Source organism: Tissierella praeacuta DSM 18095 (genome assembly GCF_900128955.1).
Classification (GTDB): Bacteria; Bacillota; Clostridia; order Tissierellales; family Tissierellaceae; genus Tissierella; species Tissierella praeacuta.
The window spans coordinates 1-56192 of sequence record NZ_FQTY01000019.1 but is presented as its reverse complement, the minus strand read 5'-3'; the positions used below and the strand labels follow the sequence as shown (position 1 = coordinate 56192).

Sequence of the window (56192 nt, the reverse complement as noted above, 5' to 3'; positions counted from 1 at the left end):
TTAATCTTAATAGATGTTAGAACAAAAGGACTAACAGGTAAAAAGGCAGAAGCTCTATTAGATGATATAGGAGTAGCGACCAATAAAAACACAATTCCAAATGACCCAGAATCACCATTTATAACAAGTGGAATAAGAATTGGTACACCTGCAATGACAACACGTGGTATGAAAGAGGAAGATATGATGGAAATAGCTGAAATAATTACATTGGCTTTAGATGAAAGCAATGATAGAGATGCAATAAAAGCTAGAGTATCTAAATTATGTTATAAATATCCGTTATATTAGTATTAAAAGAGCATATCACAAATAAATTTGATGATTTAACCTAATAAAAAATCTTCTAATAATATTATTAGAGGATTTTTTAATTTGATAACTTTAACCAGATTGACATTAATTTGTAAATGATTTTTAACTAAATTAGTATTACTTATATGTTATACTTTTCCTGTAAATACCAAATATAATTTAAGAAGGAGAGATATAAGTGAATAAGAGATTGATATTATGTGGTACTTTAGTATTGGCTTTAGCCATAAATGTAGGTTGTCAAAAAGAAGAAGTGAAAGATATTAAATTAGATAATAATCCAGCTATTGCAAAAACTGCTGGAATGGACAATGGTAAAGAAAATAATATAATAAAGATTGAATCGGATAAAATAGATTTTTCGGGAATTGAATATAAAACTTCTGAAACGGAAAAAAGTGAAGAATTAGAAAAAGTTATAATAGATTATCTGCAATACGATAAAAAAGAAGATGAGGAATTGGAATATTTTTATAACTATATAGACCTTAATGGGGATGAAAAAGAAGAGGTATTTGTTTATTTAATAGGAAAAAGTGTATCAGGTTCAGGTGGTTCTACAGCTTTAATAATTGATAAAGAAAGTCACGAGATAATATCTAATTTTACATTAGTACAAAATCCTATTATAATAAGTGAAGAAAAGACAAATGGGTGGAATAATATTATAATGAATGTATCAGGGGGAGGAGCAGAATCTTTCTACGCTAAATTAGAATTTGATGGAGAGAAATATCCTTCTAATCCTTCAATGGCATCAGAAGTAGAGGAAGGCTCAGTTGTAAAAGGTATAGCGATTATTTCTGAGAACATATATAAAGGAGATGGGATAGAGATTAAATAGATAAATTTATATGGTTCAATATATTTAGGAATACTAAATATAAAAATAGTACTAATTACTTTAAAATAATTAGTACTATTTTTTATTAAGACATATAAAGAAAATCCATAATTACATAATTAAACATAGGATAATAAATATGATATAATATTATTTGACATTATATATAAGAAATAATTAACTTGTATAAAAAGAGGTGCTAATATGGAAGCGTGTCCAGATAAAAACAAAGTTAGTATATGTTTAAGTTTAGAAAAGATTAAAGACATTTTTGATTCATTAGATATTGGTGTTCATATAATGGATGCTGATGGAATAACAATTTTATATAATAAGGCTTGCGAAGAAATAGAGGGAATTTCAGAAGAGTGGATTGTAGGAAAAGATATGAATAAGCTTGTTTATGATGGAGTCTATTCTGAATCCGTTGCCTTGGAAGCTATAGTAAAAGGTGAAACAGTTGCAAAAACACAGAAGGTAAATGGAAGACATATTTTTTCAACAGCTGTACCTATTTATGAAAATAAACAGTTAATAAATATTGTTGTAAGTGTTATGGATATGACTAGTTTTGAAAATTTAAAAACTCAGTTTAATGAATTGAAAAATGTAAATATGAGAATACAAAAAGAGTTGAACATACTTAATGCAAAGGACGGAAAAAAGGATTCTATTATAACTAAAAGTGAGAAGATAGAAGGGATAAAGACTTTAGCACTTAGAATTGCAAATGTGGATTCTACTGTATTGATTGAGGGAGAGTCAGGTGTTGGTAAGGGACTTTTTAGCAAATACATACATGAAAATAGTAATAGAAAAAATGAGCCATTTATCAAGGTAGATTGTTCCTCTTTACCTGAAGGTCTAATAGAATCAGAATTATTTGGATATGAAGAAGGAGCATTTACCGGTGCTAGAAAAGATGGAAAGGTAGGATTAATTCAACTAGCCAATAAGGGAACTTTATTCTTAGATGAAATTGGTGAGCTTCCCCTAAATTTACAAGTAAAACTTTTAAATGTAATTCAAGATAAGGTATTTCAAAAGGTAGGCGGAACAAAAAATATATCTATTGATACAAGAATTATAGCTGCAACTAATAGAGACTTATATGCCATGGTAGAAGAAGGAACCTTTCGTGAGGATTTATATTATAGGCTAAAAGTCATACCTATAAGGATTCCATCACTTAGAGAAAGAAAGATGGATATTGTACCTTTGACTAACTTTTTTCTTAAAAAGCTCAATGAACATTATAACTATGAAAAAGTTATTTCTTCAGGTGCTATGAAATTATTGATTAATTATGATTGGCCAGGAAATGTAAGAGAACTGCAAAATGAGGTTGAAAGATTGGTTGTAACATCAGAATTTGAAATAATTACTGAGGAAGATGTTTTAGATGGTGATATTGGAAAAGCAAGAACAATGGAAGTAGATGAAAATATGTTATTTAAAGAGAATGTATATAAATATGAAAAAATCTTACTTGAAGATTATATTTACAGGGTAAATGATATACATGAACTAAGTGAAAAGACGGGTTTAGAAGCTAGTACATTAAGAAAAAAGGCAAAAAAATTAGGAATTGATCTTAAGTTTCAAAAAAGAAAAAAATCCTAAATAAGAGGAAAAAAATCTTCCGATAGTTTCAAATGGTTTCAAATAGTTTCAATCTATATTAGAGAAGTTTTAATAATCTATTTAATTTATCAAAGAGGAAAAAAATCATCTTTCAACTTATTTAGCATCATATATAATTCATTATTTCATTTATTATTAAAAATTTGATATAGAGAACTTAAAAAGATTTATTGTTTTAAATTGATAATTTCTCATGGATTAAGGTTGTTTAGTGAAGAACAAAGCTTACTTTTAACTATCTTTTTAGAAGTTATAAGTAAGCTTTGTTTTTTGGCATGTTATTTGCTTATTATATAAGATGTAGTTACTAATATTTTTCTTGAATTTATGATTAAGTAGAAGAATATAAAGTAAATTATACCCTTGAAAAATATTATTAAGCTACATTATATATTATATATATGGAGGTGTCAAAATTGTTTATAGACAAAAGCTTAAAACAATATGCATTAGATACCAAAAGTAGTGATCCTACACCAGGTGGTGGAAGTGTATCTGCTTATGTTGGAACATTAAGTTCAGCTTTAACAAGCATGGTAGGAGGATTAACATTTTCTAAGAAAAATTATTCAGAGTTGTCAGAAGATGTAAGGACTAAAATGGAGTCTAATGCTAAAGAGTTAGAACAATTATTTGAAGACCTAGCAAATGATGTAGATAAAGATACCAATGCTTTTGACAAGGTAATGGAAGCTTTTAAAATGCCAAAAGATACTGATGAAGAGAAGAAATCTAGATCCCAAGCAATTCAAGAGGGATATAAAGTTGCTTTAGAGGTTCCTTTAAAATGTGCTGAAAAATGTCACAGAGTTTTAGAATTACAAGATGTATTTGCAAGATATGGAAATGTAAATGCAGTAACTGATATTGGAGTAGGTATATTACTTGCTTATTCAGGATTAGAAGGTGCATTGCTAAATGTAACAATTAATTTAGGAAGCATAAAAGATGAAGAATACAAACAAGTCATTTCTCAAAAGGTTTCAAGGCTACTAAGTTCTGCTAAGGATTTAAAAGAGAAGTCATTAGCAATCGTATATGAAAGACTTAATGGATAATTTGGTTTTTAATATTAATTTAGTGAGGAGAGAATAATATGGAAAAGAAATATATACTTGCTGTACCTAACTTTAGCGAAGGTAGAAGACAAGAGGTAATTGATGCAATTTCTTGTACTATTAAAAATAGAGAAGGTGTAAAACTTGTTACTTGTGAACCAGAACATGATTTTAATAGAACTGTTTTAACAATAATAGGTGAACCAGCACCACTTAAAGAAGCATTATTAGAAATGGCAGCAAAATCATATGAATTAATAGATATGAGAGAGCAACAAGGAACACACCCAAGAATTGGTGGACAAGATACTATTCCACTATTTCCATTAGCCAATATAAGTTTAGAAGAATGTAAAGAATTAGCTGAAGAAATAGGTAAAGAGTTATTTGAAAAACATCAAGTTCCTATCTATTTTTCAGGAGAAAACGCTAGAACTGAAGATAAGAAGAGTATTTCATTTATTAGAAAAGGACAATATGAAGGGCTAAAAGCTTTATTAGAAGATAGTACTAATCCTGATTATGAGTCTAGAAAACCTGATTTATCAGTAGATGGTAAATTAAGTCCACAATATGGGGCTACTATTGTATCTGCAGATAAAGAAGGATTAACAGCTTATAATGTGTTTTTAGCAACTGAAGATGTAAGTATAGCCAAACAAATTGCTAAGGCTGTAAGAGGACCAAGTGGTGGATTTTCAACAACTAGAGCAGTAGGAATAAAATTTCCAGAAAGAGAAGGAGTAGTTGTATCTATCAATATGTTTGACTGTGCAAATACCCCACTTTACAGAGCCTTTGAATTAGTTAAGCTTGAAGCTCAAAAATACGGTGTAGCAGTAACAGGATCAGAACTTGTAGGACCAGTTAAGTTAGAATATTTATTAAATAATTTAACTCATTATTTGGGATTACAGGGATTAAAGCAAGAACAAATACTAGAAACACATTTAATGTTTTAATTTGTCATGAGACTGTCCATATCAAGTAATTGAATGGACAGTCTTATAATGAAAAGAATAATATATTGAGATACAAAGAAGATGATTATTGATATAATAGGCTATGCATTTTTACCATTAACGAAAGTATTAGGGGTACCAGATGCCCAAGTTGCAGCAGCTGCTATTCCAACAGGAATTACAGAAATGTTTATACCTGTATTGACTATTGCAGATAAGGTAGCTCAATTATATGTTAAAACAAGATTTTTTGTAACAGTAGTATCAATGGTACAAATAATATTCTTAGCAGAATCTGTTGTAGTAATTATGAATACTGGACTGCCAATAAAGTTTAAAGAATTGATGATTGTATTCTTACAAAGAACGATTATTGCAATGCCATTTGCTGCATTGTTTATGCATATATTGTTTTAATTAATACATTTAATTAGGGATTTAAAAAACTCCATCTATTTAGAATAAGATGGAGTTTTTATTAAAATAGGAAAGTTGATATTTAAAAAGGTTCATAGTAGGGTTGACATATATATAAATATGTTGTAAGCTATATTAGACAATTTAATAATGCCTCACTTTTACAAGTGAGGTAGAGGCGCGGTATTTAACAGTCTTTAGTGGAGTGTGAGGAAACAATGATACTAAGGAGAAGGAAATATCGCCGAAGCTTGTAATATTCTCAGTATTACTTGCTGGGTCTGCGGTTAAGAGCTGTAGGACTGTCTCAATAAACTTTCCCAGTTTATTGAGTTGTGCTATCTCATTTTGGGAAAAGGAGGGGAATTAGGTATTACTATGTCTATTAGGGCCTGAGTCTATCTCAGGTCTTTTTGTTATCAAAAATAGCATAACTCGTACAAGTGGCAAGTTTGACTTTAAGATAAAATACTAATTAAAATGAAGACAACAGGAGGAAAAACTAGTCATGAGAACAAAACTATCAGTATTAATGATTATTTTTTTATTAACAGTAACGATTTTAACAGGATGTGGTACAAGTAGTAACGTAAAAAATTCAGAAGCAATAGCAAATGAAGATAGAACTTTTAAGGTAGGTCTTGAGGCAGGATATGCACCATTTAATTGGACTCAAATGGATGACTCCAATGGTGGTGTTAAGATAGATGGTGCTAAAGAATTTGCAGGTGGATATGATGTAGAAATCGCCAAGAAAATTGCAGAAGGATTAGGAAAAGAATTAGTTATAATTAAAACTGAATGGGATGGTCTTGTACCAGCATTAACTTCTGGTAAGATAGATGCAATCATTGCAGGTATGTCACCAACAGATGAACGTAAGGAAGCTATTGATTTTACGGATAACTATTATAAATCCAATTTAGTCATGGTTGTTAAAAAAGGTGGAAAATATGAAAATGCTACTTCTATCCAAGATTTTAAAGGAGCTAAGATAACTGGTCAATTAAATACATTCCATTACTCAGTGATCGATCAGATTAAAGATGTAGACAAGCAGACAGCTATGGACAATTTTACAGCAATTAGAGTTGCTCTTGAATCTGGGATAATTGATGGATATGTTTCTGAGCGACCAGAAGGTATTAGTGCTGAAACTGCCAATCAAAACTTTAAAATGATAGAGTTTAAAGATGGATTTAATACATCAGATGATGATACAGCTATAGCTGTAGGTGTAGCAAAAGGCAGTGATTTAACTGAAAAGATCAATAAAATATTAAAAGGCATTACAGAAGAAGAACAAACAGCTATTATGGATACTGTTATTAAAAATCAACCATCAGCTGAGTAAAAGGAGGAGAAAGATGAATTTTGAGTCGATATTAAAAATTGCTTCAACTAATGGACCAATGTTTCTCCGTGGAGCTGGTATGACACTTTTGATCTCCATGATCGGTACCGTAGTGGGTTTTATTATTGGTTTATTAATAGGTATTGTACGTACAATCCCTATTCCTGAAAATGGAGCAAAGAAAGTTATTCTTAAATTTGTAAATACTATTTTTTCGATTTATATAGAGATATTTCGTGGGACACCTATGATTGTACAAGCTATGGTAATTTATTATGGATCTGCTGCCGCATTTGGTGTAGATATGAATCGAATATTTGCAGCTATATTTATCGTATCTATTAATACGGGAGCCTATATGTCAGAAATCATTAGAGGGGGCATTGTTTCCATAGATAAAGGACAATTTGAAGCTGCTCAAGCTATAGGAATGAACCATATTCAAACTATGGTCAATGTCATATTACCACAAGCAATACGTAATATTTTACCAGCAATGGGAAATGAATTTGTAATTAATATAAAAGATACTTCAGTTCTTAATGTAATTTCTGTAACTGAATTATATTTTCAAACAAAATCCGTGGCTGGAAATAACTTTAAATATTATGAATCATTTTTTATAGCATGTGTTCTTTATTTTATAATGACATTTACTATAACAAGAATTTTACGTTATATTGAAAGAAGATTAGATGGTCCTGAGAATTATGTTAAGTATGCTAATGAAATGCAAGTAAAAAAAGCTATGATTGGTAGGACAAAAGAGTGCAATGCTAATCAATATTAGAGAGGGAAGGCAAATATGGAAAAGGTTATTGATATTCAACATTTAAGTAAATCCTTTGGAAATCATCAAGTGTTAAAAGATATTAATTTTTCAGTAACCAAAGGAGAAGTAGTTTGTATTATTGGTTCATCTGGTTCAGGAAAATCAACCCTTCTTCGTTGTGTAAACCTTCTAGAGAAACCAAGTGGTGGTAAAATCCTTTATAAAGGAGAAAATATCTTAGATGATAATCATGATATTTACGAATATCGTACAAAGCTAGGAATGGTGTTTCAACAATTTAATTTATTTAATAATCATAATGTTTTAAGTAATTGTATTGTGGGGCAAATGAAAGTGTTAAAACGCTCTAAAGAAGAGGCAGAAAAGGTAGCTATGAAATATTTACAAGTAGTTGGAATGGATCAATATATTAATGCAAAGCCAAAACAATTATCAGGAGGTCAAAAACAACGTGTAGCTATTGCTAGGGCACTTTCTATGGAGCCTGATGTTATGCTATTTGATGAGCCTACATCTGCTCTTGATCCAGAGATGGTAGGGGAAGTCCTTAAGGTTATGAAGGAACTTGCTGAGATAGGACTTACTATGCTAGTAGTGACTCATGAAATGGGATTTGCAAAGGAAGTAGCTGATCGTGTAGTATTTATGGATAAAGGAGTTATTGCAGAAGATGGAAGTCCAGAGCAGATTTTAAATAATCCCCTTGAGGAACGTACAAGAGAGTTTTTGAGGCGTACTTTATAATAGTTATAGTGCTAAAAGATATTTAAAATAGTAGTGTGAAATCTGTGTCTTTATCTTCTTTAGACACAAATTTCACTTACATTAACTAATATCCCATTTTTAAATTAACCACATTAATAAGTTCTTCCTTATTTATATATCTTTTCATATTTTCATAGGCTATCTCATATCTTCTCCTACTGTACATTTCTGAAGCCCAAGAGTTATGAGGTGATATAATTACATTATCCATTTCCCATAAAGGACTATCTTCTGATAAAGGCTCTACTTCAAAAACATCAAGGGCAGCTTTTTTGATTTTACCAGATTTTAAATTATTAATAAGGGCGTTTTCATCTATGATGCTTCCACGAGCAATATTTATTAAATAAGTTCCATTTTTCATACTTGAAAATACATTCTCATCTATTAGATGATGAGTATTATCTGTATATGGAGCAGCTATTACTAAAAAATCACATTGGGAAACTATATCATTTATTTTATCTATACTAAAACATTGATGAAAATGATTTGCATTTTTTCCACGAGAGCTAATTCCAAGGAGTTTTACACCAAATCCTTCTAGTCTTTTAGCAGCTTCTTGAGCTATAGAACCAGTTCCTATGAATCCTACAGTTTTCCCGTAAAGTTCTAAAATTGAAGTATCCATTTTCCATATTTTTTTATTTTGTTTATCATAAAATTCTCTGCTATTTTTAATCATTTCTAATATTTTAAGAACTATCCATTCAGCTATTGGTATACTATATCCACCTCTGTTATTAGTAAGAATAATATCTTGATCTAGAATTTTATCTATTGGTACTTGGTTGATACCTGCACTTAAAAGTTGTATCCATTTAAGATTTGGGAAAAGTTCAATATCTATTTTATTAAATGGATCAAAGCATACCATCAAATCTATATCCTTTATTTCCTCGGAAAAGTTTATATCTCTTTCATCCTTGAATATTATTTCAAAACCTAAGTTTTCCAGATTTTTCATTTCATTATCTTTATATCTAAAAGTAATTAATGCCTTCAAAAATATTCCTCCTTTTAATGCTATGATAATATAATAATACCCATTTGCCCATAAAAACAACATTTGATTGGAGTTTTGATATGAAGAATAAAAATGTTGCAAAATGTCGAAAAATCTGGTATATTTATTACGTTAAAATAAAATATTTGCTTTCATATAATCTCGATAATATGGTTCGGGAGTTTCTACAGGATAACCGTAAACTATCCTACTATGGGTCAGGATAACAGATAAAACTACAAAGGTAGATATAATTTCTAACCTTTGTTTTCGTTTTCAAAGGACTGAATTCTTTCCTATAGGAAAGAATTCAGTCCTTTGTTGTATTCATGTATTCCATTGTTTGAGGGCAAAGTAAAGGAGAGACATAAATGGATTTACTAAAAGATTTACTTGCAGCACTTAGTGTTATTCTTAATGGATTACCTCAAGGACTTTTGGCATTATCATTTGGATTTGCATCAGTTCCTACAGCTTTTGCATTTATTGTTGGTGCCGTTGGATGTTTAGTTTTAGGTGTAGTAGCCCCAGTTTCATTCCAAGCAGAAACTATTACGTTGGCAGGAACAATGGGAAAAGATATGAGAGAACGAATATCCATGGTTATTTTAGGTGGAGTGGGTATGACTATTATAGGCATATTTGGTCTTCTTGAAAGAATTGTAACTTTTATAGGACCTGCAATTACAAGTGGAATGATGGCAGGTGTAGGTATTATGTTAACACGTGTAGCTATTGATATGGCAAGAAAAAATAAGATGGTTGGTTTTGGATCTATTGCTATTAGTTTCATTACCTATATGATTACAAAAGATTTAGTATATACAATTGCAATTTCAGTGATTATAACAAGTGTAATGGCAATGATATTAAAACAAAAATCTAATATCAATATTATTGAGAGGGAAAAGATTGTTTTCCAAAAACCTGTTATAAATATTTCTGTTATTCGTGGTGCTCTGGCAATGATATGTCTAAATATTGGAGCAAATATTGCTTTCGGAAAAATCACTGGAAGTATTGCAAATACTAATATAAATATCGACCATTTATCTATTGTAAGCAGCTTAGCAGACTTAGCATCTGCAATGTTTGGAGGAGGGCCTGTTGAGTCTATTATTTCTGCAACAGGAGGTGCACCACATCCTTTGATGTCAGGCGTTTTAATGATGAGTTTAATGGCAATTATCTTATTTGCAGGATTACTTCCTAAAATGGGAAAATATATACCTAGTGAGTCAATTGCTGGATTTTTGTTTGTATTGGGAGCAATTGTAACAGCACCTGTCAATGCTACAGCTGCTTTAACTGCAACAGGCATACCAGGGGGATCTATTGTTGGAGGAATAACTATGACTGTAACAGCAATAACTGATCCGTTTTTAGGTATGTTAGCAGGGATTATTTTTAAAGGATTTGCTAGTATATTAGGAATTTAATATATTAAGGAGGAGTTTAAATAATGAAAGAAACATATTTTATCGAAGTGGCTGGAGTAAAACGTGAGTTACCTATTATACAAATTAGTGATAATCTTAGTATTGCAAGTTTTGTAATATTAGGAGATACTGAAATTGTTTGTGCAGCAGCTTCTGAAATTGTAAAGAAATTACCTGAAGTTGATATATTAGTAACTGCAGAGGCAAAGGGAATTCCCTTAGTATTTGAAATCTCAAGATTATTAAAGATGAAAAGATATATTGTAGCGAGGAAAAGTATTAAACCATATATGAGCTCACCAATTGTTGATGAAGTTATTTCCATCACTACACAAAAGAAGCAATTATTATGTTTAGATGAGCAGGATGCTGAGTATATAAAAGGAAAAAGAGTAGCTATTATTGATGATGTTATAAGTACTGGAGGTTCAATTCAAGCATTGGAAAGGCTTATAGAGTCTGTAGGAGGTATTGTTGCTGCTAAAGCAGCTATATTGGCAGAAGGTGAAGCAGCAGATAGAGAAGATATTATATTCTTAGAACATCTTCCCCTTTTTGAAATAAAATAGCTTGTTTTATAGTAAAATTCTTGGATAACTAAAGAGTATATTTAGTTGTCCAAGAATTTTCTTGTTCTATATCTTCATAAGATTATTTTATTATAAATATCATTTCTAACTAGAACTAATTTATCTATAAGTTAAGCGCGGAAAAAATAAATATTTCTTTGATAAAGTTACTCTAGTTACTATAGACTATTTAAATAATTGATGGTGGATATAGAATTCTTTAATTAAATTGGAAATTAATATATAATCTTATAATAGAATATAAAATAAGGAGGAATATTGTGGGAAGAAAAGCTTATAATGCAAAAGGAGTATCAGCCTCAGGACCATATTCACATGCAGTTGATGCTGGAGAATTAGTTTTTTTATCAGGACAAACTGCAATGAACTCAGAGTCAAAAACAATAAATAAAGGGAATATAACAGAGCAAACTAAAAAGTGTTTTGTTAATTTGTTTAAGGTATTAGAAGCGGCTAATCTTACTTCAGATGATGTAGTAAAGGTAAATGTATATTTAACAGATATGAATAATTTCTCTGAAATGAATGAAGTATATAAAATGAATTTTTCTGAGCCATATCCAGCTAGAACATGTATAGCTGTTTTAGGATTACCCCTTGGTGCAGATGTGGAAATAGAATTAGTTGCAAAAAGACCATGCAATGAATAGTTAATTATAGGGTTAACAGGCACTAGGTTGCTAATCTAGTGCCTAAGTTATTTTTTAAGTTTTCAATTTCATAGACCAATAGATTTAAAAATAAACCTACGTCTGTTACAATACCTGTAGTTTGACTACTTCCTCTATCACATAGTTTTGTAACTACAGCAGAATTAATATCTACACACATCATTTTAATGCTTGCAGGAAGCATATTTCCACTAGCAATTCCATGAAGCATGGAGCCAAGGACTAATACTATATCTGAAGATTGTAGATACTTATTATAGGCTTCTTGAGCTTCTATCATATCAGTTATGGTATCTGGTAATGGACCATCATCCCTTAAACTTCCTGCCAGGACAAAAGGAGTATGATTTTTTACACACTCATACATTATACCTGAATGTAATGCTTTAGCTTTTACAGTTTCTTTTATAGAGCCATATTTCATAACCTGATTTATAGCTCTCATATGATTTCTATAGCCATTATTGACTACTTTACCTGATTTTGCACATACTCCTAAAGAAGTGCCAAATAGATTTTTTTCTATATCATGAACTGCAAGGGCATTTCCAGCTAATAAACTGGAAACATAATTTTGTCTAATGAGTTCTGAGAGATAATAATCTCCCCCTGTATGGACTACAACAGGCCCTGCAACTATGGTTAGTTTTTTATTATTATAGAATAATTCAGAAGCTAGATCTTTTATAAGAATATTATTTTTTCTTTCTGAAGATATGGAACTATTCATAAAGTTAAAAGAGTTTTCTACTTTTATTTCATTATCATTTACTATCTTAACACCTGAATCGCCGCAAACTATCATATCACCCTTTTTAATATCTCTTAATTTTTTACATGAGGCACCATTTTCATCTATGACTATAAGTGCATCCATTCTTTGTTTTTTTACCTCTATCCATTTATGATTATGATAAACTAAAGTTTTATAATTTGTAGTTGAATAAAAATCGTCAGGGACATGTTTATCTTGTTCAACTTTTTTTAATACTATATTTTTAGATAAATTATTATTTTTTAATTTATTAACTTCCATTTTAAACTCTCCTTTCACTAATTGACAATTTAAATAAATTCTCCTATTGCCTAAACTAAAACTTACTTACTGGATACCTTCGTTGTGTTAGGTCATAAAAAAACCTTCATCCCAATACTGGGACGAAGGTAATTCGCGGTACCACCCAAATTGATTAAGCAATAAAAACAAAGCCTAACCCCCTTGAAGCCAATAACGTTGGCGAAACGGACAAATTTTATCATTTGCAGCCTAGAGGGTGGGTTCAAAAGAAATAATCTTAGAAGATCTTTCAGTCGGTGGATCTTCCTTCCTTTTAGAATCTTTCTATTTACTAGCCCTCATCATAGCTAAATATTTATTTAAAGACTATTATATGAATTATAAACCTAATTGTCAAGGATTTTTTTCGAAAATATTTTTATATTCATATCCCATAATATTCTATATCTTATAATTAATGTATGGATATTAAATTGAAAAATTATACAAAGGGTATAAAATCTATAGTATAATACTAAATATATTCTATGAGGAGGTAAAGAAAATGGGATTAATAAAAGCAATTAGTTCTGCTATTGGAGGCTCACTTGCCGATCAATGGTTAGAAGTAATTGAACCTAATGATATGAGTGATAGCACTGTATTTACATCTGGTATAACTGTTAGAAAAGATTCTAGAAGGGGATCCAATAAAAGAGCAACAGAAAATACAGTTTCAAATGGATCAATAATTCATGTATATTCAAATCAATTTATGATTCTAGTAGATGGAGGGAAAATAGTAGATTATACTGCTGAAGAAGGATATTATAAAGTAGATAATTCTTCTTTACCATCTTTATTTAATGGAAATTTCAAGGATTCTTTAAAAGAATCTTTCCAGCGTGTAAAATACGGTGGAGTTACACCTACTTCTCAAAAAGTATACTATATTAATTTACAAGAGATAAAGGGAATAAAATTTGGGACGCCTAATCCTTTAAATTATTTTGATGATTTTTATAATTCAGAGTTATTTTTAAGAACTTTTGGGACTTATTCTATAAAAATAACAGATCCAATACTGTTTTATATGGAAGCAATACCAAGAAATAAGGATAAAGTAGATATAGAAGATATTAATGAGCAATATTTATCAGAGTTTTTAGAAGCGTTACAGTCAGCAATGAATCAAATGTCAGTTGATGGAATCCGTATATCCCACGTTCCTTCAAAAGGTAGGGAGTTAAGCCAATATATGGCAAATATTCTAGATGATGATTGGAAGAGAATGAGAGGAATGGAAATCCAATCTGTAGGTATAGCAAGTATTTCTTATGATGATGAGTCTAAAGAATTAATCAATATGAGAAACAAAGGAGCTATGTTAGGTGAACCATCTGTGAGAGAAGGATATGTACAGGGATCTATTGCTAGAGGATTGGAAGCTGCTGGTTCAAATGAAGGAGGAGCTGCCACTGCTTTTATGGGTATGGGAATAGGAATGCAAGGGGCAGGTGGTTTTATGGGTGCTGCATCAGCATCTAATCAAAATCAAATGGATCAAGAGCAAAGTCAACAAAACCAAGCCCAAAATATACCGAAAAGCTATTGGTTCTGTACAAATTGCGGTGCAAAAAATTCAGGTAATTTCTGCTCAGAATGTGGAACAAAGAGAGAAACTCCAGCACAATGTTCCAACTGTGGATATAAGCCAACAGGAGAAAATCCAAAGTTTTGTCCAGAGTGTGGAACCAAGTTTTAGTGGGATTTAAATATTCGGCAATTTGAAAAGAGGTGGACTATGGCGACTTATAGTTATAAATGTCCAAGTTGTGGGGCAGGAATACATTTTAAACCTGAATTCCAGAAATTTAAATGTGATTTTTGTTTAAGTGAATACACTGAAGAAGAAATTGAAGATATATATAGAGAAACAGATAAAGATGAAAATAGAAAGCTATTGTCCTATGAGTGTAATAGTTGTGGTGCAAAAGTAGTCACTGATGATACTACTACTGCCACATTTTGTTATTATTGTCATAATCCAGTTATAATATCAGATAGGCTAACAGGTGACTTTCAGCCAAATAAAATGATACCATTTTCTATTGATAAAAATAAGGCGAAAAAGATGTTTTTATATTGGGCTGGGAACAAGAAATTTGTTCCTAATGATTTTTATAGTGATTCACAATTGGAAAAGATAACAGGAATATATTTGCCATATTGGTGGGCTGACTGTGAAGTTGATATAGATTATATGGGAGAGGGAAGAACTATTAGAATATGGAGAAGCAGAGATATGGAATTTACGGAAACCAAGAAATATCAAATTGTGAGAAAGGGTCAGATAGATATAAGGAATGTAGGCGAATTGGCATTTACTAAAATAGATGATAACCTCTTAGATGGAATAGCTCCATATAATGAAGATGAGGCTATAGATTTTTCTATGCCATATCTTTCGGGTTTTTTTGCAGAGCAATACGATATACCAAAAGAAGATATTAGTCCTAAAGTAGAGGATAGAGTTAATAAATATTCAAAATCTTTGATAAATGAAACTATATCTGGATTTAATGGAGTAAATGTTGTCAGAAATAATTCTAAGATAAACTATAAAAATTGGAACTATACCCTTTTGCCTATGTGGATATTGACCTATCTTTACGAGGGAAAGACCTATGTATATGCGGTAAATGGTCAGACAGGTAAAGCTTTTGGAGAACTTCCATTTAGTAAGAAAAAGGCATTTAATGTCTGTATAATAGTTTTTATAGCAACTGTTATTGCTAGTCTAATAGGAGGGATATTGATGTGGCTAATATAGCTAAAAGATTAATGAGTTTAATATTATCTTTAATATTAACCATATTTATTTTTAATCCAGTTACTGTATCGGCTGAAAAATCATTAGTATTTGATGACGCTGTGCTATTTAGCGAAGATGAGAGAATTAAATTAGAAACTGAGGCAAATAGTTTATTTAATGCTTATAATATGGATATAGTTATTGTAACCACTAATGATACTGAAGGGAAAACATCTAGGGAATATGCAGATGACTTTTTTGATTATGGAGGATTTGGAGTAGGAGACAACCATGATGGAATATTATTTTTAATAGATATGGATAATAGGGAGGCTTATATATCTACTTCTGGCATAGGTATTAGATATTTAACAGATAAAAGAATTGAAAAAATACTAGATAATGTATTTGACAGTGGTTTAGGTGATGGAGATTACTATGGGGCTGCCATGGGATTTTTAAAAGGGACTAAGGGTTATCTTGAGTCTGGAATCCCATCAAATCAATATAATAAACCTGAAGAACCTAAAAAGAAATTAATATTTACTGATTTAATAGGAGATAGTATAATGGGAGGGCTATTGATTAGTAGCATATTTTACTTTACCATAAAATCAACATATAAGACAAAATCAAGAAATAAAACTCGAAGAAAAGGGAATTCTTTTGCCTATAAAAAGAATAGTTTTGTAAATTTAACTTTGAATGAAGATAAACTAATAGATACTTTTGTAACACATAGAATCATTCCAAAACCTACTGATAATTCCAATTCTTCCAGCGGAAGAAGTACAACTCATACTTCTTCTAGTGGAAATACTCATGGTGGAGGAGGACGAAAGTTTTAGGAAAAAATAAAGGGACTAATTAGTCCCTTTATTTTAGTATTTATCTTCTGTTTTTAAAACTTAACTGAATCTCATTATATAAACTTTCAGCCGTTTCTTTTATATTTGTCTTTGATAATATGGCAGAAGCTATGGCTGCCCCATCTACACCAGTTTCTATTACAGATCTCACATTAATTTCATTAATTCCACCTATTCCAACAATAGGAATATTAGTATTTTCTTTAATATACTTAAGTTGGTCTAAATTTACCTTTCGAGTATTTGTTTTGGTAACTGTTGGAAATAAAGCGCCTACGCCAATATAATCAGCTCCATTATCTACAGCTTTTTTGGCTTCTTCTAGGTTGGCAGTAGATACACCTAAAATCTTATTTTTACCTATAATTTTTCTTACAATATTAGCTGGTAAATCGGTTTGTCCAACGTGAACACCATCAGCATCTACTGCTAATGCAATATCTACTCTATCATTAATGATTAAAGGAATATTATATTTTTCAGTTAATTTTTTTACTTCAATTGCAAGATTATAAAATTCTAGTGAGTTAGTATTTTTTTCTCTAAGTTGAACAACAGATACTCCGCCTAATATTCCTTGTTCTAAGCTTTTTAAAAAATCTCTCCCATTTAAAACATCTCTATCAGTTACTAAATAAAGTTTATAGTTAATATTTTCATAGGATTTCACAGAGATTTCCCCTTTCTTTAATATCATTTTGTGAAAATGTACTTACAGCATCTAGCAAGTAAACTTTAAAGCTTCCTAAGCCTTCAAAGTTTTTCAAACGTTTATTTGCTTTTTCCCCAGCAATACCCATTATCATTATTCCTGCTATAGCTCCATACAAAGGACTTTTCCCAGTCCCACAACAAAGTCCTATTAAAGACGAACTCATACATCCAGTACCAGTTATTTTTGATAATATTTCATGGCCGTTTTTAATATAAAAAACTTTTTTGCCATCAGAGATAATATCTACGGAACCTGTTATTGCCACTATGCAATTTAATTGCTTTGCTAAACTTATAGATATTTCTTTTCCGCCATTTAGAGGATTATCTGTAGAGTCTACCCCTTTAGTTAAGCTATTTAGACCGTAAATATTTTTTATTTCTGACATATTACCTCTTAAAACTGATAATTTTACTTCTTTAAGAATTTTTTCTACAGTTTTATTTCTTAAGTTAGTAGCACCTACACCTACTGGATCCAATATTACGGGAATACCTAATTTATTAGCTTTTTTTCCAGCTATTATAAAGGATTCTATAGTTCTTTCGTTTAATGTACCAGTATTTAATACTAATGCAGAAGCTATTGATACCATTTCTTCGACTTCCTTTGGATCATCTGCCATAACTGGACTTCCCCCTAAAGCTAATACAATATTTGCACAATCATTGGCAGTAACATAATTAGTTATATGATGTACAAGAGGAGTTTTTTCTTTTATTTTTTCTAAAATTATATATATTTCATTATAACAGTTCATATTTTTCACCTATTAAAATTATTTATATAGTTCATAAAAATGGTGGACAGGACCAACTCCTTTACCTATAGGAAAAGAGTTTTCTATAGCAAGAGTTATATAGATTTTGGCTTTTTCTATAGACTCTGTAACAGAAAGACCTTTTCCCAGATTAGAAGCAATTGCAGATGATAATGTACAGCCTGTCCCATGAGTATTTTTACTATTAATTCTAGGGGAGTTATAGTAATTAAACTTTTGTCCGTCATATAATACATCTAAAGCTTCGCCTTCCATATGTCCTCCCTTAACCAATACATATTTAGGCCCCATTTTATAGATGATTTTAGCAGCTTTTTCAATGTCATTGAGATTTTGTATTTCCAATCCAGTTATAACCTCTGCCTCTGGAATATTAGGTGTAACTACTGTTGTTATAGGAAATAAATGATTTATTAGAGTCTCTTTAGCATCAGGTTGTAAGAGATGAAATCCACTTTTAGATACCATTACAGGGTCAACAACTAAATTATTGATTTTATATTTACTAAGAGTATCAGCTATTGCCTTTATTGTTTCAGTTTTAGAAACCATACCAATTTTTGTCGCATCTACAAATATATCATCAAAAATTACTTCTATTTGTTTTTGAATAATATCAACTGAAATATCTTGTACAGCAAAAACACCTTGGGAATTTTGTGCTGTTACTGCTGTAATAACGCTCATTCCATAAACTCTATGAGCTGAAAATGTTTTTAAATCAGCTTGTATTCCAGCTCCTCCGCAACTATCTGAACCTGCTATAGTTAATAATTTTTTGATTTTATTTCACCTCATTTTTATTAAGATAAGTATTTAAAATTCCTGTTTTTGAAATTATCTTCAGTAAAGAATATCCAATAATAGTTCCAGCAAAAGAACTTAGAATAAAAGGACCTACAAAGAAAAACAAGGTAGCTTCTTTTCCTAAAAAATATTTTGCTATTGGATATGAAATTAATGCGCCAATAATACCAGTGCCTAATACTTCACCTGCCATTGCATAAATTGATTTATTGGTTTTTTTATACAGTATACCAGCTAAAAATGCACCAATCATACTACCAGGAAAGGCAAGAAATGAGCCAGTTCCTAATATATTTCTTATTAATGAAATAAGAAATGCCACTGCAACTCCATACCAAGGGCCAAGTAATATAGCCATTATTAAGTTAATTCCATGTTGGACTGGAAAAATCTTTGATATTCCTATAGGGATATAAATAATATGAGCACTAATAACACCAACTCCTGTTAATAAAGATGATAGAGTTAACTTTCGTAAATTCATCATTGTCACCCCCTTAGTGAAAAAATAAAAAAGCACAAATCCCAATGCAGGATTTGTGCTTAATGTACATATAAATAAATTCTATAAGTATTTGTACACTTTCCTACGCTGGTATTATCCAGATCAGGTTAGGGGATAAAAGACTAATAGGGTCTTTTTCTCAGCTGGCCTTTCCAGCACTCCCAGTGACTAACTATTTATTTAATATTTTGATTATATGAAAATAATACCACAAAGATATTTAATAAGCAAATTAAATTCTTAAAACATCTGTTTATTGTTTAAATGTATTTACTAAATATATAAGAGAGAAGAAAAAGGCAAATTCAAACATAACTCTTAAAAGTGTTATTTAATCATGGTTATAAGAATATAGTATCTTAAAATTAAGTGATTAGTACTTAATAAACCTTTTTTAATAATTAAAAAACAATCTTAATATAGTTGGAGAATATAAAATTAAAATTGAAATAATGGTAGCAGTCCAGAATATTATTTTAGTTGTTTTGTTAGAATTTCTTTTTTCAATTAATCTATAGGACCAATATATTAAAGCAGCAGTGGCTATAACAAAAATAGGCTTATATTTTGTAAAATTAGATAAATAAGCAGTACCTATTGTCCCTAGACCTAGGGATGCTAATATTAATCCTCCACTTCAGCAAAAAGCTGCACCAAAAGCTGTAAAAATCGACAATATACTAAGAAATTTTTCTTTCACAAACAAACCTCCCCAGGGTATATTTATTATTTAATAATATCAAATAATAAATAAAACATCAAGCCTAATAATTTTAATCTTTGGATTTTCTTGAAAAAAGATTAAATCATGAATTTAAGATTATAGTGGGCAAAGTATAACTGGAATTTATAAAAAGCATTTTATTTAATATAAGTATTTCAAAAATAAGTTGATTATGATTTCTAAGGTATTACAATATAGTTAGATATTAGAATAAAATATTATATTTATTAAAAAATTGAAATTTTTGTATATAATAATTAATATAATTCTTTCTTAGGAGGGGGAAATATGCGTGTTTTTTTAGCCATAGAATTTACAGGAGATATAAAGGAATACTTATATAAAATTCAACAGATAGTAAAAAAACATAGTGCTACAGGTAATTTTACTAATAAAGAAAATTTTCACTTGACACTTCGATTTATTGGTGAAATGAAGGATAATGAATTAAACAAGTTAAAAGAAGCTCTTGATTATACATTATTAAATCAGGAAAGCTTTCAATTAATCTTTAATCAGCTTGGAGAATTTACTAGGAAAAACAAAAAAATAATTTGGCTAGGATTGAAACCCAATAGAGAATTAGATTTATTATATTCTAAACTAGAAGAGAGATTGGAGATTTATGGATATCAAAAGGAAGAAAGAGGATTTGTTCCACATATAACTTTAGGGAGAGAGATAATTCTTACAGAAGAACTCAATAAGATAGAAAAGTTAGTTGAAGTTCATAATATGGAAATGATTGTAGATAAGGTTTCTATAATGGAAAGTACAAGAAAAAATGGTAAATTAACTTATGTTCCAATTTATGTAAAGCGAATTAATTCAAAGCCTTAGGAAGCATATAAAATATAAAAAATTATGGTTTAAAATAATGCTGAAAATTTGGTTAATTGAAATTTTTTCAAAAAATTTTTCAAAATCTTATTGACAGCAATACTTTATCATGCTATATTAGTTCTTAAATATAAAAAGATTGCAATCTAATATTAAATTAAATAATAAAACTAAGATGAAGAGTGAACTATTAAAGTCATCAATTACAGAGAACTGGGGTAGATGAGAGCCGGTATTGATATAATAGGGAACAATCACTTCGGAGTTATATAGCTGAACTAAGTAAGTTATATCGGTGGTAGACCCCGTTAAAAGGTCAGGGTTTAATATTGAACCTAATGAGTTAATTATCGTGAGATAGTTATAAGGTAGAGTGGTAACGCTATAATTGGCCTCTATATGTATTAAATATACATATAGAGGCTTTTTTAATGGAAATTTTAAAGGAGGCGTTTATTTTATATGATTATTAATATAGATGAAGATGGTATTAGGATAAAATAAAATATTAAAATTATAAGGAGAGTGTTTTAAAGTGAATAAAAAATTATTAGGAGTATTATCATTTGTTCTTATATTAAGTCTTGTTGCTGGATGCACATCTAAAACCTCAAGTAATCAAGCTAGTGGAGATACAATAAAAGTTGGATTAAATTATGAGTTATCAGGTGTTGTTGCAACTTACGGTCAAAATTTAAGTGATGGAGTATTATTGGCTATTGAGCAAATAAATAAAGATGGGGGAGTACTTGGAAAACAAATAGATCCAATTAAAGTTGATAATAAGTCTGAAGATACAGAAACTGCCAATGTTTCTACTAGGTTAGCTACTAGAGATAAGGTTGTAGTATTACTTGGACCAGCTACATCTGGAAATACAAAAGCTGCTTCACCAGCAGCTATGCAAAATAAAATTCCTCTAATATCCGCTTCAGCTACAGCTGATGATGTTACAGTAGATAGTAATGGAAAGGTTAGAGAATATATATTCAAAACTTGTTTTAGTGATTCTTTTCAAGGAGTTATGATGGCAGAGTTTGCCTTAAAGGATTTAGGATTTAAAAATGCTGCAATTTTAGCTGATAATACTTCTGATTACGCAAAGGGACTTTCAAAAGCGTTTAAAGAAACCTTTACATCTCAAGGCGGAACAATATTAGCAGAAGAAGCTTATCAAGCAAAGGATACAGATTTTAAAGCAGTTTTAACAAATCTTAAGGGATTAAACCCAGAAGTATTATTTGTTCCTGGTTATTATGAAGAAACAGGGTTAATAGTTAGGCAAGCAAGAGAATTAGGATTAAATGTACCAATACTTGGAGGAGATGGATATGAATCTCCAAAGCTTACTGAAATAGCAGGGAAAGATGTTTTAAATCAGGTGTATTACTCAAGCCACTATTCTCCAATGGACGATGCAGAAGAAGTAGTTAAATTTAAAGAAAATTTCAAAGTGAAATATGGCAAAGATGCAGATGCATTTAATGCTTTAGGATATGATTTAGGTTATTTTCTAAAAGATGCTTTAGAGAGAGCTGGGGAAGCAAATTCAGAGAAATTAAAAGATGCTATTGCAGAAACCAAAGACTTCAAGGGAGTAACGGGAACTATATCCATAGATGAAAACCATAATCCGGTAAAATCTGTAACTATTATAGAAATGAAAGACGGAGTTCCAACATTCTTAAAAAAATTAGATCCAAAATAAGAATAAAGAACAATGTCTTTAAATGGTTGAAAATTTAAAGACATTGTTCTTATAGACTTTTATAGAAAGGAAGTTATAAATGAAACAACTATTACAGCAATTAATAAACGGGATATCGCTAGGAAGTATATATGCTCTAATAGCATTAGGTTATACCATGGTATATGGGATAATAAATTTAATTAATTTTGCCCATGGAGATATTTATATGATGGGGGCATATGTGGGATTTGCATTAACAACCTTTCTAAAACTAGGTTTTCTTCCTTCATTGTTAATATCTATGTTAGTTTGTAGTATTCTAGGAGTGATAATAGAAAAGGTAGCATATAAACCTATAAGAAATTCAACAAGAATTGCAGCTCTTATTACTGCAATATCTGTATCTTTATTTTTACAATATATTATGGTATATTTTGTGAAACCAGATACAAGAACATTTCCAGAAGTTTTAAAGAGTAAAATCCTTACTTTATTTAACGGTAAAATTATAGTAGATATAAAAAATATATACATTATTCTAATAACTATAATATTGATGATGGGTCTTCAATATATAGTTCATAAGACAAAGGTTGGCAAAGCCATGAGAGCTGTTTCTCTTGATAAGGATGCTGCTGAGCTTATGGGAATAGATATAAATAAGACTATATCAATTACATTTGCTATTGGTTCTGCATTAGCAGGAGCAGCAGGGGTTCTTGTGGGAGTATATTACAATACTATAAATCCTCTAATGGGAGCAGGTCCTGGATTAAAAGCATTTGTTGCAGCAGTATTAGGAGGAATAGGAATTATTCCTGGTGCAGTATTTGGAGGATTTTTTCTTGGAATGACTGAAACCCTTGTTTCTGCTTATGGAGGATCAGTATTTAAGGATGCTGTTGCCTTTTCAATACTTATTATAGTCTTATTATTAAAACCTAATGGGCTTTTAGGTAAGACTGTAAAAGAAAAGGTATAGGAGGAAGAAAGATGAAAGAATTAAATAAAAAAAATGTCACGATTTTTGGTGTGTTAATAGCAATTTATTTTTTAGTAAATGTTTTAATAAATTGGAATATTATAGATTCTTATTTACAATTAAATATTTTTCTAATTGGCATTAATATTATTTTGGCTCTTGGCTTAAACTTAATTACTGGATTTACAGGTCAATTTTCATTAGGGCATGCAGCTTTTATGTCAATAGGAGCATATACATCGGCCATACTTACGGCTAAATTGGGTCAACCTTTTATATTAGCTATATTAGCATCTGGGCTTGTGGCTGCAATTGCAGGTGTTATTATTGGAATTCCAACGTTGAGGTTAAAGGGTGATTATCTTGCTATAGCTACACTTGGATTTGGGGAGATAGTTAGGATTTTAGCACTAAATACTGAATATATAGGCGGAGCTATTGGATTTAATGATATTCCACAATATACAAATTGGACTTGGATTTTTTTCATGACAGTAGCCACAATACTGTTAATAAAACATTTTATTAATTCATATCATGGAAGAGCATGTATATCCATAAGGGAAGATGAAATAGCAGCTGAGGCTATGGGTGTTAATACTACTTTTTATAAAGTATTAGCTTTTTCCATTGGAGCATTTTTTGCAGGAATTGCAGGCTCACTTTATGCTAATTATTTTTACTTTATAAAACCTGATTCTTTTGGATTTATGAAATCCATTGATATATTAGTAATTGTTGTATTTGGTGGAATGGGAAGTATTGCAGGTTCAATAGTTGGTGCAATTGCTTTATCTGTGATTTCATTATTCCTTCAGAGAATACCAGAGCTTAGAATGGTAATTTACTCACTTATTCTATTTTCTATAATGATTTATAGACCAACAGGACTTTTAGGCAAAGAAGAATTTAAGTTATTAAAGAAGGGGGGAATAAAAAATGTCAGTGTTGAAAGTAAGTAATCTATCCAAGAATTTTGGTGGTATTAAAGCAGTATCAGATGTTAGTTTAGACATAGAGAAGGGAGAAATCATTGGTCTAATAGGGCCAAATGGTGCTGGAAAGACAACATTTTTTAATTTATTAACGGGAATATATACTCCTACATCAGGAGAAATAGTTTATGATTTAGAGAAAAAAGTAGTTACTAAAGATTTAAAACCCCATAAAATTACTCATTATGGAATCTCTAGAACTTTTCAAAACATAAGACTTTTTCAAAATATGACGGTACTTGACAATGTACTTATTGGGTTTCATAATGGTTTGAAATATGGTGTAGCCTCAGCTTTATTTAAGCTACCTTCATATTATAAAACTGAAAGAAATACTTATGATGAAGCAATAGAGCTTTTAAGTAAGTTTAATTTATTAGATAAGAAAGATGAATTTGCAAAGAATCTTCCTTATGGAGATCAAAGGAGACTTGAAATTGCAAGAGCTTTAGCTGCAAAACCTAAGATACTTTTATTAGATGAGCCAGCAGCAGGAATGAATCCCAAAGAAACAAAGGAGCTTAATTTTTTAATTAAATGGATAAGAGAAACTTTTGATCTTACGATAATTCTTATAGAACATGATATGTCTTTGGTTATGAATATTTGTGAAAGAATATTTGTATTTGATTATGGAAATTTAGTGGCAAGTGGAACACCAAAAGAGATACAAAAAAATGAAAGAGTAATTAAGGCCTATCTAGGTGAGGAGGCTGCACAATGCTAGAACTTTCAAATGTAAATGTTTATTATGGAGCTATCCATGCACTTAAAAATATAAGTCTAAAAATTGAAAAGGGAGAAATAGTTACGCTTATTGGTGCAAATGGAGCTGGTAAAAGTACAACATTAAAAGCTATATCAGGAATGGAGAAACCTAAAAGTGGAGAAATAAAGTTAAATGGGGAAAATCTAAATGATTTAAATGCCCCAGATATTGTTAAATTAGGTATATCTCATGTTCCAGAAGGAAGAAGAATATTTTCTAAAATGAGTGTAATGGAAAATTTGGAAATGGGAGCTTATATAAGAAATGATAAAGAAGAAATAAAGAAAGATTTTGATAAAGTGTTTTCCTTATTTCCTAGGCTTCTGGAAAGAAAAGAGCAAATGGCAGGAACACTATCTGGTGGAGAACAGCAAATGCTTGCAATAGGTCGTGCTTTGATGTCAAGACCAAATTTACTTTTATTAGATGAACCTTCTATGGGGCTTGCTCCTATAATAGTAAAGGAGATATTTTCTATTATAAAAAATATAAATGAAGATGGAACTACAATTTTATTAGTAGAACAAAATGCAAATATGGCACTTAATGCTGCAGATAGAGCTTATATAATCAGAAATGGAGAAATTGAAATAGAAGGCAATGCAAAAAAATTAGTAGCAGATGAAAGAGTTAAAAAGGCCTATCTTGAAGGATAATTTTATAAAATCTATAGACTAATTATAAGTATTAAGTCTATAGGTTTTTTGTTTTAAAACTCTTTTATAAAGTGGTTTTAAAGAAATTTATTTTAATGATGTGTTGGTAGGTAACTTTTTATTTAGAATTATGGAATTCATTTGTATAGTTGAATACTTTTTGGAATTATGCCAATAATATACAGATGTAATCTTAATTTATAGAGGAGGTAAATATGAAGGTAGGAATTCCTAAAGGATTATTATATTATAAATATCATCCTTTTTTACAGACATTTTTCTCTGAATTGGGAGCAGAAGTAATTGTTTCACCTGATACTAATACGGAAATATTAAATGAAGGTATTAAATATTCAGTAGACGAAGCTTGCCTTCCAGTTAAGGTATTTCATGGACATGTTTATTCATTAAAGGATAGGGCTGACATTATTATAATTCCTAGAATAATGCAGGTCAGGAAAAGAGAATATATATGTCCAAAGTTTTGTGGACTTCCTGAAATGGTTTTAAATAGTATACCAGATATTCCCCAAACAATTATAGAACCTATTTATGCTATATCAAAGAAAAAACTATATAGTTGGGCGGAAGGAGCGGGAAGTAAAATAACAGAAGACGGCTCTAAAATAAGAAAAGCATTTAATATTGCCTTGAATGAGCAGAAAAACCATAAACAAGGTATAAAAGATGAGAATTATAAATTGAGAGTTGCTTTGGCAGGACATCCATATAATATTTACGATAAATTTATTAATATGAATATAATAGAAAAGCTTAATGAGTTAGGAGTAGGTGTTATAACAGAGGAATCTATTGATGATAAATTAATAGATATGGAAGTTAAAAACTTATATAAAAAACCTTTTTGGACATTTGCAAGAAATTCCTATGGTTTTACAGCAAATGTATCTAGAGAAAAGATGGTAGATGGAATTATATATATATCTTCCTTTGCGTGTGGAATAGATTCTGTAGTAGTTGAACTTATTAGGGACAAAATAGGGGGTTTTCCTTTTATGATATTGAAGGTAGATGAACATACTGGTGAGGCAGGTCTTGATACAAGAATAGAAGCATTTGTAGATATGTTGGAAAGGAGTTAATAAGATGAAAATAACAGCTCCACATTTAGGGAATGTATATTTAGCTGCGAAGGCATTATTTGATGGACTGGAAATAGACTATATAATGCCCCCATTAAGTAATAAAGAAGCCCTGGAAATTGGTTCTTTATATTCTCCAGAAGAAATGTGTTTACCATTTAAAATAATGATAGGTAATTATATACAAGCAATTGAAAAGGGAGCAGATACAGTAATAATTACAGGAAGCTGTGGGCCATGTAGATTCGGAGAATACTGTGAATTGCAAATAAATTTATTAAAAAAACTTAAGTATAATTTAGATTTTATAGTAATTGATGCTCCAAGAGATATAGGAATTAAAGAGTTATATAATAGAATAAATAAGTTGTCTTCCCAAAGTAGTAAGTCAAAATATCAAAAGCTAAAGGTTTTGACTGATGCAAAGAAGGTAATAAATCTAATTGATGAAATAGAGTCAGAGGCTCATTATTTAGCTGGATATGAAAAGGTCAATGGTCAATGTAAAAGAATATTAAATAGCTGTAAAAAAGAGGCTTTAAAATGTAATAGTCCTAAAGAAATGATTAATTTACTAGAAGGTTATAAAGATAGTTTAAGTAGTATAGAGATAGATAAAGATAAAAATCCCATAAAAATAGCTATAATTGGTGAAATTTATACTGTAATTGAGCCATTTTCAAACTTATATATTGAAGATAAGTTGATGGATTATGGAGTTACAACATCAAGAAAATTAACTCCTAGTTGGTGGGTTAAAGATATGATATTAGTTCCTACTAAATTAAATTCACTTGATATAAAAAAGGGAGCAAAGGAATATCTTAACCTTGGAATAGGAGGTCATGCAAGGGAGTGTATCGGCGAGGCAGTTTTGGCTTATGAAGAAGGATTTGATGGGGCTATTCAAATATTTCCAATGGGGTGTATGCCAGAAATAGTTTCCAAAGCAATCCTTCCTACAATATCAAAGGATAAAGATTTTCCTATAATGTCCCTTGTAGTTGATGAAATGACTGGTGAGGCTGGTCTTGTTACTAGGATTGAAGCATTTGTAGACTTGCTTGAAAGGAGAAGGAGATATGCATTATCTTGGAGTTGATGTAGGTTCAGTAAGTACGAATCTTGTAATATTAGATAATAAAATGGATGTAATAGAAAAAATATATTTACGAACTAAAGGAAGTCCAATAAAAGCCGTACAAGATGGTCTGAAAATATTAAAAGATAAATATAGTAATATTGAAATTGGAGGAGCAGGTACTACGGGAAGTGGCAGGCATATAGCTGCTACATTAATAGGAGCCGATGCAATAAAGAATGAAATAACAACTCATGCAGTTGCAGCTCTTGAAATAGATAAGGATGTAAGAACAATAATTGAAATTGGAGGGCAGGACTCAAAGATTATTATCTTAAGAAATGGAGTAGTATCTGATTTTGGGATGAATACTGTTTGTGCAGCTGGTACAGGTTCATTTATTGATAGGCAGGCAGAAAGACTTGATATTCCAATAGAAGAGTTTGGAGATTATGCATTGCAATCAAACACTTCTGTGAGAATTGCTGGAAGATGTGCAGTTTTTGCTGAGTCAGACATGATACATAAACAGCAGTTAGGATATAATAAATCTGACATAATAAGAGGACTTTGTGATGCTTTAGTTAGAAATTATCTTAATAATATTGGGAAGGGCAAGGAAATCATGCCTAAGGTGTTTTTCCAAGGAGGAGTTGCTGCAAATAAGGGGATAAGGTCAGCATTTGAAAGTGCTTTAGGTTTTGAGATATTTGTTCCAGAGCATTATAATGTTATGGGATCTATAGGTGCAGCAATAATAGGTAGGGAAGCAGCTGAAAGAAATGGAAAAACTAATTTTAAAGGCTTTAATCTTGCTGAAAATAAATTTATTTCTAAAAGTTTTGAATGTAACGGATGTGCAAATAGATGTGAAGTAGTTACAATCAACGAGAATAATAGTAATATTGGATGTTTTGGGGATAGATGTGGAAAATGGAGTAATAAAATGGCAATATAAAACTAAGCTAAGAATTATCTTAGCTTAGTTTTATATTACTAAAATCAAATTAAACCAATTAATCTAATACTATTTGCTACTAAAAAACAAATCACAATTCCAGTTATAGTGGGTACAAGGAAAGAAACAATAGTCCATTTTAGGCTCTGAGTTTCTTTCTTTATAGTAAGACATGTAGTGGCACAAGGCCAATGCATTAATGAAAATAGCATTACACATACAGCTGTTAACCAAGTCCAGCCATTGGAAATAAGAAGTTCCTTTAAATGTACTAGACTATCTAATTCAAGTAGAGAACCAGTAGCCATGTAACTCATAATTATTATTGGGATAACTATTTCATTTGCTGGAAAACCTAAAATAAATGCCATTAATATATAACCATCTAATCCAATTAATTTTCCAAATGGGTCTAGAAAGTTTGCAGAGTGAGTCAATATGCTTGAATTTCCAATATAAATATTTGCCATAATCCATATAACTAGACCAGCAGGTATAGCTACTACGATTGCTCGACCTAAAACGAATAAGGTTCTATCAAAGATTGAATGTACTATTATTTTACCTACTTGTGGTTTTCTATAAGGCGGTAATTCTAAGGTGAAATTTGAGGGGATTCCTTTAAGTATTGTATTGGATAATATTTTAGATACTATCAATGTCATTATAATACCTAGAATTATAACACTAGTAAGAATTAATGTTAATAGTATAGATTCAAAAGGACCTCCTATAGCTCCAGCAAAGAACATTGAAATGATGGCTATTAATATAGGAAATCTTCCATTACAAGGTACAAAGTTATTGGTGATAATTGCTATTAGCCGTTCACGTGGGGAGTCAATTATTCTGCAGCCAATTATACCTGCGGCATTGCAACCAAAACCCATGCACATAGTAAGAGCTTGCTTTCCACAAGCACAGGATTTTTTGAAAAAGTTATCTAGATTGAAGGCAACTCTAGGAAGGTAACCTAAATCTTCAAGCAATGTGAATAATGGGAAAAATATAGCCATAGGTGGGAGCATAACAGAAACTACCCAGGCAAGAGTTCGATAAACTCCTAAAACTAGCATTTCATGTAACCAAGTGGGGGCACCCATCCATATAAAAACTAACGTGATTTTATCTTCCAGCCAAAATAATCCTTTAGCAATCATTTCGGATGGGTAATTAGCACCTGTAATAGTTATCCAGAAAACTAAGGCTAAAAGACAAATCATAATAGGAATTCCTATTTTCTTTGATGTAAGATATTTATCTATTTTTCTATCAAAATTATTATAGTTCTCATTTTTAAAAGAAACAACTTTGTTGCTAATGTTTTCTGAAATATTGACTAAATGACTAACTATTTTATCACGAAGTATATCATGAGTAATTCCTTCTTCATTTAGAGATTTTCTTGAGTTATGAATTTGAGCTACTAGATCCTTTTTATCCATTAAATTAAATCCAAGATATTTATTTATAGAGTTGATTAACGTAATATCTCCATCAATAAGTTTTAGTGCAACCCATCGAGTATTTAATCTGTTTCCAATTAATGGCTTTAGTATTGCTTCAATGTTAGATATAGCTTTTTCAATTGATTCTTCATATTGAATTTTTATAGGATTTAATTTGACTTTATCAAAGGCTATATTATAAACGGAATTCATCAAATCTTGTAATCCTTTTCCTTTAATAGCGCTGGTTCCTACGACAGGAACACCAAGTTCTTTAGATAGTTCTTCTAAGTCTATTTTTATACCTTTTCTTTTTGCTTCATCCATAAGATTAACACATACTACTGCTTTGGAAGTAATTTCTAAGGTTTGTAATACAAGATTGAGATTTCTTTCTAAGCAAGTGGCATCTACAACAATTACTGTTGCATCTGGATTTCCAAAACATATGAAATCTCTAGCAACTTCTTCCTCTATAGAATTTGACATTAAAGAATATGTGCCTGGTATATCTACTAAGATAAAATTACTATCTTTATATAAGTAATTTCCATGTGCATTTGTAACTGTTTTCCCTGGCCAGTTACCAGTATGTTGATTTAGTCCTGTTAGACTGTTGAAAACTGTAGACTTACCTACGTTAGGATTTCCACCTAAGGCTATAACCTTATCATCAAATGAGTTTTTTTCAATTTTAAGTTCTTGTTCTAAAATTCCTATTCCTGTGGATGTGCTAGTTAAACCCATAAACTTTCCCTCCTAATTTAAAGTTTTTCTACTAAAACCATAGAAGCCACATCGGAACGAAGGGCAATTACAGCGCCCCTAATAAAATAAGCAATAGGGTCACCTGAAGGACTTTGATGTAAAGGTTCTACTATAGTATTGTCAATTAATCCTAAATCCAATAATCTCCTTCTTGTTAACCCCTCAGACATTAATTTTTTAACCTTACACTTTTCTCCAATTGATAATGAGTTAAGTGGAATATAAATATTATCCATATAAAAAACCCCCTAAGAAATATATTTTAGTCTTGGGAAAAAAACTTTCCCTACACTAAAATATGTAAAATACTTTCTATGTGTTACTCGTATATATAATAATATATAATTTATTAGTTAAATTTTAGGAGTGATGATATTGAATAGCAAATTTCGTACAGTAAGAGGATATGAGTTAAATGAGTATGGCAGGACTTTACTTACTCCAGCATTAGAAGATTATCTTGAAATGATATATAGAAATAGTTTAGAAGAACCATATATTCGAATAAATACATTGGCAAGACTATTGAATGTAAAGGACTCATCTGCTTCAAAGATGGTAAGAAGACTAGGGGAGTTAAGATTAGTTAATTATGAGAAATATGGAATTGTAACCTTAACAGAGGATGGGGAAAAATTAGGAGAATTTTTATTAAATAGACACAATACCATAGAAAAGTTTTTGCATTTTATAGGATGCAAAGAAAATACTTTAATTCAAACAGAACTAATAGAGCATTACATTTCATCTAGTACGATTAATAATTTAGAGATTCTATATAAATTTTTTCATGAAAATAAGAAGATATTAGAAATGTATATTAACTATAGGGAGATATTTAAGAAAGAAGAATGATGGGTTCTTAGGGCTTTGTCATTAATTACTAGGTATCTATATTATATATTTTAAAAAGTTAAATCCCATAAATTGTTTTCATGATAATTCTTTTAAAACAGCTATTAAATTTATTCAGAAGATATCAATCAAATTACTTGCTTTATGTTTTGGGAGATATTTAATTTAAAAAGAAGGATTTTGAAAAAAAATATAGAATAATAAAAATATAGAATAATATTTTATAGAATAAATATTAAAATATTATTTTTGTTAAATAGAATTATTAATAATAGGAGAATACAGGATGATATTAAAGACAAAAAAATTGACCATAAAAGAGATAGCAGAAGAAGATATTAAGAGGGTGCTAGAAATATATAATTCAAACCAGGACTTTCTTATGTTTCATATTGGGAATCAAGAGGTAAATATGGACTGGTTAATTTAAGAACAGAAAGAAATGAAGGATACAAATTTATTAATTTCTATTAGTGCATAGAAAATAATGCTGTTATGATTATGAGATTTTATAATATAGTAGTGAAAGATATTGACTTACTAATAGTTTTATTAGGGAGGTGTAAAAAATATGGCCTTAGTTTTACTCTCAATACTAGGAGGATACATAGGTATTGCTATAGGAGCAGTACTTAATAATGAACTCTATGAAACCTTATTTTTGATTGTTGGAATTTTAAGTCCAGCTTTAATTACTTTAGAGCGAATTTATAAAGAGATGACTAGCAAATCAGACTAATTTAAGATTAAGTTAAAATATAGATGTTCTAAATTCGAAGGCAAAAGTTAAGATGAAGATTATATTAACTAAGGTAGCTATTTATGGTAGAATTACGGAAAGTTACATTTGATAATTTTAATGGTTGTAGCAAAATCACTCTATGCATCATTATGGTTTATGGAAACAGGTAATATTGAAGAAGGTGAATTAGTAGCAAAGATGATTTTATAGAAGTGAAAATTTAGTTTCTTGTTAAAGTTTTATATATGTTAAACATCATGATTATTAAAACTTAATATTTCATTGAAATACCGTATTATTTATAAAAGAATCTTATGGTATTTTTATATTGAGGAGAAATAGAAATTAAAAGTATTTTTAGTAAAAATTTATTTGGATTTAAAAAAGAGAAGGTAATGGAACATTTATATCTAAGGGAAGAGTGCCACCTCTTTTTATTATAAAGAAGTTCTATATATTCCTTTATGATTAGCTATTATATCTCTAGCATCTAACTCAGATATTATTCTAAGATATCCATATATTTTATAGTTAATATGTGGTCTGAATTTAGGCTGTTTTTTTATTTAATATGAAAGCATATATGAAGTCAAACAGAGTAGATTAAAAGAATATTATATAGATTTAGTTGAAGATAAAAATTTAAATTTTATCACTGAAACTTATAAATACTGCAGTATTTACTTAGGTTATAAAAAGGGGGAAGTAAATTGACTATACTTAATAAGTTGAAGGCATGGGTAGTGATATTAATATTTATTAGTATTGTATCGCTTTTATTTTCTAATAGTATTTATTCTAAGCAAAAAAGATATATAAATGAAGATAAACAACAATTTTTATATGAGATAAATAATTCAATTAGTAAGAGTAAAGCTGAGGTAGATAATATGATTTTAAATAATGAGAAAAAATATATAGATTATAAAGATATAAAATGCTTTAAAATATATCATCGTAATTTAGAAAGAAGTATATTTGGATTCAAGAAAAAATCTCGCTTTATAAATTCTGAATTAAGTAATGGTTTTCAACAACTATGGGATAATTATAATTCTATTGAACCAATAAACGGGGAGGATATAAAAGAATATTATGAACAGCTTTTTGAAAGAGCAGATGGAAAAGAATGTATATTACTAAATGATGAAGATGTTTATATGTTCCAAGAGATATTGAAATTTTATAATACAATCCAAGAGGAGATTGATAATTTAATGTAAAAGTGTATTATAAGTAAATCGTTAAAATGAATAAAAGAGCTGAAGACAATTTCTTAAATTTTAGTCAATATGATTGTTTTTTTGTTTATAGAATATTTACATGTCACTTATGATATATTCTTTGTTATGTGAAGAATTTATATTAAGAAAAAGATTTCAGCATTTTTATAGCAGAGTCTCTGGAGCCATTTTGTAAGTTCTCTTTAGATTTGAAGGATATATGATGAAAAGAATATAATGAAAGATCATATGGAAGCTTAAGTAATTTTATAAAGGTATATCAATTTATATCTGAGGACTATGTTGTTAATTGAAAAATAGTAATCCTACAATAGTTTTGAATATGTACAAATTTCATATTGGACTAGCCGTTGACAAAATCATATTAAGATAATAGCTATCCAACCTTTAGAAATTTTGGCAATACTCGAACGTTATAGGAAATAAGCAGAAATATAAATTGCAAATAGGAGGATAATATGACAGAAATTATATATAATGAACAGAATTCAACAAAAAAATCTATTATATTTGACATGGATGGAACACTTTTTCAGACGAATAAGGTTTTAGAAATATCATTACTTGAAACTTTTAATTATTTAGAATCAATTAATGAATGGAATGGAGAAATTCCAATTGAAAAATATCGTAAGATAATGGGTGCTCCATTACCAAAAGTATGGGAGATTTTATTACCAGATCACTCACAAGAGGTGAGAAAATTTACAGATTCATTTTTCCTTAAAGTATTGATTGAGAATATAAAAAATGGTAAAGGTGCTTTATATCCACATGTAGAAGATGTTTTTAGTTATTTAAGAGATAACAATTGGTCAATATTCATAGCTAGTAATGGATTAAAGGAATACTTAAAAACTATTGTAAGTTTTTATCAATTAGATAACTGGATATTTGACTTCTATAGCATAGAAGAGATTGAGTCATTAGATAAATCTAATTTAGTTGAGTTTATTTTAAGAAAGTATAATATTCAGAGAGGGGCAATTGTGGGAGATCGTATTTCGGATATAAATGCAGCGAAGGATAATGGATTAGTATCCATAGGATGTAATTTCGATTTTGCACGTGAAGAAGAACTATCAAAAGCAGACTATGTTATTGATGATTTAATTGAATTAAAATCAATTATACATAAATTGTAAAAATAATTTGTACTCAAATAAAGATTGATTAATAAGGCATAAAAGTTGCTGATATCCTATAATAGCTGTATATGTGGTATTTGCTAACAGAATAAACTTATCAATGCAGACTTTAATTTAAGATAAGAAACATCTAGGGTTGAAATCTGCTGTGAGCCTTTAATTGAATAAGGTATATTTATATAAGGGGTAAGCTTTAAATTCAATTGTTAGGAGGGAAGTATGATGGAAAGAGTTACATTTAAGAACTCAAGGGACTTAAAATTAGTTGGACATATATATTCAGCTGACTCTGAATCAATAATTGTAATGTGTCATGGATTTATGTCTGATAAGTATTCAAAAGGAAGATTTGAGAGGCTTGCTATAGCATTCAATAAATCCGGTTATAGTGCTTTACTTTTTGACTTTAGTGGTTGTGGAGAAAGTGATGATGATATTCTGACTGTTGAAAAAGAAATAGATGATTTGAAGCATGCCATTGAATTTGTAAAGTCAAAGGGATATAAAAAAATTGCCCTTTATGGACATAGTCTCGGAACTCTTATTTGTTTGAAAAGCTATAGTCCTGAAATAATAACAATGGTTTTGTCAGGTGCTTTAACCGATTCCATGAAGTATAACTGGCTCGAAGTCTTTACAAAAGAACAAATGAAAGAACTGGAGGGAAAAGGGTATTTAACAGAATATACATCACTGAAAGTACGGAAAGAGATTGTAATTGATAAAAGAATTTTGGAAGATTTTGAGCTGATTAATCAGAAGAAATTATTAGAAGATGTTGATTGCCCAGTTCTAATAATTCATGGTAATAATGACGAAGAAGAAAAGTTGCTATACGAAAGATCTAAAGCAGCAATGACATTGCTTTCATGTGACTCAAAATCTGTTAATAGTTTAAAGATTGTTCCTGTAGCATCAAAACATCTATTGACTATGAAATTACTTCTAGCAGGAATAACAGACTAAGACTATGATGATATTAAATACTTATTAAACAGATTAAATATAAATCCGTATAGGTAAGTGTGTAATTTAGTTGTTTTTTCAATAAGGAAAATATTGCTCCAGATGATGAGAATCTAAGAATATAGCTTCTTTTTTATTTTTGTTTAAGTGTCGGATATGAGCCCGAAAATAGAGCTTTGAATAAGTTAATCACTCATTCAAAGGCTCATAAGAGGATACTCCCACAAAGGAAAAAGATATAATTGTAAAAAAGCTTTCAGGAGAATTTTCATTAAATAGAATCGTAGATGAAACCCAAACTTATAATATAATAACAGCTAAAAACATTGAAAAGATAATAGAAGAAATACGTATATGTGTAAGTCCCCAGGGAATGAATAAGGAATATTTATTAAAATCCATGAATATAAGTATGGATTTTGATATAGAAACAATTACACAATACTCATTCACAGGAGAAAACATAAAGATTATAATAGCAGGAGCTATGACAAGAGTGGGAACTACTACTACAGCAATGAATATGGCATCTTATCTATCTAGTATAGGGGCAAAGGTATCATATACAGAAGCAAATGGAAATAGTCATCTTGAAAAAATCCACTCCCATTTCTTTTTCAATATCCCTATTAATGATGAATATTTTTCACAAAATGGAGTGGATTATTTTTCAATGGTAATATTCCCATGGAAAATTATAACTTTAACATTATAGACATAGGAACATTAAATGAAAGAAATTTAAAAGTCTTTGAAATTGGAGAAATAAAGATGTTATGTAGCGGAATAAAACCTTATGAAATACCACAGTTACATGATGCCTTAAATATTTTGAATAGAGATGATATAGATATTATATTATCTGAAGGAAAAATATCGAATGTGAAGAAGGATTTATTAATAAATCAAGATAAAATACATTATACTAAATTCTCATCAGATCTATTTGATAATACAATTAACTCTGATGTTTGGAAGGTGATTTTAAGCAAATACATTATTGAGCATAAAATTTTATAGGTTTGATTTTAATTATGATATAAAGTATTAAGAATCAATATATAGGTAAGTTATCCTCAAAATAAAGTAAGGTATTCAGAAGGTAGGTAAACAATGGAAGTATTTCTTGTAAATATGTTATACTGTCCATATAAGTAATTTTTAGTAGAATAATATTACGAAACAAAAAATTCATATAAAGATATGGAAGGGGGGAGGGAAACCTATGAATATATCAAATATAAAAAAGAATTTAGCTTATTACATTTTAGGAATAAATCTTATTCTGTTTTTTATATTTGGATTAATAGAAGCTCCTCTGTTGGTGCAATATATAAATATTAGCATAGTTCTTTTCGTACAATTTATAGTAATTCCAATAAATGAATATAGAAAAGTAGATATTTTAAAGAATAAATCAGTTATCTCAATACTTACTATAAGAATAGGATTAATAGTAGTGTTTAATGTATGTTTATATAAAATATTTTTGTCAAATAATTATAATTTAAAGTATACTTATTGGGTGTGCTTTGGTACCTTTAGTTTAATAATACTTGTTTTGTTAATTGAGAAGTTAGTAAATAGCTATAGGGAAAGAAAACTAAATGAGAATAAGTATAATAATTTGTATATATTAGGAGATTTATTAATAAATATTTTCATAATAAGCATTTTAGTATATGAGTTAATATTGTTTCGTATGCGTCCTTCAAGGAATATATTCATTGATAGTGTTAAAGTTCCTGAATATATTTCGATTCATAAATATTATGCTAATGAGTCTGGAAAGAATTCAGCAGATCTAAATACAAATATTAAAATTAAATCACCTGAAGACCTGAAGAAAATTACAATGGGACTAAATTCAATTATGATTAAAAATATTATATCTACTGATTTTTTAAACTATGAAAGAATGAGAAGTGATAGTAATCCATATTATATGATGTCATTTCATTATGAGAATTCAAATAATCAGGAAAACAGATTAGAAAATGGATATATTGACCGACTCATTATAACATCTAATAAAAATATAGCAATCGAACAACTAAATAAAGATGATTTTCATTTGGATAGGAAATACTACTATGATATTTTTCCTATTAATTTTTCTGAGGAAACTATAAATGTGATTTTTACCTACCTAAATTAATTTTCTAAATATTTCACATGTACATCGGTATAAAATGGGCAATAGGAAGGAGAGAATTCTGTGGATAATAAAGACAAAAAAATACTAGAAGATCATGATAGATTTATGAAGAAGGTATTAAAAGCTGTCTTATATACTCTTTCTATATTTTTATTGACTATGTTTGGAATAAACCTAATTTTGGGTTTAATATTCCAATCAGATTTTTCAATTATAGTAAGTTTTAGTGTTGGTATCATTTTTACAATATTCTATTGTGCACTGACTATTATAGAAGAAATAAGAAAAATTAAATAAGACACATCATGGACTAGACCCAGTTAGGCGGACTTGATGAATGGCCTATTTGCTCAGGTTCAGTTTTTTATATTCTAAAGGAGATAAATATCAAGGGGAAGAAGTGCCTTCACTTTCTATTATAGAAAAGTTCTATGTATTCAAATATGGCTTTTTTAGCCTCTTCTCGTGTGGCAAAGACTTTGTTAGCATTGTTTTTTTGTTAGCATTGTTTTAATGATTTATTAAAGGATTCCATGATGGCATTGTCATAAGGATTACCAGCATCGCTCATACTTTGAATAATACCATGTTTTTCAACTTCAATGTGGTACCTCTTACCAATAAATTGAGATCTTCCATTCGGTATGCACAACAAGGCCTTCATGGGGTGATTCATTCCATATAGCGGACTCTAACGCATCAATTACTAATTGTTCTCTCATATTTTTATCCATAGACCAACCTACAATTTTACGAGTATATAAATCCATATAAGCCATCAGATATAGAAATCCTTCTTTAGTAGGAATATATGTTATCTCACTAACCCAAATTTTATTTTTCATATCAGCAGAGAAATCTTGCATAAGAATATTATCTTTTATTAAATGAAAAAGATGGATTAATTGATATGATTGATATGGATGAGCAGATAAGAAATAAAGGATTTATTTCCTATAAAGATTTATTATATAATTTAGGACTTGATAATAAACAATGTTATGATTATCTGTATAACCCTTGGATAGAAGCTGTCAAAAAGGCTATTTATGAAATGTATTATTTTGATGATACTAAAATTAGAGGCAGAAAGATAAGTAGATTTGATGGCATCAGCAAATTACAAAATATTAATTATGATATAATTATTTCAGCAATTGATAAAGTCATAGAAAGCAGTAAAGAACAAGAAATTAAATATCCATCTGCTTTTATTAAAATTACTCTATTCAATGAGATAAGCGAATTTTCTGCAAAAATTCAGGCAATGGTTAATTATGATTTAGCCAATAGTTAATCTGTTTTTATGTAAAATAAAGTCTATTATTGTTATAAAAAACTTAGTAAATATTCAGAAAACGACATATAAATTAGAATATTTAAGTTATATTATACTTAATAATAATTTAGGAGTTTTAAAAAATAATAACCTTAGTACAAGATAAAAATCTATATTACAATTTAGTTTGATTTTATAGAAATGGTATTCTATAGTAAATTAATATCAGAATGTTTCAAGAGTCATTATAGTAATTAATTATTTCAATATGAAAGGGTGGGAAATGTGATTAGATTAAAGTGTTGCTATAAAAATAGAGGCCATTAATTCTTTATCTTTAGTCGATGTTGAAAAATATATGACAGATAATGTAGAGTCTACTTTAAAAGAATTTGATGAGTTAAGTTTAAAGAAAATAGTTTTATATGAAGATAAGTTATTATTAAAAAAAGATAGTTATGAAAAATCGTTGAACAATATGTCTGTGAAAATTTACTTAGATATTAATGAAGAACTAGATGATGTTGAAAAGGAAAAAATATCTGATTTATTTAAACAAAAACTATTAGAAACTATTTCAAATAAAAACAGAATTGAACTGACAAGGGTGAGATTAATAGATATAGTTTATTCATCTGCAGATTTAAATAATAGTATTGAGTTTATAGAAACTGATAGTGATGTTAAAAGCTTATCATTAAAGCAAAAAGATGAATTAAATTTATTTGATAGAACTATATTTGAAGTTTTCAAATCAAATATTTCATCCCTAAATGAAAAATCTGAATATGAAATTAATAGATTAGGTTTAGAAGAAGATACTTTAAAATTTGAGACAAAAGTATATTACTATAATGATGAAGAGTATGAAAATAAATTAAAGAATATTAGTGATGTAACTTTTAACGAAATTGTGAAAAATAAGGATCTACTAAAAATTTTAAAAAACAATAATATAAAAAATATAGAATTTACTTATGACGGTAAGTGGTATAAATATGGAGATCCATTAATTTACAATTACAATTTATAAAATATATTATTAGCTATTTCTTTAGGAGAGTTTAAAGCATTAGATAAAAATGGAAATACTATAGACAATGTTAACTCTTTTTTAATGCGAAGAGATTCTGATTGGATGTATACCAAGACATCAAAAACTTATGCTTTAAAAGCTTCTGAAAAAGTAATAGGATATTATTACTCTCGTGCAAAGTTTAAATGTGATTTTAATAAGAATGTTGCTGACTGGGACAATGATGGAAGTAAAGCTTGGTCAATATATGATGATGGTTCTTGGGGAAGGGTTAGAGTTACAGGATCATATAAACCGAATCCTTCTACAGCTAGATTTTCACTAACAGGGGAAACTTCAGATGTACTTCTTGGAGTATATGCTGCAATGGATCATGTATATTATTTCTATGGCAATGGCACATGGGATATGAGTGTATTTGAATAATTATTAAAAGGTATGTTAATGTTAAATAAAATCAATATAAAAGATTCAATATGTATAAGTATTTATTATTCTATAGTATTAAATAAATAATTTCTACATTTTAAAATTGTAATTAGTTTTGAAATAGCTAATAAGTAGTCACAATTTATTATAAAAGTGCAAGGACAATAGTTCTTGCACTTTTACACTTTTTAGACTGTTGACAAAGTAAAAACGTAAGCGGTTAATAGGCTCTTTCCAACTTTAGATGAATATAAATTGATTTATATAGAATACTAATATCTAATTAATAAAATAGATAGGATGGAAGTATTATATATGGATGAATTTGTGAAATCATTAGATCCTGCACTCAATTATTTAACTCATGAAACACATGGACATAATATTATCATTACTGTAGAGTCAAGCCGACATGAGATAGTATGTCCCTATTGTAGAAAGAAGTCATCTAGGGTTCACTCTGTTTACCGAAGAAAATTTCAGGATTTGCCTTTACAGGATAAACAGGTTACTATTATACTAAACAATAAAAAATACTTTTGCGATAATTAAGACTGTAGCTATAGGACTTTTGCAGAAAAATTTAATTTTATTACTCCTAAATCTCGAAAGATTAATAGATTAATTGGGAAAATTCTAAGACTATCTACTATGGTAAGCTCAGTATCTACAGCACAAATATTAAAATCAGATATGACCATAGTAAGTAAAGGTACAATATGTAATCTGCTTAAAAAAATGCCTGTCTCTATGGATAAAAATGGTACCATTAGAGTTTGCATAGATGATTTTGCGTTTAAAAAACGATATTCTTATGGAACTATTATGGTTGATCTTGATTCCCACAGAATAATTGATATACTTGATTCTAGAGATAAAGAGCCAGTTATAGAATGGTTAAGGAATTATCCAAGTATTGAGATTGTATCCAGAGATGGGTCACAGGTTTATTCTTCGGCTATAACAGAAGCTCATCCAGGAGCCGTTCAAATCAGCGATCGATTTTATCTTTTAAAAAACTTGTCCGAGGCAGTGGGAAAATATATGTTTCGGTTATTTCCTGCTCGTGTTGAAGTACCTGCTACAGCAACAACAAGAACACCAACTATTCCTATTAGAATCATTCCATCAAATCAATTAAAGTTGGAAAGAACCGGTTAATAACCACATGTATATACAATAATGGCAGCCATTTGACTGTCTAAGCTATTTCAGTTATTTCATTTTACATACTTCTTGGACTTTTGGATTTCAAGAAAGTAAATTGTCTATTAGTTTCTCATCTTCTCCAGTAGTTTTTGGCTACTGAAAAACACCCTAAAAATTTCAATATGTCCCTTTTACTTAATTTAAATATCCATATCACACATATTTTAATATCTCTTCATATTATATATTGGAAAGGGGAGATAAGTATGTGTTTTGAAAATAGAACCAAGGCATATGCAAAAATAGAAGGTGGTAATTTATATTCAAATTTACATGGTGTAGTATTTTTTGATGATGTAGAAGGTGGTACAGAAGTAAGTGTAGAAGTGTGGGGATTACCTTTATATAAACCAGCAGAAGATAGTCAACAACCAATAGGACCTTTTGGATTTCACATACATGAAAAGGGAATATGTGAAATTACTAATCCAGATAATCCATTTGAATCTGCAGGAGGACATTACAATCCTACAAATCAACCTCATGGGAATCACTCTGGAGATTTTCCTGTTTTATTTTCAAATAATGGATATGCTAGAATGAGTTTTTTTACAAATAAATTCAAACCTGAAGATGTTATAGATAAATCCGTAATTATACATCTTAATCCAGATGACTATAGATCACAACCAGCTGGTAACTCTGGTAAGAGAATAGCTTGCGGTGTAATTTATCCATCTTAAAAAATTCTACAATAAAAATCAAAAGCTCAGATTAATGGGCTTTTGATTTTTGAATTATATTATTGAAAAGTACTTAAAAGAAAACTGTAACTATTATAAAAAAATGAGATGAATCTCTATATTGGTATTAACAATTGATTGAATGGTTATACTGAATTTTGGATTTGGTCAAATAAATTATCTCTCCTAATTGTTGGATGTTGAAAATTGTCGTTATTGTATATTCTTAAGTTATTTGATAATTATTAGGTTTTACTTTCTAATATAGTTGCAAATACTATATTAAAAGGTGATTAAATCCCAAGAAAGAATGTTGTAAAAAAGTAATAATATATCTATTGAGCAAACTCTAGTTCTATGATATAATCAATATATTATTCTAGCAATAGGAGGATTAAAGTGAAATTATTAAAAATTATATCTACTATCATAGCTATAATAGTATTTTTATATCTTTATAATTATAATCAGATAAGTAAATTTAGAGTGAGAGATGTGAGAATAGATTCTAATAAAATAAAGAGTAACTTTAGAATAACTCAAATATCTGATTTTCATTCTAATAATTTAATTGATTTAGAAAAATTGGTAGCTAATATAAAAAAATTTGATCCGAACTTTATAGTGTTGACAGGTGATATTATAGATCATGATGATACAGAATTAGATACTGTAGTTAAATTATTTGAAGCTTTATCAAAGTTAGATAAAGATATTTATTTTGTGCAAGGAAATCATGAAATTAGGAATAAATCATACAATGAGCTAAAGGTGAAAATAGAAAAGCTAAAGATAATTATCTTGGAAGATAAAGCTACTACATTTGTAGTAAATGATGAAAAAATAAATCTTATAGGTCTTAAATTTTATTCCAAAGCTAGAGTACAGGAGGAAATTTCATATTATCAAGAGATGACTAAAGATTTGAATTTAGAGTATTATAATATCTTATTGAGACATTCACCAAATAATATAGAAAATATTTTAAACGGAAAAGAGGATTTAATATTATCTGGACATGCACATGGTGGACAAATTAGACTTCCATTAATAGGAGCAATAGTAGCTCCAGGACAGGATTTTTTTCCAAAGTATGATAAAGGAATTTTTAAAATAGAAGATATAAGTCTTTATATCGATAGTGGGTTGGGGAATAGTGTTTTACCAATAAGGGCATTTAATCCTGTTCAGTTTTCAAATATTACAATCCAAACAAGGAAGTGATGAAAACATGGATACACAAGATTTTCGAGAAATGGAAAAATTGAATATTATCCATGTAGATATGGATGCTTTTTATGCATCAGTGGAGGAACAGGATAATCCTAAACTTAAAGGATTGCCTATTATAGTTGGGGGACTAAGTAATCATGGAATTGTAACTACTGCCAACTATGAAGCTAGAAAATATGGGATTCATTCTGCTATGCCTATATTTATAGCTAAGAAAAAATGTCCTAGAGGTTGTTATATACGTCCTAGAATGAAAAGATATCAGGAAGTATCCAAAGAAGTTTTCAGTATATTATATGGTTTTACAGATTTAATTGAACAGGTATCCATAGATGAGGCTTATTTAGATATCTCTAAAATAAATATGGAGCCAGTAGAAGTGGTAAAGAAAATGAAGGAAAAGGTAATATCAAGTACAGGATTAACTATGTCAGTAGGAATTTCATATAATAAATTTTTAGCTAAGCTTGCATCTGATTGGAATAAGCCAAATGGTATAAAAATAATAACTGAAGATATGGTACCTGATATACTATTGACACTACCAGTTAGAAAAGTACATGGAATAGGTCCAAAATCTGCTGAGAAACTAAATGGTATAGGAGTTTATACTATTGAAGATTTACTAGAACTTTCAGAAGAGTTTCTTATAGAACTTTTTGGGAAAGCAGGGATGGAAATATACAATAGAATCCGTGGCATAGATTACAGGAAAATCAATACTACACGTGAGAGGAAATCATTAGGAGTGGAACGTACGTTCGATGAAGCCACAAAAGATATAGATGTTCTTATAAAATATATAGAAAAGTTTTCAGAAGAATTATCATACGATTTAATGAAGAAAGATATACATGGACGGACTATTACATTGAAAATAAAAGACGAGAATTTTATAGTTCAGACGAGAAGTAAGACTTTGAATGAATATATTAAGGACTTTTCCCAAATATTTGATATTGCTCTAGAACTTTTAGATGAAATAGAGATACATAATAAAATTAGGCTGATTGGTATAACAGCATCAAATCTTATGACTTCAGAACTAGAGCAACTTTCATTATTTCATTAAATTAGACTACATTTCTAAAGAAATGTAGTCTAATTTAAGTTAGAGGTTAATTATTATTTTTTGCTATTTTTATTGTTTTCATGAATCCTTTAATTATAATAATCTGATGTTTATATTTTAATAAATTCATAAATTTTATTAATTCTTCTAGTACAACTTCTTGAACTAATAAAGTTTTACTAATAAATTAATTGATTTTAAATTTTAAAGTATCCATTTACAACTTTAATTTTAAATATAATGACACTAAGAGATATATTGTATATAAAAATATTTTTATCGAAGAGTATAAATCATACTTAATTATATATTTACTTATATGTATAATTGTAGCTATAGAAATAAGGTGTTTATTTTCATGATATGTGAAATTATTTTGTAACATTTTTTCAATAAATGTGACTAATTATATGAAAGGAGGATTTTGATGAAGGAAATAGAAAATTTATATAAACTTTATAAAGAAGATATTTATAGATATCTACTTTCTTTGACTCATAATCCTGATCTTTCAGAGGATCTATTGTCAGAGACTTTTATAAATGCAATTAAATCTATTATAAACTTTAAAGGTAGATCCTCAATAAAAACATGGTTGTTTTCCATAGCTAGAAACTTATGGCTACAGAATATTAGAAAAGAAAAAACAATGGTTGAATATAACGATCTTTTAGGATTATATGTGGCAGATACAATAGATGAAAAATTGATTACAAAAGAAACAGCCAACAGAATAAGTGATTTGTTATTAGAAAAAGATGAGCGTACACAAAAAATAGTAAGCATGAGATTAGAAGGTTATAGTTTTATAGAAATTGCAGAGGAAGTAAATATATCGGAGAGTTCAGCAAGAGTAATTGACTTTAGAACCAAAAAATGGATAAGATCTATTTTACAAAAGGAGGGAATAGATTGAAGAATATTTCTTGTGATATAATACTAGATTTAATTCCACTTGTAAAAGATGGTGTAGCAAGTGAGGATAGTGAAAAAATAGTGAATGAACATATTAAATCCTGCAATAGTTGTAAAGAGGAATTTGAAGCCTTTGAAGATATTTGTTCGGAACGAAAGTCTATAAATGATAAAAAAATAATTTATAATATCAAAAAAAATATTTTTATAACACAAATTTTTATTCTTGTCATTGGAACTGTTACAGGAATAGCATTAACAAATTCTATGGCCATGTTTTATAACCTTATTATAATGCCTTTAATAGGAGGGTTATCTTTTATAATTTTAAAAAGAAAGTGGTATCTAACTCCAGTATTCGTATTTATTTCCAGTTACTTATGGCAGATAATAGCATGGACAATAGAAAGTGGATTTGATTGGATGGCTTTATATGGTAGTCTATTTTATAGTACTATATATACGAGCTTAATAGTCTTAGGAGTAATCATTAGCATGCTTTTAAAATTTGCATTTGGGAAAGGTGAATAATATGGAAAATATAAGAAACAAAATACTTAAAATATTTGCAGGACTTTTTGCCATACTTTTGATTGGAGGAATACTTTTTATTACTAATGCTTTTTTGGGAAATCCAATATCTGCAAAGATTGCAGAAAAAACAATCAACCAATATGTAAAAGAGAATTATTCTTTTCTTGATTTGGAAGTGGAAAAGCCAATTTATAATTTTAAGTTTAATGAATATATATCAAAAGCTAAATCAAGAACAAGTATAGATACTAAGTTTAATATTTATTATCGAAATGGTAAGGTACATCATGATAATTACGAAAGTTTTGTTCTAAAAAAGTTCAATACAATTGAAAGTCTTTCCCATGAATACACTGATGTTGCAAAAAGAATTATTGCCAAAGAGCTTGGATATGAAAAAAATAATACGAGAGTAATGTATGATAAGACTATTTATGAAAATGGTAATGATGCTTTGCAGCTTGATATGAAATTTGATAAATCATTACCTATAGATGCAGAGGTTAATATTGGTGTTGATGTTGAGAATGTAACCATAGAAAATATAGCAAAGATTTTAATTGATGCACATAAGGCTTTTATAAAGAACAGCTGTTATTTTAAAAAATATGGATTATTTATTGAAAATGATAAAATTTTAGTAATGGTTAGTGAAGTTACTTCAGATGATATTGAAAGTGGTGATTTGGTTAGTTTACTTCAAAGTGCTAAGGATTATAAAGATGATACTATAGTTGAAGAAGGAGAAGAAAAATATTATGAAGAAAGAATGAGTGTTTATATTAGGTATAAGGATTCTGAAAACAACTAATGAGCCAATATTATGCTCATTAGTTGTTTTCAATTAAATAATATTAGGCAATATACTATTTTTAAGTTTCTTTTTTGTTTATCATAGAGTATCATAATAATTGTTAGTAATAATGCTTGAAATAATAATTTTCTCATAATCCCCGTCTAAGTTTTTTGATAATTGATTTGGTAAATTTTAAAATATAGAATTTTTACTAAACTTTATTAAACAAGTTGACTTGGAATTTTATAATTGAGTATATTGAAAATATTATAGAAGATGTATATTTTACTTAGTTATGAAAATAGTAGAGAATATAATTAAAAAAATAAATTAGGTTATTATCCTATAGATAAGTTTAGAAAGTAATTAAGAACAAAAGGATGATTTAATATGATTAAAGATAAATTTATGATAAGAATACAGGAGCAGAATGAAAATGTTAAAAAATATAGTAATATATCTAGCTTAATTAGCACTGTTAGATTTATAATATTTTTAGGGATTATAGCCATTACATATGGAATTACTAAGATAAACTATAAGTCAATTTATGTGGCTATAGATTTTGTTTTCGCAATGATATTTGTTGCCTTAATAGTATATCACAACATAATTAAAGAGAAATTAAATTTTGCAAAAGAAATCATAAATATAAATAATAAATATTTAGCTAGAATTAATGGTGATTGGCTTGATTTTAGGGATGTTGGAGAAGAGTTTATAAATAAGAAACATAGATATTCCTTGGATTTAGATATAGTAGGTAAAAAGTCTTTATTTCAGTTTATAAATATAGCAAATACTTGGAATGGCAGAAGGATATTAGCAGAAACTTTGTTGGAAGCTAAATATGATAAAGATGAAATATATTTAAGACAGGAAGCAATAAAAGAACTTAGTAATAAACTAGATTTTTGTCAAGAGTTAGAATATTTAGGGGGGAAGCATAAAAAACAATTGCAAGACCCAGAAAAGTTAATAGAATATGCAGAAAACAAAGAAGTTTTGATAAAATCACAAAGAATAAGAGCGTTAATTCATTTTCTCCCAGTATTTTTTATACTATTATCAGGGATAATTATAATATTTAAAATCAAGAAAATATATATATTAATTCCATTTTTAATATTATTTCAATTTTTATTATGGATGATAAGATTTTCAAAAATTAATGGGATTATAAGACCAGTAGGAGGATTCAGATATAATTTAGAAACCTATGTAAATATACTCAAGTTATTGGAGAAAGAAAAATTTGAATCTGAAAAATTAAATGATATTAAAGAAATATTATTTAATGAAAAGTATTCATCTATATTGGCAATAAAAGAGCTAGATAAGATTACAGAAAAAATTAATTTAAGATATAACAATGCTTTAATATATTTAGTATTTAATGGGTTATTTTTATGGGATTATGAATGTGTTTTTTTATTAGAAAACTGGAAAAATAAATATGGGGTAAAAGTGAAGATGTGGGTTGAAGCTATAGGAGAAATCGAGGCATTAATGAGTTTGAGTGTTTTAATGCAAATAGATGAAGGGGTTTCATTTCCAACTATTGAAAATTCAAGATTAAGAGTAATGGCAGAAAAATTAGGTCATCCCCTTATAAGTAGTAGTGATAGGATATTAAACAATATAGAAATGGATAATAGTATTTTTATTATTACTGGGTCAAATATGTCGGGTAAAACAACATTTTTAAGAACTATAGGTATAAATCTAGCACTAGCATATAGTGGAGGACCTGTACATGCTACTAAAATGTCATGTCCAATATTAGATATATATACATCTATGAGAATAACAGACGATTTGAAAAATGGGATATCAACCTTTTATGCTGAGTTACTTAGAATTAAGGAAATTATTGATGCTGCAAATGAAAATAAAAAGATAGTTTTTTTAATTGATGAAATTTTTAGAGGAACAAATTCTGAAGATAGAATACTAGGTGCTAAAAATGTTCTTGGAAATCTTAATAAATTAGGGGTAATAGGAGCCATAACTACCCATGATTTAGAATTATGTATATTAGATAAGTACAATAGGATAAAAAACTATCATTTCTCTGAGCAGTATAAAGATAATAAAATATACTTTGATTATAAAATCAAACTAGGTAAATCAACATCAACAAATGCAAAATATTTAATGAAATCAGTAGGGATTGAAATACTGGAAGATTAGAATGAAGCAACAAATATTGTTTTATAATATTTGTTGCTTTTCTTTTGCTTCTATTATTTATTATGGTCTATCTATAAAATTCAACTAAATATTAAATAAAACTTTGACAAAAAATAAACTTACAGAATAGTCACAATATTCATTTACTTTTGCATATAAATATAGTATAATCATTTAAAATCATAAATATAACAAAAAATATTAGAGGAGGGATATCGTGGATAATAAAGTTAATAATCAAGAAGGGAGAGGCTCTTGGGGATCTAGTTTCGGATTTATTATGGCTGCTGCAGGTTCTGCTGTAGGATTAGGTAATCTATGGAAATTTCCATACTTAGCAGGGAAAAATGGTGGTGCTGTATTTGTTGTAGCTTATTTATTGATAGTAGTATTAGTTGGATTTACCATGATGTTGGGAGAAATGATTATAGGTAGAAAAACACAACTTGATCCATATGGAGCTTATAAAAAGCTGAATAAAAATTGGGGGTTTTTAGGATCTATTGGAATTTTAACTGCATTTCTAATTTTATCTTATTATAGTGTAGTAGGTGGATGGGTTATTAAATATATTGTGGCAACTGTAACTGGAAAGATTGGTTCTGATAAAGCAGCTTATTTTACAGGATTTATAGGAGGATCAGTAGAACCCTTAATTTATCATGGTATTTTTATGGTATTGACAGTAGCTATTGTAATTAAGGGGATATCTGATGGAATAGAAAAGGCAAGTAAATTTATGATGCCAGCATTGCTAGTTATGTTGATTGTAGTGGCAATAAGATCAGTTACACTTAATGGTGCTTCTGCAGGTCTTTCTTATTATTTAAAGCCTGACTTTAGTAAATTTAGACCTAGTGTTTTAGTTGATGCATTAGGCCAAGTATTTTTTTCATTATCTCTAGGGATGGGAGCTCTGATTACCTATGGAAGTTATTTGAAGGGGGATGAGAATTTAGAAAAGAATGCTCTTATAATCCCGAGTTTAGATACAGCAGTAGCATTGTTAGCAGGGTTTGCTGTTTTGCCAGCAGTATTTGCCTTTGGATTTGAACCTAGTCAAGGTCCAGGGCTTATGTTTATCACGTTACCAGCAGTATTTGAAGTAATGCCTTTTGGAACAATATTTGGTATAATTTTCTTTGTATTAGTATTTTTTGCAGCTCTTACATCGGCTATTTCATTACTTGAGGTAGCAGTAGCTTATTGTATTGATAGTCTTAAATGGACTAGAATCAAGGCTGTTTCCATTGCTTCAACATTAATGTTTATAATTGGTATATTTGCTTCTTTATCTATGGGACCGATGGCGGATTTTCATATCCCATTGTTTAATAGAGGAGTTTTCGATAGCTTAGACTTTTTTACATCTAATATATTGATGCCTATAGGTGGATTTTTAATGGCAATATTTATCGGATATATTTGGGGTGTAGATGAAGCTATAGCTGAGGTAAAAAGAAGTCCAGGAGTAAAATTTAAACTTGAAAGATTCTGGACTATACTAATTAAATATGTAGTACCATTTGCTATATTTATAGTGCTATTAAGCTCACTGGGATTGTTAGATAAAATTTTAGGTAAATAAATAGTATGGATAGAAAATAGAGATTTTTAGAATAAAAACTTAGATAAATATATGATTTTATATATAAAAAACCACATAAAAAACTTCTTTATAGAAAAGATACTATAAAGGAGTTTTTTAAATTAATTATTAGTAATTATAAAAGGAGGTCTTAAGTATGCTATTTAATAATATTGTGGAAAAAAGATTCGTTAAGGATGGGGTTCATAAGTCAATATTGGAGATGACAGCGGATGAGTATAATAAGGTGTACAATGGTGAATATAGTGAAAAGATAGCTTCAGAAATTATAAATCACCACTTAGAAAGACGGGGAGACGATGGAAGAGCTACGAATATTCAAATTGAGCATGAGGATAATAGTAATATGGTTAGGATTTATGCAAATATAAATTACTTAGGAAATGACCATACTAGATATGGCATGAGATAATAAATAATGGTACCTTATACTAGGTACCATTATTTATGACTACCAATCATTAAAAGAAATAGTGTATCTAAATCAAAGAAAATACTATATAATAAAATAATGGTGTTAGGTATTATAATATTTTTATTACATAATATTATGGGAGGTAATAGATGAAACAAATTTTTAAGAATAAAGAATTTTTAAGAGATATGCTAGCAATAGCAATTCCAATCGCATTACAAAATCTAATAACATCCTCATTAAACATGGTGGATACTTTGATGATATCCCAGTTAGGCAAATCAAGTATAGCTGCAGTAGGATTAGCAAATCAACTTTTCTTTTTTTATTCTTTGATTATTTTTGGAATCAATAGTGGATCTTCAATTTTTATATCTCAATTTTGGGGAAAGAAAGATATAGAAAACATAAAGAGAATACTGGGATTAGCAGTAAGTTTAAGTACTTTGGCAGGACTTGTTTTTACCATAGTTGCTTTCTTTTCTCCAGAAATGATTATGAAGTTTTTTATTGATGATGAAATAGTAATAAGGTTAGGAAGTGACTATTTACGCATAGTATCTCTATCATATATAATAACAGGTATAGGATTTGCTTTTAGTATAGCATCTAGAAGTATTGGGGAACCTAAAATGCCCATGGTAGTTTCAGCTATATCTTTTATAACTAATACGATATTTAATTACTTACTTATTTTTGGTCATTTTGGTTTTCCAGAACTTGGAGTAAAAGGGGCAGCTTATGGAACTTTGATTGCTAGAATAGTTGAAATTAGCTTTATTTTTTACTTCATATATAAAAACATAAAACCTCTTGCAGCTAGTTTAAGGGAACTAACAGATTGGAAAAAAGAGTTTATAAATAGATATTTAAAGACTACTTATCCTGTAATAATCAATGAAGCATTTTGGGCATTGGGACAAGTTATGTATTCTGCAGCCTATGCAAAAATGGGAGCAGAGGCAACGGCAGCAGTTCAGGTCTCAGGGACTATTCAAAATATTTTTTTTGTAATGGTTAGAGGGCTTGGAAATGCCTGTACAGTTATGGTAGGTAATAAGATTGGTGCTAGAGATGAAGAACAAGCATATGATTATGCAATACAATTTCTTATTATGTCAACTATTGCAGGGTTAATATTGGGTGCAATATTAAGTTTAACACCAGATATAACTTTAAAATTATTTAAAAATCTTGAGCCAGATGTATATAATTTATCAAGGAAATTGTTATTTTTTTCAGGATTATTTTATTTCATAAGAACATTTAATTCTACATTAATTGTTGGAGTTCTTAGGGGTGGTGGAGATACTACATTTTCTATGTATCTTGAGATGGGTTCTGTGTGGTTAGTAGGAGTGCCTTTAGCATTTGTTGGGGTTTTAATATTTAGATTGCCAGTTTACATTGTTTTTATATTGGTTTCTGTTGAAGAAATAGTTAAAGCAGTTATTGGTTTACCAAGAGTTAAGTCTAAAAAATGGATTAGAAATGTAACTTAAAATTTAAACTGCTTTCTAGGCTTTTTATACAGTATATAATGTCTATAATGATATTAATTCTTGAAGGAGTTGATTTTTATGTTTAAATATAGAAAAACATTTAAGATTCCATATTATGATGCGGACAAATATAGACGGGCTACACCTCTGGCAATGCTCACATATCTAGGAGAAACATCAAGTGCACATACCGAGCATATTGGATTTAGTGTTGATAAATTACAAGACTTAAACTATTGTTGGATGCTTAACCGTTGGAAGGTTAAGATGAGTAGATATCCAGATGTAAAAGAAGAAATAACCATTGAAACATGGACTTCTAGCATTGATAGATTTTATGCTAATAGGGAATTTATTATATATGATAAGAAGGAAATAGAAATAGGAAGAGCTTCTACAGTTTGGATATTTATAAATATGGAAAAGAAAAGACCCATTAGAATACCATTAGAATTTGTAGAAGCTTCTAATCTAATAGAGGAAAAGACTTTTGATGACTTTTATGATTTCAAAAAAGAAATAGAAATAGAAGAATATATTGATTTTCATGTAAGAAGATTAGACATTGATTACAATAATCATGTTAATAATACTAAATATCTTGCTTGGATGTTAGAAATTATCCCAGAAGATATTTATGAAAACTATATATTAAGTGAATTTGAAATTTTATATAAAAAAGAAACTGTTTATGGAAAAACAATATTATCTGGTAGTAAAGAATTATACGATAATAGAGGTAAACATGAATATTTCCATAAGATTTTAGATAGTAATACTAAGGATATTCATTCAATGGGAATAACAAAGTGGAAAATGATAAAAAATAAGTTAGGCGATTAAACCTAACTTGTTTTTTAACCTTCAAAATCTACTTTTATAATTTTCCCTTTTTCCTCTAGATGCATTTTTGTAATCTTGGTTAATTTTGGTACATTATCAATCTTAGCACATTCTATGAGGTGGTATACTTTAGAAGTATCTTCTGTTTCTTTATAAACTTGTCTTAGTAGTTTTAGTATTGAATATGGATGCTCAGGTTCCTTTAAAGATATAAACGATGTATTTGGTTTTGCCATAGCTTCACCAATTAATTTTTCAAAATCTAAATTATCTAGACCAGGAATAAGGAAATACTCTACATCCTTATTCAAATCTTCAAAACCTTTAACTTGAATTGATTTAAATTTACCCTTAGCTACTGCCATTAGAGTAGCCATTAATGGTCTTATACCAGCAGATCTATGGCCTGATACAATAATAGATTCCTTTTTATCAATAGCCTCCTCAATATAGTTTCCTTCTGCTTCAGTCATAAATCCTTGTGTTACATACTTTTGAATCATTGTGTTCATATAAAACGCTCCTTTATTTATTAAAATTTATTAAATTTGGTTAATGATGTTAATATATACACTATTTTAATAACACTAAAAATAGTGAAATAAATTATTCTATATAATATTACCCAATTTAATGATAAAATAGCTATATTATGTTTAAAATAAAAAATTAATGTTAAATTTATTTAATTTTGGAGGTGTAAATGATGAAAATAAAAATGGAAAGACAAAAAAACATAGCTCTTATTGCCCATGATAATAAAAAAGATGATTTAATAAATTGGGTAAAGGAAAATAAGGAAATATTATCTAAGCATTTTTTATGTGGTACAGGAACTACTTCAAAGCGAATATCTGAAAGTACAGAATTACCAGTAAAAGCATTTAAATCTGGTCCTTTAGGTGGAGATCAACAAATTGGAGCTCGTATTGTTGAAGGTAAGATCGATATGGTAATTTTTTTCTGGGATCCATTAGAAGCTCAACCTCACGATCCAGATATAAAGGCATTACTTAGAATTGCCGTTTTATACGATATTCCCATAGCTACTAACAAATCTTCTGCCGATTATATATTGTCTTCACCATTAATGGATGAAGAATATACAAGAGAAATAGTTGATTATTCTGATTTAAGAATATCCAAATAATTTATAGAACCATTATGCTATTAATTTAAATTTAGTCTATAATTTGTTAAAAAAGATATAAAATGTAGTTGCAATCTATTTTAGAGTATGTTAAGATTAGATTGTAGCTTTAATTCGGAAGTAAATAATCAATACACAATAATTTCTATGGGTACAGAGGTTTATCTGCATATAGTAAAGAAATTTTATTGTTGGTATTTTTACAAAGAATTAAAGAAATAAAATTTCGGAGGTATATGCAATGAAAGGTACAGTAAAATGGTTTAATGCAGAAAAAGGATTTGGATTTATTACTACTGAGGAAGGAAACGATGTATTCGCTCACTTCTCACAAATCAACAAAGAAGGATTCAAAACTTTAGAAGAAGGTCAAGACGTTGAATTCAACGTTGTAGAAGGCGCTAAAGGTCTACAAGCTGAAAACATTACAATTCTATAGTAAATGGATACTTACAACCTCTTAAAGATATGTCTTTAAGAGGTTTTTAAGTGTGCCCAGCATGGGCAACAACTTGGTGGTGAAAGTCCACTACGGGCTTGGTAGTAGGAACCGTTAGCTGAAGGCAAGGGTGTCCATGGCGACGTGGAATCTGAAGGAAGCCGAAGGCAAAATCCTGAACCGACGAACAGAAATCACATAAGGCTGATTTAGGGAGGATGAGTTTGCTTAACAAAACAAAGTCCAATACTACCCGAACTCTTTACAGTAAATGTGACGGTTACATGGGAGGAAGGTTGTTGTTCTTACCTGGGGAGGTCTCATGGACATGGGAAAACAGAGTATGAACCATGGTTGAAACAAGATTTATCATGAGAAGTC

The 56192-nt window shown here is 29.1% G+C and carries 62 protein-coding genes, 2 pseudogenes and 3 riboswitches; of the genes and pseudogenes, 53 read left to right on the top strand and 11 right to left on the bottom strand.

The annotated features are described in order from the left end of the window. The 9 genes and pseudogenes from BUB33_RS13740 to BUB33_RS13700 form a co-directional block, all read left to right on the top strand. Nucleotides 1–291 (top strand): annotated as a pseudogene (locus BUB33_RS13740) (serine hydroxymethyltransferase); the annotation flags it as partial. Nucleotides 292–493: 202 nt separating this feature from the next. Then, a complete protein-coding gene (locus BUB33_RS13735; RefSeq protein ID WP_072977439.1) occupies nucleotides 494–1159 on the top strand; it encodes a hypothetical protein in 666 nt (221 codons plus the stop codon). Nucleotides 1160–1363: 204 nt separating this feature from the next. Further along, a complete protein-coding gene (locus tag BUB33_RS13730) occupies nucleotides 1364–2782 on the top strand; it encodes a sigma-54 interaction domain-containing protein (protein ID WP_072977437.1) in 1419 nt (472 codons plus the stop codon). Between the two features lie 437 nt (nucleotides 2783–3219). Then, nucleotides 3220–3861, top strand: a complete 642-nt coding sequence (locus BUB33_RS13725) for a cyclodeaminase/cyclohydrolase family protein (RefSeq protein ID WP_159429207.1) — start codon at nucleotides 3220–3222, stop codon at nucleotides 3859–3861. A 38-nt stretch (nucleotides 3862–3899) separates the two neighbouring features. Continuing rightward, on the top strand, nucleotides 3900–4823 hold the full coding sequence (gene ftcD / locus BUB33_RS13720) for a glutamate formimidoyltransferase (RefSeq protein ID WP_072977433.1): 924 nt from the start codon (nucleotides 3900–3902) through the stop codon (nucleotides 4821–4823). Between the two features lie 81 nt (nucleotides 4824–4904). After that, a complete protein-coding gene (locus tag BUB33_RS13715; RefSeq protein ID WP_072977431.1) occupies nucleotides 4905–5240 on the top strand; it encodes a hypothetical protein in 336 nt (111 codons plus the stop codon). A 165-nt stretch (nucleotides 5241–5405) separates the two neighbouring features. After that, nucleotides 5406–5589, top strand: a riboswitch (Lysine riboswitch). 159 nt (nucleotides 5590–5748) lie between these two features. Beyond that, the gene (locus tag BUB33_RS16675; protein ID WP_072977429.1) at nucleotides 5749–6594 is read left to right on the top strand and encodes a transporter substrate-binding domain-containing protein; all 846 of its coding nucleotides are present in this window, start codon (nucleotides 5749–5751) and stop codon (nucleotides 6592–6594) included. Nucleotides 6595–6607: 13 nt separating this feature from the next. Next, nucleotides 6608–7384, top strand: a complete 777-nt coding sequence (locus BUB33_RS16670) for an amino acid ABC transporter permease (protein WP_072977427.1) — start codon at nucleotides 6608–6610, stop codon at nucleotides 7382–7384. Between the two features lie 15 nt (nucleotides 7385–7399). Next, the gene (locus tag BUB33_RS13700) at nucleotides 7400–8131 is read left to right on the top strand and encodes an amino acid ABC transporter ATP-binding protein (RefSeq protein ID WP_072977425.1); all 732 of its coding nucleotides are present in this window, start codon (nucleotides 7400–7402) and stop codon (nucleotides 8129–8131) included. Nucleotides 8132–8216: 85 nt separating this feature from the next. On the opposite strand, the gene BUB33_RS13695 is transcribed toward BUB33_RS13700, so the two are convergent. Next, the gene (locus BUB33_RS13695; protein ID WP_115322162.1) at nucleotides 8217–9158 is read right to left on the bottom strand and encodes a phosphoglycerate dehydrogenase; all 942 of its coding nucleotides are present in this window, start codon (nucleotides 9156–9158) and stop codon (nucleotides 8217–8219) included. A gap of 132 nt (nucleotides 9159–9290) precedes the next feature. Then, a riboswitch (purine riboswitch) is annotated at nucleotides 9291–9392 on the top strand. Nucleotides 9393–9529: 137 nt separating this feature from the next. On the opposite strand from BUB33_RS13695, the gene BUB33_RS13690 reads away from it, so the two are divergent. The 3 genes from BUB33_RS13690 to BUB33_RS13680 all read left to right on the top strand — a co-directional run bounded on the left by BUB33_RS13690 (nucleotide 9530) and on the right by BUB33_RS13680 (nucleotide 11837). Beyond that, complete coding sequence (locus BUB33_RS13690; protein WP_072977423.1) at nucleotides 9530–10597, top strand: guanine permease; 1068 nt, start codon at nucleotides 9530–9532, stop codon at nucleotides 10595–10597. A 23-nt stretch (nucleotides 10598–10620) separates the two neighbouring features. Further along, a complete protein-coding gene (locus tag BUB33_RS13685; RefSeq protein ID WP_072977420.1) occupies nucleotides 10621–11166 on the top strand; it encodes a phosphoribosyltransferase family protein in 546 nt (181 codons plus the stop codon). 281 nt (nucleotides 11167–11447) lie between these two features. Beyond that, nucleotides 11448–11837: a RidA family protein gene (locus BUB33_RS13680; protein WP_072977417.1), complete on the top strand. Its 390-nt coding sequence runs from the start codon at nucleotides 11448–11450 to the stop codon at nucleotides 11835–11837. A gap of 22 nt (nucleotides 11838–11859) precedes the next feature. Here the strand turns inward: BUB33_RS13680 and BUB33_RS13675 are convergent, their stop codons facing one another. Beyond that, nucleotides 11860–12894: an ornithine cyclodeaminase, nickel-pincer nucleotide-dependent gene (locus BUB33_RS13675; RefSeq protein ID WP_072977415.1), complete on the bottom strand. Its 1035-nt coding sequence runs from the start codon at nucleotides 12892–12894 to the stop codon at nucleotides 11860–11862. Between the two features lie 526 nt (nucleotides 12895–13420). On the opposite strand from BUB33_RS13675, the gene BUB33_RS13670 reads away from it, so the two are divergent. Genes BUB33_RS13670 through BUB33_RS13660 form a run of 3 tightly spaced genes read left to right on the top strand, consistent with a single transcriptional unit; the run spans nucleotide 13421 to nucleotide 16518 of the window. Further along, nucleotides 13421–14620, top strand: a complete 1200-nt coding sequence (locus BUB33_RS13670; protein ID WP_072977412.1) for an SPFH domain-containing protein — start codon at nucleotides 13421–13423, stop codon at nucleotides 14618–14620. Nucleotides 14621–14659: 39 nt separating this feature from the next. Continuing rightward, complete coding sequence (locus BUB33_RS13665) at nucleotides 14660–15688, top strand: TFIIB-type zinc ribbon-containing protein (RefSeq protein ID WP_072977410.1); 1029 nt, start codon at nucleotides 14660–14662, stop codon at nucleotides 15686–15688. Continuing rightward, entirely contained in the window at nucleotides 15676–16518 is an 843-nt protein-coding gene (locus BUB33_RS13660; protein WP_072977408.1) for a TPM domain-containing protein, read from the top strand. Before BUB33_RS13665 ends, BUB33_RS13660 begins: the two co-directional genes overlap by 13 nt. Before the next feature lie 40 nt (nucleotides 16519–16558). Here BUB33_RS13660 and thiE read toward each other — a convergent pair whose 3' ends face one another. Genes thiE through thiW form a run of 4 tightly spaced genes read right to left on the bottom strand, consistent with a single transcriptional unit; the run spans nucleotide 16559 to nucleotide 19326 of the window. After that, nucleotides 16559–17209, bottom strand: a complete 651-nt coding sequence (gene thiE, locus BUB33_RS13655; RefSeq protein ID WP_234950066.1) for a thiamine phosphate synthase — start codon at nucleotides 17207–17209, stop codon at nucleotides 16559–16561. Continuing rightward, nucleotides 17196–18014: a hydroxyethylthiazole kinase gene (gene thiM / locus BUB33_RS13650; protein ID WP_072977403.1), complete on the bottom strand. Its 819-nt coding sequence runs from the start codon at nucleotides 18012–18014 to the stop codon at nucleotides 17196–17198. Before thiM ends, thiE begins: the two co-directional genes overlap by 14 nt. Nucleotides 18015–18032: 18 nt before the next feature. Next, nucleotides 18033–18800: a bifunctional hydroxymethylpyrimidine kinase/phosphomethylpyrimidine kinase gene (gene thiD, locus BUB33_RS13645; RefSeq protein ID WP_479694041.1), complete on the bottom strand. Its 768-nt coding sequence runs from the start codon at nucleotides 18798–18800 to the stop codon at nucleotides 18033–18035. A gap of 19 nt (nucleotides 18801–18819) precedes the next feature. Continuing rightward, a complete protein-coding gene (thiW, locus tag BUB33_RS13640) occupies nucleotides 18820–19326 on the bottom strand; it encodes an energy coupling factor transporter S component ThiW (RefSeq protein WP_072977399.1) in 507 nt (168 codons plus the stop codon). A gap of 83 nt (nucleotides 19327–19409) precedes the next feature. Next, a riboswitch (TPP riboswitch) is annotated at nucleotides 19410–19520 on the bottom strand. 839 nt (nucleotides 19521–20359) lie between these two features. Here thiW and thpR point away from each other — a divergent pair. From thpR to BUB33_RS13595, 9 genes are all read left to right on the top strand, one after another. Further along, nucleotides 20360–20911 (top strand): RNA 2',3'-cyclic phosphodiesterase, encoded by a 552-nt coding sequence (gene thpR / locus BUB33_RS13635; protein ID WP_072977397.1) that lies wholly within the window; start codon nucleotides 20360–20362, stop codon nucleotides 20909–20911. A gap of 535 nt (nucleotides 20912–21446) precedes the next feature. Further along, nucleotides 21447–22619: an ABC transporter substrate-binding protein gene (locus tag BUB33_RS13630; protein ID WP_072977395.1), complete on the top strand. Its 1173-nt coding sequence runs from the start codon at nucleotides 21447–21449 to the stop codon at nucleotides 22617–22619. A 79-nt stretch (nucleotides 22620–22698) separates the two neighbouring features. Continuing rightward, the gene (locus BUB33_RS13625; protein ID WP_072977392.1) at nucleotides 22699–23583 is read left to right on the top strand and encodes a branched-chain amino acid ABC transporter permease; all 885 of its coding nucleotides are present in this window, start codon (nucleotides 22699–22701) and stop codon (nucleotides 23581–23583) included. Nucleotides 23584–23594: 11 nt separating this feature from the next. Then, the gene (locus tag BUB33_RS13620; protein ID WP_072977388.1) at nucleotides 23595–24545 is read left to right on the top strand and encodes a branched-chain amino acid ABC transporter permease; all 951 of its coding nucleotides are present in this window, start codon (nucleotides 23595–23597) and stop codon (nucleotides 24543–24545) included. Then, entirely contained in the window at nucleotides 24523–25305 is a 783-nt protein-coding gene (locus tag BUB33_RS13615; RefSeq protein ID WP_072977385.1) for an ABC transporter ATP-binding protein, read from the top strand. The genes BUB33_RS13620 and BUB33_RS13615 overlap by 23 nt, the downstream gene beginning before the upstream one ends. Further along, nucleotides 25299–26003 (top strand): ABC transporter ATP-binding protein, encoded by a 705-nt coding sequence (locus BUB33_RS13610; protein ID WP_072977383.1) that lies wholly within the window; start codon nucleotides 25299–25301, stop codon nucleotides 26001–26003. The genes BUB33_RS13615 and BUB33_RS13610 overlap by 7 nt, the downstream gene beginning before the upstream one ends. Nucleotides 26004–26218: 215 nt before the next feature. Continuing rightward, nucleotides 26219–27106 (top strand): acyl-CoA dehydratase activase-related protein, encoded by an 888-nt coding sequence (locus BUB33_RS13605; RefSeq protein ID WP_072977380.1) that lies wholly within the window; start codon nucleotides 26219–26221, stop codon nucleotides 27104–27106. A 4-nt stretch (nucleotides 27107–27110) separates the two neighbouring features. After that, complete coding sequence (locus BUB33_RS13600; protein ID WP_072977377.1) at nucleotides 27111–28208, top strand: acyl-CoA dehydratase activase-related protein; 1098 nt, start codon at nucleotides 27111–27113, stop codon at nucleotides 28206–28208. Next, on the top strand, nucleotides 28189–29145 hold the full coding sequence (locus BUB33_RS13595) for an acyl-CoA dehydratase activase (RefSeq protein ID WP_072977375.1): 957 nt from the start codon (nucleotides 28189–28191) through the stop codon (nucleotides 29143–29145). The genes BUB33_RS13600 and BUB33_RS13595 overlap by 20 nt, the downstream gene beginning before the upstream one ends. 44 nt (nucleotides 29146–29189) lie before the next feature. Here BUB33_RS13595 and feoB read toward each other — a convergent pair whose 3' ends face one another. Beyond that, nucleotides 29190–31340: a ferrous iron transport protein B gene (gene feoB / locus BUB33_RS13590; RefSeq protein ID WP_072977372.1), complete on the bottom strand. Its 2151-nt coding sequence runs from the start codon at nucleotides 31338–31340 to the stop codon at nucleotides 29190–29192. Between the two features lie 17 nt (nucleotides 31341–31357). Then, complete coding sequence (locus BUB33_RS13585; protein WP_072977369.1) at nucleotides 31358–31597, bottom strand: FeoA family protein; 240 nt, start codon at nucleotides 31595–31597, stop codon at nucleotides 31358–31360. 133 nt (nucleotides 31598–31730) lie between these two features. Between BUB33_RS13585 and BUB33_RS13580 the strand changes: the two genes are divergently transcribed. The 10 genes from BUB33_RS13580 to BUB33_RS13545 all read left to right on the top strand — a co-directional run bounded on the left by BUB33_RS13580 (nucleotide 31731) and on the right by BUB33_RS13545 (nucleotide 38771). After that, entirely contained in the window at nucleotides 31731–32216 is a 486-nt protein-coding gene (locus tag BUB33_RS13580; RefSeq protein ID WP_072977366.1) for a metal-dependent transcriptional regulator, read from the top strand. 286 nt (nucleotides 32217–32502) lie between these two features. Then, nucleotides 32503–32646 carry a hypothetical protein gene (locus tag BUB33_RS16130; protein WP_159429206.1) on the top strand — a complete coding sequence of 48 codons (144 nt, stop codon included), beginning with the start codon at nucleotides 32503–32505 and terminating at the stop codon, nucleotides 32644–32646. Nucleotides 32647–32787: 141 nt separating this feature from the next. Further along, on the top strand, nucleotides 32788–32955 hold the full coding sequence (locus BUB33_RS16125) for a hypothetical protein (RefSeq protein ID WP_159429205.1): 168 nt from the start codon (nucleotides 32788–32790) through the stop codon (nucleotides 32953–32955). A gap of 713 nt (nucleotides 32956–33668) precedes the next feature. Beyond that, entirely contained in the window at nucleotides 33669–34181 is a 513-nt protein-coding gene (locus tag BUB33_RS13575; protein ID WP_072977364.1) for a hypothetical protein, read from the top strand. 479 nt (nucleotides 34182–34660) lie between these two features. After that, nucleotides 34661–35347 carry an HAD hydrolase-like protein gene (locus BUB33_RS13570; RefSeq protein ID WP_072977362.1) on the top strand — a complete coding sequence of 229 codons (687 nt, stop codon included), beginning with the start codon at nucleotides 34661–34663 and terminating at the stop codon, nucleotides 35345–35347. Between the two features lie 225 nt (nucleotides 35348–35572). Continuing rightward, nucleotides 35573–36316, top strand: coding sequence for an alpha/beta hydrolase (locus tag BUB33_RS13565; protein WP_072977360.1), 744 nt, complete (start codon nucleotides 35573–35575; stop codon nucleotides 36314–36316). 373 nt (nucleotides 36317–36689) lie between these two features. Next, the gene (locus BUB33_RS13560; RefSeq protein ID WP_072977357.1) at nucleotides 36690–37031 is read left to right on the top strand and encodes a hypothetical protein; all 342 of its coding nucleotides are present in this window, start codon (nucleotides 36690–36692) and stop codon (nucleotides 37029–37031) included. Further along, a complete protein-coding gene (locus BUB33_RS13555) occupies nucleotides 37004–37336 on the top strand; it encodes a hypothetical protein (RefSeq protein WP_072977354.1) in 333 nt (110 codons plus the stop codon). The genes BUB33_RS13560 and BUB33_RS13555 overlap by 28 nt, the downstream gene beginning before the upstream one ends. Nucleotides 37337–37541: 205 nt before the next feature. Then, on the top strand, nucleotides 37542–38474 hold the full coding sequence (locus BUB33_RS13550; protein ID WP_072977352.1) for a hypothetical protein: 933 nt from the start codon (nucleotides 37542–37544) through the stop codon (nucleotides 38472–38474). Nucleotides 38475–38534: 60 nt separating this feature from the next. Next, entirely contained in the window at nucleotides 38535–38771 is a 237-nt protein-coding gene (locus BUB33_RS13545; protein WP_072977349.1) for a hypothetical protein, read from the top strand. 109 nt (nucleotides 38772–38880) lie between these two features. On the opposite strand, the pseudogene BUB33_RS16945 reads toward BUB33_RS13545, so the two are convergent. Continuing rightward, nucleotides 38881–38949, bottom strand: a pseudogene (locus BUB33_RS16945) (IS3 family transposase); the annotation flags it as partial. Between the two features lie 139 nt (nucleotides 38950–39088). After that, on the bottom strand, nucleotides 39089–39340 hold the full coding sequence (locus BUB33_RS13535) for a DDE-type integrase/transposase/recombinase (protein WP_072977346.1): 252 nt from the start codon (nucleotides 39338–39340) through the stop codon (nucleotides 39089–39091). Nucleotides 39341–39384: 44 nt separating this feature from the next. Between BUB33_RS13535 and BUB33_RS13530 the strand changes: the two genes are divergently transcribed. The 16 genes from BUB33_RS13530 to BUB33_RS13455 all read left to right on the top strand — a co-directional run bounded on the left by BUB33_RS13530 (nucleotide 39385) and on the right by BUB33_RS13455 (nucleotide 54222). Continuing rightward, on the top strand, nucleotides 39385–39771 hold the full coding sequence (locus BUB33_RS13530; RefSeq protein ID WP_072977344.1) for a hypothetical protein: 387 nt from the start codon (nucleotides 39385–39387) through the stop codon (nucleotides 39769–39771). A 340-nt stretch (nucleotides 39772–40111) separates the two neighbouring features. After that, complete coding sequence (locus BUB33_RS13525) at nucleotides 40112–40786, top strand: hypothetical protein (RefSeq protein ID WP_072977341.1); 675 nt, start codon at nucleotides 40112–40114, stop codon at nucleotides 40784–40786. 105 nt (nucleotides 40787–40891) lie between these two features. Beyond that, on the top strand, nucleotides 40892–41215 hold the full coding sequence (locus tag BUB33_RS13520; protein WP_072977339.1) for a hypothetical protein: 324 nt from the start codon (nucleotides 40892–40894) through the stop codon (nucleotides 41213–41215). Nucleotides 41216–41518: 303 nt separating this feature from the next. Then, the gene (locus BUB33_RS16940) at nucleotides 41519–41770 is read left to right on the top strand and encodes a transposase family protein (protein WP_422821955.1); all 252 of its coding nucleotides are present in this window, start codon (nucleotides 41519–41521) and stop codon (nucleotides 41768–41770) included. Between the two features lie 99 nt (nucleotides 41771–41869). Continuing rightward, nucleotides 41870–42379, top strand: coding sequence for a transposase (locus tag BUB33_RS13510; protein WP_072977335.1), 510 nt, complete (start codon nucleotides 41870–41872; stop codon nucleotides 42377–42379). A 254-nt stretch (nucleotides 42380–42633) separates the two neighbouring features. Next, the gene (locus BUB33_RS13505) at nucleotides 42634–43110 is read left to right on the top strand and encodes a superoxide dismutase family protein (protein WP_072977333.1); all 477 of its coding nucleotides are present in this window, start codon (nucleotides 42634–42636) and stop codon (nucleotides 43108–43110) included. A 399-nt stretch (nucleotides 43111–43509) separates the two neighbouring features. Next, nucleotides 43510–44334 (top strand): metallophosphoesterase, encoded by an 825-nt coding sequence (locus BUB33_RS13500; protein ID WP_072977331.1) that lies wholly within the window; start codon nucleotides 43510–43512, stop codon nucleotides 44332–44334. 31 nt (nucleotides 44335–44365) lie between these two features. After that, nucleotides 44366–45415: a DNA polymerase IV gene (locus BUB33_RS13495; RefSeq protein WP_072977442.1), complete on the top strand. Its 1050-nt coding sequence runs from the start codon at nucleotides 44366–44368 to the stop codon at nucleotides 45413–45415. Nucleotides 45416–45842: 427 nt separating this feature from the next. After that, on the top strand, nucleotides 45843–46331 hold the full coding sequence (locus tag BUB33_RS13490; RefSeq protein ID WP_072977328.1) for an RNA polymerase sigma factor: 489 nt from the start codon (nucleotides 45843–45845) through the stop codon (nucleotides 46329–46331). Further along, nucleotides 46328–46861 (top strand): zf-HC2 domain-containing protein, encoded by a 534-nt coding sequence (locus BUB33_RS13485; protein WP_084725467.1) that lies wholly within the window; start codon nucleotides 46328–46330, stop codon nucleotides 46859–46861. The genes BUB33_RS13490 and BUB33_RS13485 overlap by 4 nt, the downstream gene beginning before the upstream one ends. A gap of 1 nt (nucleotide 46862) precedes the next feature. Continuing rightward, a complete protein-coding gene (locus BUB33_RS13480) occupies nucleotides 46863–47675 on the top strand; it encodes a YfjL-like protein (protein ID WP_072977324.1) in 813 nt (270 codons plus the stop codon). A 375-nt stretch (nucleotides 47676–48050) separates the two neighbouring features. Beyond that, nucleotides 48051–49853, top strand: coding sequence for a MutS-related protein (locus tag BUB33_RS13475; RefSeq protein ID WP_072977322.1), 1803 nt, complete (start codon nucleotides 48051–48053; stop codon nucleotides 49851–49853). A gap of 217 nt (nucleotides 49854–50070) precedes the next feature. Beyond that, nucleotides 50071–51441: a sodium-dependent transporter gene (locus BUB33_RS13470; RefSeq protein WP_072977320.1), complete on the top strand. Its 1371-nt coding sequence runs from the start codon at nucleotides 50071–50073 to the stop codon at nucleotides 51439–51441. A gap of 157 nt (nucleotides 51442–51598) precedes the next feature. Further along, on the top strand, nucleotides 51599–51874 hold the full coding sequence (locus BUB33_RS13465; protein ID WP_072977318.1) for a hypothetical protein: 276 nt from the start codon (nucleotides 51599–51601) through the stop codon (nucleotides 51872–51874). A 152-nt stretch (nucleotides 51875–52026) separates the two neighbouring features. Further along, nucleotides 52027–53379, top strand: coding sequence for an MATE family efflux transporter (locus tag BUB33_RS13460; RefSeq protein WP_072977315.1), 1353 nt, complete (start codon nucleotides 52027–52029; stop codon nucleotides 53377–53379). Nucleotides 53380–53457: 78 nt separating this feature from the next. Beyond that, nucleotides 53458–54222, top strand: a complete 765-nt coding sequence (locus BUB33_RS13455; RefSeq protein WP_072977313.1) for an acyl-[acyl-carrier-protein] thioesterase — start codon at nucleotides 53458–53460, stop codon at nucleotides 54220–54222. Between the two features lie 14 nt (nucleotides 54223–54236). Here the strand turns inward: BUB33_RS13455 and BUB33_RS13450 are convergent, their stop codons facing one another. Then, entirely contained in the window at nucleotides 54237–54734 is a 498-nt protein-coding gene (locus BUB33_RS13450) for a hypothetical protein (protein ID WP_072977310.1), read from the bottom strand. Nucleotides 54735–54928: 194 nt separating this feature from the next. Here BUB33_RS13450 and BUB33_RS13445 point away from each other — a divergent pair, with 194 nt between their 5' ends. From BUB33_RS13445 to BUB33_RS13440, 3 genes are all read left to right on the top strand, one after another. Continuing rightward, on the top strand, nucleotides 54929–55372 hold the full coding sequence (locus tag BUB33_RS13445; protein WP_200778240.1) for a methylglyoxal synthase: 444 nt from the start codon (nucleotides 54929–54931) through the stop codon (nucleotides 55370–55372). Between the two features lie 87 nt (nucleotides 55373–55459). Continuing rightward, the gene (locus BUB33_RS16805; protein WP_268807688.1) at nucleotides 55460–55594 is read left to right on the top strand and encodes a hypothetical protein; all 135 of its coding nucleotides are present in this window, start codon (nucleotides 55460–55462) and stop codon (nucleotides 55592–55594) included. Nucleotides 55595–55613: 19 nt separating this feature from the next. Then, nucleotides 55614–55811 carry a cold shock domain-containing protein gene (locus tag BUB33_RS13440; RefSeq protein ID WP_072977305.1) on the top strand — a complete coding sequence of 66 codons (198 nt, stop codon included), beginning with the start codon at nucleotides 55614–55616 and terminating at the stop codon, nucleotides 55809–55811. Nucleotides 55812–56192: the final 381 nt, after the last annotated feature.

What these genes read in the sequence shown, in the direction of transcription:
- BUB33_RS16940 (WP_422821955.1), top strand. Translation starts at nt 41,519, where the DNA reads ATGGAAGTATTATATATGGATGAATTTGTGAAATCATTAGATCCTGCA.
- BUB33_RS13460 (WP_072977315.1), top strand. Translation starts at nt 52,027, where the DNA reads ATGAAACAAATTTTTAAGAATAAAGAATTTTTAAGAGATATGCTAGCA.
- BUB33_RS13715 (WP_072977431.1), top strand. Translation starts at nt 4,905, where the DNA reads ATGATTATTGATATAATAGGCTATGCATTTTTACCATTAACGAAAGTA.
- BUB33_RS16670 (WP_072977427.1), top strand. Translation starts at nt 6,608, where the DNA reads ATGAATTTTGAGTCGATATTAAAAATTGCTTCAACTAATGGACCAATG.
- BUB33_RS13525 (WP_072977341.1), top strand. Translation starts at nt 40,112, where the DNA reads ATGACAGATAATGTAGAGTCTACTTTAAAAGAATTTGATGAGTTAAGT.
- BUB33_RS13595 (WP_072977375.1), top strand. Translation starts at nt 28,189, where the DNA reads ATGCATTATCTTGGAGTTGATGTAGGTTCAGTAAGTACGAATCTTGTA.
- BUB33_RS13665 (WP_072977410.1), top strand. Translation starts at nt 14,660, where the DNA reads ATGGCGACTTATAGTTATAAATGTCCAAGTTGTGGGGCAGGAATACAT.
- BUB33_RS13445 (WP_200778240.1), top strand. Translation starts at nt 54,929, where the DNA reads ATGAAAATAAAAATGGAAAGACAAAAAAACATAGCTCTTATTGCCCAT.
- BUB33_RS13550 (WP_072977352.1), top strand. Translation starts at nt 37,542, where the DNA reads ATGAATATATCAAATATAAAAAAGAATTTAGCTTATTACATTTTAGGA.
- BUB33_RS13505 (WP_072977333.1), top strand. Translation starts at nt 42,634, where the DNA reads ATGTGTTTTGAAAATAGAACCAAGGCATATGCAAAAATAGAAGGTGGT.
- BUB33_RS13585 (WP_072977369.1), bottom strand. Translation starts at nt 31,597, where the DNA reads ATGGATAATATTTATATTCCACTTAACTCATTATCAATTGGAGAAAAG.
- BUB33_RS13495 (WP_072977442.1), top strand. Translation starts at nt 44,366, where the DNA reads ATGGAAAAATTGAATATTATCCATGTAGATATGGATGCTTTTTATGCA.
- BUB33_RS13690 (WP_072977423.1), top strand. Translation starts at nt 9,530, where the DNA reads ATGGATTTACTAAAAGATTTACTTGCAGCACTTAGTGTTATTCTTAAT.
- BUB33_RS16130 (WP_159429206.1), top strand. Translation starts at nt 32,503, where the DNA reads ATGATATTAAAGACAAAAAAATTGACCATAAAAGAGATAGCAGAAGAA.
- BUB33_RS13465 (WP_072977318.1), top strand. Translation starts at nt 51,599, where the DNA reads ATGCTATTTAATAATATTGTGGAAAAAAGATTCGTTAAGGATGGGGTT.
- ftcD (WP_072977433.1), top strand. Translation starts at nt 3,900, where the DNA reads ATGGAAAAGAAATATATACTTGCTGTACCTAACTTTAGCGAAGGTAGA.
- BUB33_RS13560 (WP_072977357.1), top strand. Translation starts at nt 36,690, where the DNA reads ATGAATAAGGAATATTTATTAAAATCCATGAATATAAGTATGGATTTT.
- BUB33_RS13450 (WP_072977310.1), bottom strand. Translation starts at nt 54,734, where the DNA reads ATGAACACAATGATTCAAAAGTATGTAACACAAGGATTTATGACTGAA.
- BUB33_RS13555 (WP_072977354.1), top strand. Translation starts at nt 37,004, where the DNA reads ATGGAAAATTATAACTTTAACATTATAGACATAGGAACATTAAATGAA.
- BUB33_RS13490 (WP_072977328.1), top strand. Translation starts at nt 45,843, where the DNA reads ATGAAGGAAATAGAAAATTTATATAAACTTTATAAAGAAGATATTTAT.
- feoB (WP_072977372.1), bottom strand. Translation starts at nt 31,340, where the DNA reads ATGGGTTTAACTAGCACATCCACAGGAATAGGAATTTTAGAACAAGAA.
- BUB33_RS13615 (WP_072977385.1), top strand. Translation starts at nt 24,523, where the DNA reads ATGTCAGTGTTGAAAGTAAGTAATCTATCCAAGAATTTTGGTGGTATT.
- BUB33_RS13600 (WP_072977377.1), top strand. Translation starts at nt 27,111, where the DNA reads ATGAAAATAACAGCTCCACATTTAGGGAATGTATATTTAGCTGCGAAG.
- BUB33_RS13565 (WP_072977360.1), top strand. Translation starts at nt 35,573, where the DNA reads ATGGAAAGAGTTACATTTAAGAACTCAAGGGACTTAAAATTAGTTGGA.
- BUB33_RS13700 (WP_072977425.1), top strand. Translation starts at nt 7,400, where the DNA reads ATGGAAAAGGTTATTGATATTCAACATTTAAGTAAATCCTTTGGAAAT.
- BUB33_RS13535 (WP_072977346.1), bottom strand. Translation starts at nt 39,340, where the DNA reads ATGCAAGATTTCTCTGCTGATATGAAAAATAAAATTTGGGTTAGTGAG.
- thiM (WP_072977403.1), bottom strand. Translation starts at nt 18,014, where the DNA reads ATGAACTGTTATAATGAAATATATATAATTTTAGAAAAAATAAAAGAA.
- BUB33_RS13475 (WP_072977322.1), top strand. Translation starts at nt 48,051, where the DNA reads ATGATTAAAGATAAATTTATGATAAGAATACAGGAGCAGAATGAAAAT.
- BUB33_RS13480 (WP_072977324.1), top strand. Translation starts at nt 46,863, where the DNA reads ATGGAAAATATAAGAAACAAAATACTTAAAATATTTGCAGGACTTTTT.
- BUB33_RS16675 (WP_072977429.1), top strand. Translation starts at nt 5,749, where the DNA reads ATGAGAACAAAACTATCAGTATTAATGATTATTTTTTTATTAACAGTA.
- BUB33_RS13605 (WP_072977380.1), top strand. Translation starts at nt 26,219, where the DNA reads ATGAAGGTAGGAATTCCTAAAGGATTATTATATTATAAATATCATCCT.
- BUB33_RS13685 (WP_072977420.1), top strand. Translation starts at nt 10,621, where the DNA reads ATGAAAGAAACATATTTTATCGAAGTGGCTGGAGTAAAACGTGAGTTA.
- BUB33_RS13670 (WP_072977412.1), top strand. Translation starts at nt 13,421, where the DNA reads ATGGGATTAATAAAAGCAATTAGTTCTGCTATTGGAGGCTCACTTGCC.
- BUB33_RS13620 (WP_072977388.1), top strand. Translation starts at nt 23,595, where the DNA reads ATGAAAGAATTAAATAAAAAAAATGTCACGATTTTTGGTGTGTTAATA.
- BUB33_RS13440 (WP_072977305.1), top strand. Translation starts at nt 55,614, where the DNA reads ATGAAAGGTACAGTAAAATGGTTTAATGCAGAAAAAGGATTTGGATTT.
- thpR (WP_072977397.1), top strand. Translation starts at nt 20,360, where the DNA reads ATGCGTGTTTTTTTAGCCATAGAATTTACAGGAGATATAAAGGAATAC.
- BUB33_RS13675 (WP_072977415.1), bottom strand. Translation starts at nt 12,894, where the DNA reads ATGGAAGTTAATAAATTAAAAAATAATAATTTATCTAAAAATATAGTA.
- BUB33_RS13625 (WP_072977392.1), top strand. Translation starts at nt 22,699, where the DNA reads ATGAAACAACTATTACAGCAATTAATAAACGGGATATCGCTAGGAAGT.
- BUB33_RS13455 (WP_072977313.1), top strand. Translation starts at nt 53,458, where the DNA reads ATGTTTAAATATAGAAAAACATTTAAGATTCCATATTATGATGCGGAC.
- BUB33_RS13520 (WP_072977339.1), top strand. Translation starts at nt 40,892, where the DNA reads ATGTATACCAAGACATCAAAAACTTATGCTTTAAAAGCTTCTGAAAAA.
- thiW (WP_072977399.1), bottom strand. Translation starts at nt 19,326, where the DNA reads ATGAATTTACGAAAGTTAACTCTATCATCTTTATTAACAGGAGTTGGT.
- BUB33_RS13580 (WP_072977366.1), top strand. Translation starts at nt 31,731, where the DNA reads ATGATATTGAATAGCAAATTTCGTACAGTAAGAGGATATGAGTTAAAT.
- BUB33_RS13730 (WP_072977437.1), top strand. Translation starts at nt 1,364, where the DNA reads ATGGAAGCGTGTCCAGATAAAAACAAAGTTAGTATATGTTTAAGTTTA.
- BUB33_RS16125 (WP_159429205.1), top strand. Translation starts at nt 32,788, where the DNA reads ATGGCCTTAGTTTTACTCTCAATACTAGGAGGATACATAGGTATTGCT.
- BUB33_RS13530 (WP_072977344.1), top strand. Translation starts at nt 39,385, where the DNA reads ATGATTGATATGGATGAGCAGATAAGAAATAAAGGATTTATTTCCTAT.
- BUB33_RS13610 (WP_072977383.1), top strand. Translation starts at nt 25,299, where the DNA reads ATGCTAGAACTTTCAAATGTAAATGTTTATTATGGAGCTATCCATGCA.
- BUB33_RS13510 (WP_072977335.1), top strand. Translation starts at nt 41,870, where the DNA reads ATGGTAAGCTCAGTATCTACAGCACAAATATTAAAATCAGATATGACC.
- BUB33_RS16805 (WP_268807688.1), top strand. Translation starts at nt 55,460, where the DNA reads ATGTTAAGATTAGATTGTAGCTTTAATTCGGAAGTAAATAATCAATAC.
- BUB33_RS13570 (WP_072977362.1), top strand. Translation starts at nt 34,661, where the DNA reads ATGACAGAAATTATATATAATGAACAGAATTCAACAAAAAAATCTATT.